Here is a 57,671-nt window from a genome sequence, read left to right as displayed (position 1 = left end):
AACTTTCCACTCTTGGGTGTATTTGTCCAAGACGATGAAATTGCTGGATTCAGCAATCGCTTTGGTGTACTCAAGCATTTTGTTCTTCCTGTTGCCAAAAGGCATGGCTGTTCTTCAGGTGGTCCAGCAACAGTTTGACTGTGGCGCGCTCTTGCGGCGTGGGCTCCGCAACTGCTTCATTGGACAGCGTACTGTGGCTAGTAAAATTGATAATTCGGCTGTAGTAAAGCTGCTTGTCATCCGGCAAGAGCTCGGACCACTTGGGGTAGCCCAAGAAGCTGGCCGTCTTTTCATAGAGATTGCGCAGCAGGGTGAAATGAAACCGCTCTACCTTACTGTCGGCAATCGCCTGCTCGATGGTCTGCAGCAAGTGCAGGTGATACGAAAATCTCTTGTTAGAATCACCATGTTTTTCAGTGAGTGCGAAGCTGCCGTCTTCGAAACGCTCCAGCATGTAGCAGGTCTTGTTATTGAACTCATTGAACAGCACGTTATAAAACAGCGGGCTGTGCGTGGTGATGATGAACTTCAGGTTGGATTGGCTGGACTTGATGAGTCCCGCCAAATTGACCGCCACCTCAATAAGGTGGTTGTCGTCCAGCGAACTTACTGGATCATCGATAAATACATATTCTAGGTCATCGAACTGCCGGACTTCACGGCCCTCAGTCTCGTCCACATTGAGGATTGAAATTACTTGATCCAGTAGCGCATAAAAAACGCTCCAGATGAAATTGCTTTCCTCGCCCTTGGAAATCTTTATGCTCCCGGATTGCTCATTGTCGCCGCGTTCTAGTGAAAAGCTGACCTCCGCAAAATCCTCGCTGAAATGGGGTGTCAGTTTATCGCTGGTGTAGCGCTGAAAATAACTTACGATGTTCCCATCTTGCCCCAAATCTTTCAGCAGAGTGAGTAACCAATCCGTGTAAGTGTTCGGCTGAATTTTCAGTTTGTGATCAGAATAACCCGCCAAATGGCTATCCCAATAGAACAAGTCCTCAGTAAAAGCGTTGTAATAAAGAATCTTGTTGCGCGGCAGCTCGGCTTGATCAGCCTCTCCCTCGTTCTCTTCTTTAGGTGCGATGAGCTGTTTGAAGTCTAGCGATAGGCGAGTTTTACCCGTGCCGTTGAAAGCATAGATCAGCTGCACCTTTGGAACAGGTATAGTCTCGTCTATAACTTTCGTTTTTTCGGAAACGGTTTTCTGAACCGTTTTAGGTGTACTGAGCTGTTGGGCAACTTCGATTAGTGTCTTTCCCATTTTATGCCTCTACCTCCTCAGGCTTGGGGAAGCTGAACAGCAAATCGCGGTAATAGGCATATTGCTTCTGGCGCAGCTCGATTTCACGGGGCAAGCCTTCGGTGTTTGAGTTGGTAAGTGCTTCGAAGTTGTCGAGGATTTCAACGATGCGAGCCTGTTCATTAATTGATGGAACTGGGACTAATCTCTTTTCAATGGAGCCCTTTCCAATGTGCATCATTGTAGATCCAGTCCCATGTTCGGACTTCACGGAATCCATATCCCATGCCAGAACATGGAAAAGATAATTTTTTAGAACCAGGCTGACGTCAGGAATAACCTTCCATATGTGATAATGGTAAATAACTTTCTTGCCGTCCCAAATCTTCGGACCAAAGGAGGCTGACCATGCATAGAGAAGATCACCATTGTCACAGTATTTATTTTCGTCAAGCTCGAGATCTGAGTAGTACCAATTTCCGTTTGTAAAAAAGTTGCCAACCCTGAGTACTGGGTACTTTCCGTTTTCCAGTAGTTCTGGCTGTTTGTATGCTCTGCCATTTATGAGGCGACAAACTTCCCCTAATGGCTTCCACTCAACCTTCCCCTTTTCAAAACTCAACAACTGGTCGCGATAGTAGTTGTATTGTTTTTTACGGACGCTCAGCTCGGTGGTCAGCTCGCTGGTCAGCTCGGTGAACGCATCCAGGATGCGGACGATTTCGGCTTGAATTTCAAGCGATTTTTTTGAGTTTTCCGGGCAAGGGACGGGAATTTTAAAATCCTTTACCTTTGCATCGGAGATGGCGGGATATGCTGATCCACTTTGATTTTTTTCAACATATTCTTTGAAATCAGCAGAAGCGATCCAATACAAGATCCACTTAGGCAATACTTCTGCTCTATTAGCGCGCAGAATGCAGTATCCGGTGCTGGCGACCTCGCTATCGTACGCATCATCAATTAGGCAATAACGCTGCTGGGCTGGGCGAGTGGTTGCAAAAATAACATCACCATTTTTAACAAGTTTTTGTGCCCTGCTCGGCGCATTGCTGCTCGTGATTTCGGAGGTTTCGATTATTGCTTTCGCTTCAATACTTACAGAAGTGAGATCAATATATTGATAAGAGCGGTTCGCCTCGCGCCACTTGATATTTGTCGTGGGTTGAGTCACGTCACCCAGCGTTTTCCATTCGACCGTCACTCCGTCAAGCAGCCTTTCGAAAAAGTTCACGTTGCTCATGCCTCCAGCTCCTCGCCCTCAATCTCGGCGACGATGGCATCAATATCCCTCCGAAGCTGGTCAATTCTGGCGACAGTGGATTTCAGCTCGGCGTTGAGCTTAGCGATGTCCACCACTTCGCGGTTGCCTTTGGCTTCGATATAGGTGCTAACCGATAGGTTGTATTCCTTGGCAACCACTTCCTCGAACGGCACCGACTTGACAAAGTGCTTGACGTTTTCCTTGCTGTCGAACACGGCCATGATTTGCTCGATATGAGAATCCAGCAGCACGTTGTTATTTGTTTCTTTCTTGAATAGCTCGCTAGCATCGATGAACTGGGTATTGGTGTCTTTCTTGTTCTTCCCCAGCACCAGAATATTCACCGCAATCGTAGTACCAAAGAACAGGTTAGGTGCGAGCGAAATGACGGTCTCGACATAGTTGTTATCAACAAGATACTGACGAATTTTCTGCTCTGCTCCTCCTCGGTAAAAAATACCAGGGAAGCAGACAATGGCTGCTCTACCTTTACTAGAAAGATAGCTGAGTGCATGCAGCACAAAGGCGAAGTCTGCCTTGGACTTTGGAGCCAATACGCCTGCGGGCGCAAAGCGGTCATCATTGATTAAGGTAGGGTCGTCCGAACCAATCCACTTCACGGAATAAGGTGGGTTAGAAACGATGGCATCGAACGGTTTGTCATCTCCAAAATGCGGATCTCGCAGTGTGTCCCCCAATTGGATGTTGAACTTGTCATAGTTGATGTTGTGCAAGAACATGTTCATCCGAGCCAAGTTATACGTGGTGTGGTTGAGTTCCTGCCCAAAAAATCCATCTTCGATGATGTGAGCGTCAAAGTGTTTTTTGGCTTGAAGCAGCAGTGAACCTGAGCCACAGGCTGGGTCGTAAATCTTGTTGACACTGGTCTGCTTGTGCATAGCAAGCTGGGCGATCAACTTAGAGACATTCTGCGGCGTGAAGAACTCGCCGCCTGACTTACCCGCGTTGGCAGCATAATTGGAGATCAAAAATTCGTAAGCATCCCCAAACAGATCAATGTGACTGTCGTCGAAAACGCCCAAATCGAGTTCGGCTACGCCTTTGAGCACAGCAGCAAGACGTGTATTCTTATCTTTGACTGTATTGCCCAGACGGTTACTTGTGGTGTCAAAGTCAGCAAATAGACCCTTGATATCTGGCTCTGAAGGATATCCGCTAGCAGACGCTTCAATGGCGGCAAAAATGGCGGCTAAGTCAGTATTCAAACGTTCGTTAGCATTGGCATTTGCTACAACAGTAACGAAAAGCTGGCTGGGGTAGATAAAATAGCCCTTAGTCTTGACAGCATCATCTTTAATTTCGTGCGAGATAACCCCATCGTCAAGCTGAGCGTAGTTGATCTCGGAATCGCCGCCCTCGATGTAGCTGGCAAAGTTTTCGCTGATAAAGCGATAGAATAAGGTCCCCAATACATATTGCTTAAAATCCCAACCGTCCACCGCGCCACGCACATCGTTGGCAATCTGCCAAATTTGACGCTGCAAGGCATCACGCTGCTGAATACTTACCATTTTAACAACCCAATCTCTGTTATTTGTCTGCGGGCATACTTTATACATCTGAACTACTTTTGAACAGTCAAATGCGGAACTCGAGACGAAGCTCGTGCTCTACTTGGTACGCGCAAGAACTAGGGCAAGCGGCGCTTTCCTCTAGCACTTGCTAGGAGTTTATGCTTACGAACTTATGATAGTCGCAAGAACGTTGTTCGGACTACCGCTTGAGCAGCACCCGATGGTTTCTGGTTCGCCTCTCGATTTCGAGCGAAAAATTCTGCCACACTAAGACACCGGAGACACACCGGAGACGCTCGAACTGAAAGTTGTGATCGAGAGGCTGTTCGAACCTCCCCCCCTCCACTCAAGGGACGGTTTTCTACGGCGCGATACATGTTTGCCATGTGGTCCATGTCCTTGAGCGCCATACCTGCCTCTTCCAGATGTTGCTTTGCCAGCCCCTCAAGATGGTCAAGAAAAGCGACAGTAATGCCTTGCCTATATCCTGTTTTACCCATCGCAACAGTAAATCGCTGATCAAACAACTCTGGGATGGCTTTGTCCAGGAGTCCGGTCAGAACGTAATTCAGCATGGGCTGGTCCTGACCTATGAAATGAGCCATGCGCCGGGCCACGATGGCAAAGGTGATCAGGTTGATGTCGACATCCAGATTCCCCTTGGCATAGGCGTCCTCGACGTAGTTGATCGTTTTAGAGTCCTTCCAGTACTGCGGCGGCTCAGTTGTGCCAAACACTTGCACGATCAAATAAACGCAGCGCAGGTTGAACGGCCCCAAGGAATTTCTGGACAGCCAAGTCCGGATCATAGGTCAGCGTCACACTCCAGACATCTTCCATTGATCTATACAGTGCATCCCATAGCGGTGCAAATTTAATCATATCATCCCGATACCGCAACTGCGCCGGAATCAAGCAGCTGTTTCCGGTCAGCGCCTTGGCCGCTTCCAGCACGGCGCGCTGCTGCATGGTGGCAATCGGCACTTCCCGGTATTTGCCGCCCTTGGTCCAGCTATCCTGCAGCCGCAGGATGTTCCCGCCATCGACGCACCCCGGCTTGATCTTGATGCTTTCCTCGCGCCGAAATCCAAACGCCGCCCGCAACTGCAAGGACGGGCGCGTATGACCATTGAGCACGAAGTGCGAATAAGCAGGTGTGAAGTTAGCTAACCGAAGGTTAGCTAACTTCACCTATCCTGCCCCGCTTCGCGCAGCGACTAAACCACAAAAATCGACGGACACAACTTCGACCAAACCATTTTTTTACAGGTACGAAAGCAAATTTAGCAGGAATGTATGCCGAAACTAGCACGGTAGTTCCGCCCTGTGCAGCGACTGAAACCCTTTAATCACCGGGTAATACCTCGGTCGAACCATTTTTTTGCAGGTACGAGAGCAGATTTAGCAGGAATGTATGCCGAAAGTAGCACGGTTGATCAGCGGCAATAGGCAGCGTCCAAGTGGGAACATTTGACATGCATCTGGGCCGACCTTGATCAATGTCAGCAACAAATTTCCATAGTCTGCTTTACGAGTTCTACACGGCAATAGCGCGCTTCTCCTCCGATGGCTGCGCCTTTCCGCGTGGACAGAAAGTGCTCCCCCTGGAGGCGGTCAAAACGATTGCTGACAGGTATTGATGGCGTGCGATGCCAGCAGTCGCATGCACATGTGGCGGCGATACAGCAACAGGACCAATAAAATCGGGGCCGCGCCAATGCATCTATCGCATGATGAATGCGCTGTCGATTGGCCAATTTTTAGCTGCTAAAGCTTCCACGAAGCCGCTCCTGTGTCCAGCCTTGATCTCACACAAAGTGCGCGGCAGGCTTGATCCAAGTGGCATGGCAGGCCGATTCTTGTTGCACCAGCGATTACGGCATTCGATACTGGACCCATGTTTTCGGAATAATGATTGCGAGCGCGTTTCCACGAAGGGCGAAGCGGTGGTAGGGCAAGGCCTGCTGCATATGCCATTCGCCCCGGTGTTGCCGCTGGCATTTTTGGTTCACGAAGGGGGACGCCATGAAACCAGCGATAGCCGAATGCCTGAAAGAGCGCCGTGTTGAACCTCGCATGGGCGAAGAGCGCTTCATCCGCCTGGGCGAAGTGCTGGCAACCTGCGGCAAGTCGCGCAGCAGCGTTTATGCAGGCATCAAGGAAGGCACCTTCCCTGCCCCCGTCAAGCTGCAGGGACGCTCCTCTGCATGGCTCAGGAGCGAGGTGCTACGCTGGATGCAAGCGTGTATCAAGGCCAGCAGACCTGCAGACACGGTATGCTCAATAATCGACACCTCATCAAGCACCAGGCCAATCAGTAACAAAGGAGCCTGAGCCAAATGAAGCTGGAGATACCGGCGGCATAGATACGCTCACCTCCGCCGCTGCGCCACCCTGGCATCCCTCATGGCCTCGATCAAATCATATTCATCCATGCCCAATTCCAGGCAGCCGAAGATGATATCGGCGCAGTAGTCATACAGCACGTCAATCACCTCGGCGGCGCGCTCTTGCTGGATTTTCTCCAGTAAGGCCAGCATGTCGCTTCGCACTCTTTCATCGGTGGAGATGCGAATCAGTGCCGGGAAGGCCAGCAGCCGCATCCGTTCCACCGCCTGCATGCCGACATGGCTTGCGCAACGCTCCACTTTTCCTGCCTTGATGGCAGGCGGGAGCGGACGGCTTCGCCGGAGCCGCTTTGGCGGGCGCATGTGGGCTGCATTGAATTCCGTGCGCGGGTCTTGGCCCTCGTCAAGCATCTGACGAGCAACTGAGCGACGGCTCCGCGCAAGGTCCAGTGATACCTCCGGGTAGTGGCCGAACGTCAACGTATCTTCCTTTTTATTTAGCTGACGAAATTTCATGCGCCACACCTTGGTTCCGGTCGGCATGACGTTGAGATAAAGCCCTAAGCCATCGAACAACTTGCGCGGCTTGCTTCGAGGTTCCGCCTGGGCCACTTGTTGTTCGGTAAGGGGAGCAATAAGTTTTGCCATAGCAGCCTCCATTAACGATGCGGCACTGGCCACGCCAGTTCAAGCGACCCATGATGGCCTGGCTGCGGCGTATCGCCGCGTTCCACGGCCTCCAGGTAATCAGCCCACTCCTGCATCATCTTGCGGCGCTCCGCCAGGAACTGGGCGCGGTCGTAGGCGCTGGCCACCTTGTCCTTGGGCGCGTGCGCCAGCTGGCGGTCCACCACTTCATGGCGGTAGCCCAGGCGCTCCTTGATGGTGCTCATGGCCAGCGCCCGGAAGCCGTGGCCCGTCATGCGGCCCTTGTAGCCCATGCGGTCCAGCGCCACCAGCAGCGTGTTGTTGCTCAGCGGCTTGTCGTGGTCGCGCTGGTTTGGAAACAGGTACGTGCCGCGGCCCGTGATGGTGTGCAGCTGGCGCAGCAAGGCCAGCGCCTGGCGCGAAAGGCAGACGTGGTGATTGGTCGTGTCGGGGTTGACGGTCAGCTTGCCGCGCTTCATGCGCTGCCAGGGAATGATCCACTCGCCCTTCTCCAGATCGACTTCGTTCCATGGCGTCTCTATCAGTTCGCTGGTGCGCACGAAGACCAGCAGCATCAGGCGCAGCGCGATGCGCGTCGGCTCGAACATGCGCGCCTCGTTGCGCGCCAGCGCGTCCAGGAAGGCGGGTAATTCATCGGCGTCGATGGCGGCGTAGTGCGAGGCGCGCTTGGTCTTCAGGACGTCCTTCATGTCCACCACCAAGTTGCGGTCGGCCAGGCCGCACTGGATGGCGTAGCTGAATATCTGCGAGCAGACGGCTTTCAGGCGATGCGCAATCTCGGTCGCGCCGCGCGCCTCGATCTTGCGCAGCGTGGCAATCAGTTCGCGGTGCCGGATTTCCGTGATCGGCCGGTCGCCGATGCTTGGGAAAATATCGGCTTCCAAGCGCTGCAGCATGTTCTTGGCAGTACGCTCGCTCCATGTCGGCACCTTGTTCGCGTACCACTCGCGGGCGATTTTCTCGAAGGTATTGGATGCTTTTTCGGCGGCGAGCCGCCTGGCGTCGTCGCGATGCTTGCCAGGGTCGATTCCCTGCAGCTGCAAGCGGCGCGCCTCCGTGCGCTTTTCACGCGCCACCATGATCGAAATTTCCGGATAAGGTCCGAAGGTCAGCGTATTTTCCTTGCCGTTCGATTGACGGAATTTCATCCGCCAGATCCGCGAACCGCTGGGCATCACTTCAACGTACAGGCCACCACCATCGAACAGCTTGTATGACTTTTGCCTGGGCTTGGCATTCTTGACCTGGAGTTCGGTCAGGGGAGGGATAATCTTTGCCATGGCTGGTCTCCTCAGCATATGCGTCAGAAATCACTTTAGACCGGCGAATCAGGGCTTGGTTCGAGACATAGGGTAAGCTCATCTGTAATCCAGCCCCGATTTTTACTGGCTGCAGCTGGACAGTACTGGACGCCAGAATACAAAAAAACCGCTTTAGCACGGGCTAAAACGGTTTTTTGTGGACGTTCTTGGACTTCCTTGAACTGGCCAATTTGTATCCTTGGCGGAGAGAGGGGGATACGTACCACCCTCATCCTAAGCTCTTGATTACAAATACTATTTTTCTTGTCAGCGTTAAAGTGTCCCAGAAATTCCGGTACCCCTTGTTGTGACCCCTGCATCGTGCCCAAGAGAGCACTCCGTGTCAACCGATTTGAGTCCGACTTTGGGATTCAAATTGCGGATGTGGCTTAGGCTGTCTTCTTTAATTTCCCGGAGGACACAGACGAGCTGGTCCATTTTTGCCTGCGGCACCTTCAATTTAGGATGCTTTCTTTTTATGCCTGCTTTATTTTCGTAGAAAATGAAGTAGGAGCTCCCAGCCGGGCCCAGGGGTTTACGGTTTTAACGCGAGGCAGTACGTCAAGAAATTAATACTTAAAAATTTCAAGATGAAAATTTTAATGATAGTGAAGCGAGAAATATGATAAAAATAAGTGAAGCTATGTCAATTGTATGGGTTTGATTTTAAGCCCCCGCTAGGACCTCCGGTAGGACCGCACTTCTGACCGAAGGGAAGAAGTATAGTCGGTCACTAAACAAAAGAAATACTATTGATATTTCATTTTTATTTAGTAAGATAAAGGCATAACAACAAGAATAATTATGCCATATCAATTTATACATTATGAAGGTTACGGGCGGGAAGGCTCAACCCAAACAAAAACAGTTACCAAGAAAAATGGCGACAAAATAACTACTACAAAAACAGTTAGAAGCCTCCTTGAAATTCTTGAAGAACAAGAGCGACTTGAAGAAGCTTGCCCACATGTAAAAGAGCCAAGAAAACCCGGAATATTATATGGTGTCTCTCCGCTTGAAGTTTTAACACTTGCCGAAAAATGGGCAGAAACTGCTACGGATGCCAGGGGGCATAAGTTAAGAAAAGACGGTAATGTTTGTTTGGTAGGTGTTATTTCTTTACCCAGAGATATGGAAGATGACTTTCCAAAATTTGCCGAAGATAGTCTTATTTGGTTAAAAGAAAAATTTGGAGATAGATTAAAAAGTGTAATAGTTCACGATGATGAGGCTCATCCTCATCTACATTTTTCTGTCGTGCCTCGGGTTGGAGAAAGATTTGATGACATACACGAAGGGATAAAAGCTAAAAATAATGCAAAAAAAGATGGACAGAAAGCAGGTTCTCAAAATCTTGCTTACATAGGTGCAATGAGAGAAATGCAGGACGATTTTTCCAAACAAGTAGCAATGAAAAACGGCTTGACTAGATTGGGGCCTGCTCGTCGTCGTTTGAGTCGTGGACAATGGCAAGCAGAACAGGCTCAGGCTCGTTTTTTTGCCGATGCCAAGGCGCAGCACAAGGCAGCCAGAAAAAATGGCTATAAAGTGGGTTTAAAGCAGGCAGAAGAGGAAAGCAAGGAACTGGGTGCTAAGGTTGGGAATTGGTTAGCTGGTGCCTTGGGTGGTTTTCATAAGCCAACTACCCAAGCAATGGAACAGATGGAAAAAACCAAACAGGAAGCAGAGAAGAAAAAGAAAAAAGCTGATGCCTATGCGAAGCAAGCAAAAGAGTGGGCAGATAAAAGAGTTTCCATCGTTGGCAATCAAATTACTGTAGAAAAGTCAAAAACTTTGGAATTGGAAAAAGATTTAGATAAAGTTGAAGAAAAAAATAAAGATATGTTTAAAGTAATTAATTGGTATGAGAAAAATTTTGGCAAAGCTCCTGACAATTTACCAAAAATAAAATAATTTTCGCCGTTTCCTTTTTTATTTACTATCGTAAATCTCTTACCAGTTATTCTTTGCTTGTGTACTATTAATATACTTTCTCATGTACTATTAATATATATTCTGTACAGTACAATAAATACCAGTCTTTTCCCTTCTTATGTGCTCCTTCGCTTTGCTCAGTCACTACTAAGAAGGGAAAAGACTCCCTTACCAAAAAATTAAAAATTTTTAAGCGGGTATCATTTCCCTTAATGTTTCACTACATATCGGGACAGAAGATTGTTAATAACTTCTGTTTAGTCCATTCACCATAATAACACGGCTTAAACTTGGTTGGACCTTTAGACTCTCAATGTGGCTTTGTTTAAATCTCATTCTAGCCTACTTCACTATATTAATAGTGTCGCTACCTGTTTGGGGGGATTTACAGTTATCAGATATTATCTGAATATTTTTAACCTGCCTTCATACAAACCATTCACATTAGCAATGTTTCGAATCGAGGGAATTAACCGACGCATAAAAAAATTGCCTTATTTACCAAACAAGACAATGAATATATTTTTTCGATTATTGACAATTTACATTTAATAAATTATTATATTTCTGTTGTTTGGTGGTATACATATATTTCAATTTTTTTAATTGTCAATAGGCGTACGGTTAGAAACCAGGTGGTGCTGAATCTAACAGAATAAAAAGGCTAGTCGATGACTAGCCTTTTTTATAGTATAGAAATTTTACTGATATTTTTCCATCTTTCTTTTTTTATACTCTTTCATGTGACGAGTCGTTAAGCTTACTCGAACATAACGGCTTGAAGAACCGTCCAATACCGCAGAAAAATAACCAGCAGATGAGATGATTTCACTTATACCTTTACTGCTTTGCGGAATTCTTAAACAAGTATTATTGCACCTAATAGAAGTAGCTTGAAGCTCGTCCAAAAACTCTTTCTTACTAACAAAATTATGTTCACCACTATCGGTCAAACTTCTTAATTTCATCGCATAATTTTTATCAAAGAAATTTTTTTGAGATTCTAAAATTGCATCCGTATCAATATTCGGAAAGGAGAACCAGAATCTGTCTAACTGTATAATATTACCCAATTCATCTAACTGTATAGAAGTTAAAATTTTCCCCTCGGCGGGATATTCCCAAACGGTATATACTTTGGCTCCAGTATCAGAATCAATTTTATTGTATTTTAGTCCTTGTGGCCCACTTTCTTTTAGATTTATTCCAAAAATAATACCATCGTTCTCTTGTTGGTAATTATCAAATTTATCGCCAGCCATTTTTTCAATTGTTTTTTCTGAGTGCTGATATTTTGGAGCAGCACAGCCACCCAAAACAAACAAAACAAAAACTAAAATTATTTTCATCTGCAATTTTCCGTTTAATATTATCGGTTCATTTGGAGCGGAGTTGCTGTTTAAATCCTCTATTGCCGCGTGAGATTTCCTGCCCTTTTCTATCAGTAGTTACGATTGATGCATTGACTATATTTTTATAATTATTTTCCACTTTATACTCAAAAGAAACTATATCATTCTTATATATCCACTGTTGAGAACCCAATGCGAGAAAACTATATTCTTCTCCATCTACTTCTATAACATGCGAATGTAATGCATTTGTATTTCCTCCTCGACTAGGAGGGCGGTAATTTTCTTTCAAAAACATTTTGTAGCTAGATATTTTTTTTCTTTCAACGAAAAATTTCTCCATAAATCCCTCCGTTTGGCTGCAATTAATAATTTTTTTATTTGCCACATTCAGCTTATCGATTTTATTAAGTTTTACTTGGCTTGCCGTTTAGCACGATTATCCCTTGCTTGTTTGTGAATAAACCGTTTAGCAGTGGCACTACATTCCTTCACTAGAATTTTATCAAAAAAACCGGCAATGTATTTTAACCGTGAGAAGTCAATATATGGATAATCCAACTTATTGGCAACATTCTCTAAGAGGAATGGAAGCTTGTGAGGTTCTGAGTAAGTTGCCGAATTAATCGTGTCATGCTCGTGACCGATAAACTGGCAACGATTTTCTTCTGGTACACCATTATGCTTCAATCTATTGTTTGATGTGCTACGAAATGAGTGAAAAGTTTTTTGTGGATCTTTAATACCTAAAGTATCCAGATAGGAACCCCATCGTTCGCTTGTTCTTCCACCATAAGAGCCGAATTTGTCGGGTGCTAAATATGGAAATAGTTTTTTACCGTGTTGGCTTGCATCATTGACATATTCTAAAAATCCACAATCAATGAGTGTAGGGTGAAGAGGAATAAGGCGAGTAGATGCCATCGTTTTAACTGACTTGTCACCTTCATTATTAATTGAAAGAGCCCACACTTCACCGTGTTTCTGTATATCAGTAATATCAATTTGAGATAGTTCGGAAACCCGACCACCAGTAAAAAGCCCCAGCATTGGGAGCCAAAAATCGGCTGGCTGTTTTGCTTTGATGAGCAAATCAGTTTGAAAAATTGACTTTAATTCTACATCTGTAAATGGTTTGTAGCTACTGGTAGAAGCTGATTTTTTAGCATCTTGCTTAGTAAATACCTTGTGACCACGGCTAACTAATATCTGTCCTTCTGGCAAAACACCAATGGACTGGGCAAGCTCAAAAAGCCCACTGATGGCAGCCAAATACTTTTGTGTTACGGTCTTAGGTGCAATACCTGATGCTAACAAATCATCAATGAAATCCGCGAGGTCCGCACGAGTAATACTATGAACAGGAATATGTTTTTTCTTTTTCCTAAGCTCAAGCCATTCTACAAACTTGCGATGATAGTTGCCATATTCATAGAGAGTTTTTTCACTAAGCTTGGCTTTTTTTCGTGTGGCAAATCTAGGTACCATTTCTTGAATGGTGGTTCCTCCGTCCTCATTGGAACTCGGTTGCTGCGCTGCTACGACTGGAACGGTTTGGGGTACTGGGCTTGCTATCAGTTGAGCCAAAGCCTCTGGCGACAGGTTCAGTGCCTTGAGGATATGAATAGCACGGCTTGCATCATCATCGTTATTAATATTACGAAGACTAATACCACCGACATCAATATCAAGGTTGCGGGTGTCAGGTGATGGCATTGTGAAAAATGCCTCAATTTCTTGCTGTGGCAATCCAGATAGTTCTGCCAACTGCTCACGATTGACACGGTGCAGCAGGTTCAACAAAAAATCACTGTCAAGACCTTGAGCAATACTTGTAGCTGTGTTGAGGTAGTTGGTCGCCATTGCCTGCTCTTTCTTGTGAGTCTGAGCAGCCATTATCCCAGATAGGCACATAGCTTTGAAGCGAGCTTCTTGGGAATTCTTCGTACGGAGTGAGATCCGTTTTTCCTTGGTGGCGGCGCCGACTCTGAAAGTCAGGCGGAAGTAGAAGACCCCATGACGGGATTTTGCGAGGTGTGAAGGCAGTTTCAAGATAGATTTCCCAGAGTTATGGGACACCGTCTTGGGACACCTTTGTCGTTGCACAAGTAAAAAAGCCCTTGAATAATCAAGGGCTTAGTAGTTCTTGGCGGAGAGAGGGGGATTCGAACCCCCGATAGGCTATGAACCTATACACGCTTTCCAGGCGTGCGACTTCAACCACTCATCCACCTCTCCTGCAGGCAATGCGTCGACTTGCTCGCACTGCGTACTATTTCTCGCTTGTCGCGAAGCCGCAGATTATAGCAAAGATTCTACGGACTGCCAAAGTTATTTACCGTGGGGTAAAACCATTGACTGACCAGAATTGGTTTCAGATGTTCTCAAGTCCCCAGTAAAGGCTGGGGTCAGACCCGGCGGGTCTGACCCCGGATGTTGCTTGGGGATATTACGACGCTTCCTTCAACTGCTCCAGAATCGCCGGGTTTTCCAGCGTCGACACGTCTTGCGTGATCGTCTCGCCCTTGGCCAGTACGCGCAGCAGGCGGCGCATGATTTTGCCGGAGCGGGTTTTCGGCAGGTTGTCGCCGAAACGGATTTCCTTCGGTTTCGCGATCGGGCCGATTTCCTTGCCGACCCAGTTGCGCAGCTCCAGGGCCAGCTTCTTGGCTTCCTCGCCGGTCGGACGCGCCTGCTTGAGCACCACGAAGGCGCAGATCGATTCGCCTGTCGTGTCGTCCGGACGGCCGACTACCGCCGCTTCGGCCACCAGCGGGTTGGCCACCAGCGCCGATTCGATTTCCATCGTGCCCATGCGGTGGCCCGACACGTTCAGCACGTCATCGATGCGGCCCGTGATGGTGAAGTAGCCCGTGTCCTTGTTGCGGATGGCGCCGTCGCCTGCCAGGTACATCTTGCCGCCCAGCTCTTCCGGGAAGTAGCTGGACTTGAAGCGCTCGGGGTTGTTCCAGATCGTGCGGATCATCGATGGCCATGGACGTTTTACTACCAGAATACCGCCCTGGCCGTTCGGCACGTCCTGGCCCGCTTCGTCGACGATGGCGGCCATGATGCCCGGCAATGGCAGGGTGCAGGAACCGGGGACCATCGGCGTGGCGCCCGGCAATGGCGTGATCATGTGGCCGCCCGTTTCCGTTTGCCAGAAGGTATCGACAATCGGGCATTTCTCGGCGCCGATATGCTTGTAGTACCACATCCACGCTTCCGGATTGATCGGCTCGCCAACCGTGCCCAGCAGGCGCAAGCTCGTCAAGTCGTAGTTGCTTGGATGCACTTTCGGGTCCACGTCGGCCGCCTTGATCAGCGAACGGATGGCCGTGGGCGCCGTGTAGAAGATGCTGACGTTGTGTTTCTTGATGGTTTCCCAGAAACGGCCCGCGTTCGGGTAGGTCGGGATGCCTTCGAACACCACTTGCGTGGCGCCCACGGCCATCGGGCCGTAGGCGATATAGCTGTGGCCCGTCACCCAGCCGATGTCGGCCGTGCACCAGAAGACGTCGTCCGGCTTGATGTCGAAACTCCACTTCATCGTCAGCGCGGCCCACAGCAGGTAGCCGCCGCTCGAATGCTGCACGCCCTTCGGCGTGCCCGTCGAACCAGATGTGTACAGGATGAACAGTGGATGTTCGGCATCGACCCATTCCGGCTCGCATTGCGCGCTCTGGCCTTCGACCAGGTCGTGCAGCCAGATGTCGCGGCCGGCCACCATCGGCAGGTCGCTGCCGGTGCGTTTGTACACGATGACGTTTTTCACGGAATCGCAGCCGCCCAGCGCCAGCGCTTCGTCGACGATGGATTTCAATGGCAGCTTCTTGCCGCCGCGCAATTGCTCGTCGCCCGTGATGACGGCGACGGCGCCCGCGTCGATGATGCGTTCCTGCAGGGATTTCGCCGAGAAGCCGCCGAACACGACGGAATGGGTGGCGCCGATGCGCGCGCAGGCTTGCATGGCGGCAACGCCTTCGACGGACATCGACATATAGATGATGACGCGGTCGCCCTTGGCGATACCCTTGGATTTCAGGCCGTTGGCGAACTTGCAGACTTTTTCGTGCAGCTCTTTATAGGTTGCCTTGGTGACGGTGCCGTCGTCCGCTTCGAAGATGATGGCCGTCTTGTCGCCCAGGCCATTTTCGATGTTGCGGTCCAGGCAGTTATACGACACGTTCAGCTGGCCGTCTTCGAACCATTTGTAGAATGGCGCGTTGTCTTCGTTCAGGGTGCGGGTGAACGGCTTTTTCCAGCTCAGGTTCTCGCGCGCCAGCCTGGCCCAGAAGCCTTCGTAGTCGGTTTCCGCCTCTTTCACCATGGCGTGATACGCCGCCATGCCGGAAATGGTGGCTTGGGCGGCAAATGCCGCCGACGGCTCGAATACGCGCGACTCTTCCGGTCCCTGCTGCTGCGTGCCCTGCCCTTGGTTGTCTGTAGCGGTCATGCTAGTCTCCAGTGTAGTAATTGTTTGCTAACACGATAGGCCCTGTGTCTTACGGACGCCTTACATGTCGCGTTTATGCAGCGTTTACCCTTATCCATGCTAACCATAATCGCCTTCGGCGATGGGCGTCAAGGGCGTACTGTGCAGTATTTTCAATGGGGAAATGCCCGGTACGCCGAAGGTTCAATACCACTTTGTGTTTCATCAAACCCAATATTCCAGAACCAGGCCATGCGCAGTGATCAGTAGCAAGTGTAAAATGTCGGGCATGCCAGAAATTGGTATTTACTCCCCCAGGAACCCCCACATGATCGACCACCAATCACCGTCTGCCAAACATACCAGGCTGCACCCGCTGTCCGCCTTCATCTTCATGTCGCGCTGGCTGCAGTTGCCACTGTACCTGGGCCTGATCCTCGCACAATGCGTCTACGTATTTCATTTCTGGGTGGAATTATCCGACCTGATCGGCGCCGTGTTCGGCAATGACGCAGCCCTGCAGCACGTCCTGACGGCCGTGGCCGTACCGGGCGGCGCCCTGCCGACCAAGCTGAACGAAGCGACCATCATGCTGGTGGTATTAGGCCTGATTGACGTGGTCATGATCTCGAACCTCTTGATCATGGTCATTATCGGCGGCTATGAAACCTTCGTGTCGCGCATGCACCTCGATGACCACCCAGACCAGCCGGAATGGCTGTCGCATGTGAATGCGTCCGTGCTGAAGACGAAACTGGCGATGGCCATCATCGGCATTTCGTCCATCCACCTGCTGAAGACCTTCATCAACGCGAACTCGTACAAGATCGAAGTGATCATCGCGCAAACGGTGATACACATGGTCTTCATCCTGTCGGCGATGGCGATTGCCTACACGGACCGCATCATGACCGTGACGCAGAACCAGGCAAGAGCACCCCATTAACAAGAAGCCCATGGCTGCCAGCGGCGGCCATGGGCTTTTGTCATTCCAATGCAGTAACTAGTATTAGTAAAGAGTCTTACCCTTCTTATCTACCGCGAGAACACCATGACTGTCATAAAGCAAGAAGACCTGATCGAATCCGTCGCCGCAGCGTTGCAGTACATTAGCTACTACCACCCTGCTGATTACATCGAGCACCTGGCGCGCGCCTACGAGTCCGAGCAAAGCCCGGCGGCAAAGGATGCGATTGCGCAAATCCTGACCAACTCGCGCATGTGCGCGGAAGGCAAGCGTCCGATCTGCCAGGACACGGGCATCGTCAACGTCTTCCTGAAAATCGGCATGGGCGTGCGCTTCGAAGGCTTCAGCGGCACCGTCACCGACGCCGTCAACGAAGGCGTGCGCCGCGCGTACAACTTCGACGACAACAAGCTGCGCGCCTCCATTGTGGCCGACCCGCATTTCGACCGCAAGAACACCAAGGACAACACGCCAGCCGTCGTGCACATGGAACTGGTCGAAGGCAATACCGTCGACGTGAAAGTCGCTGCCAAGGGCGGCGGTTCGGAAAACAAATCCAAGATGATCATGATGAACCCGTCCGATTCGCTGGTGGACTGGGTCATGAAAACCGTGCCGACCATGGGCGCCGGCTGGTGCCCGCCTGGCATGCTGGGCATCGGCATCGGCGGCACGGCCGAAAAAGCCATGCTGATGGCAAAAGAAGTGTTGATGGAAGACATCGACATGTTTGAGCTGAAACAACGCGGCCCGCAGAATAAACTGGAAGAATTGCGTATCGAGCTGTGCGACAAGATCAACTCGCTGGGCATCGGCGCGCAAGGCCTGGGCGGCCTGACGACCGTGCTCGACGTGAAGATCATGATGCACCCGACGCACGCCGCGTCGAAGCCGGTCGCCATGATCCCGAACTGCGCCGCCACGCGCCACGGCCACTTCGTACTGGACGGCTCCGGCCCTGCCTACATGACGCCGCCGTCGCTGTCGTCGTGGCCGGAAGTGCACTGGACGCCGGACACGGAAAAATCCAAGCGCGTCGACCTGAACACCCTGACGAAAGAAGAAGTCGCTTCGTGGACGCCGGGCCAGACCTTGCTGTTGAACGGCAAGATGCTGACGGGCCGCGACGCCGCGCATAAACGCATCCAGGACATGCTGGCCAAGGGCGAAGAGTTGCCGGTCGATTTCAAGAACCGCGTGATCTACTACGTCGGCCCCGTCGACCCGGTGCGCGACGAAGCCGTCGGCCCGGCCGGTCCGACGACCGCCACGCGCATGGACAAGTTCACCGACATGATGCTGGAAAAGACGGGCCTGATCGCCATGATCGGCAAGGCCGAACGCGGCCCTGTCGCCATCGAATCGATCCAGAAGCACCAGTCGGCTTACCTGATGGCCGTGGGCGGCGCCGCCTACCTGGTGTCGAAAGCCATCAAGCACGCCAAGGTGCTGGGCTTTGCCGACATGGGCATGGAAGCGATCTACGAATTCGACGTGGTCGACATGCCGGTAACGGTGGCCGTCGATGCGAAGGGCACGTCGGTGCACAACACGGGCCCGAAAGAGTGGCAGGCGAAGATCGAGCAACTCAATAGCGTCAGCAAGATTCCCGTGACGGTTGCTTAAACAAGCTCTACCATAGACGCCGCGCGGCAATACCAGCGCGGCGTTTTTTTATCTTCAACGGTTCCCTATGACTTTTACTGCAAGCACTGCCCGCCCAGACGCGCCCATCGGCATTTTTGACTCCGGAGTGGGCGGCCTGTCGGTGTTGCGCCATATCCGCGCGCAGCTGCCGCAGGAAGATTTGATTTACTTTGCCGATTCCGCCTACGCCCCGTATGGCGACAAGACGGAAGAACAAGTCATCACCCGTTCGCTGGCGATCACCGCCTTTCTATTGCAGCAAGGCGCGAAGGCACTGGTGGTGGCATGCAACACGGCCACCATCGCCGCCATCAAGGCGCTGCGCGCGCGCTACCCCGACCTGCCCATCGTCGGCGTCGAACCGGGCCTGAAACCGGCAGCCGCCATCAGCCGCAACGGCAAGATCGCCGTGCTGGCCACGGAACGCGCCTTGCGCGGCGACAAACTGCTGGCGCTGCGCGAACAGGTGAGCGCCGCCACGGGCGCCACCTTCATCCTGCAGCCCTGCATCGGCCTGGCCGACCGCATCGAGCAATGCGAGCTGGGCAACGACCCGCTGGACGCCACCAGCGCCATGCTCGAGCGCTACATCGCCCCCATGCTGGCGCAAGGCGTCGACACCCTCGTGCTCGGATGCACCCACTACCCGTTCGTGCAGGACGCCATCGAGCGCACGGTGCGCGCGCATACGCAGGAAACGATCACCCTGGTCGATACGGGCGACGCCGTGGCGCGCCAGCTGGCCCGCCTGCTCGACGCGGCAAGCTTGCGCCGCATCAACAACGACGACGCGCCGCGGCTGCAGGGCTACACGACGGCCAAGGTCGAGTCCCTTACGCAAGCCTTCGCCGGTTTGCTCGACTTGCATCCACCCGTCGCGCACCTGTCCGTGTGAGGAAAAACGGGGGTTTTCAGGCAATCTTTCGATTATTTGAAAAAGACTGCATTTAGATTTGCCACTTTGCCGAGTTCTTTGTATAATTCGGCACCTGTTCAGCAAAACAGCTAAACAGGCAAGTAAGACAGTGGTGGCTGTAGCTCAGTTGGTAGAGTCCAGGATTGTGATTCCTGTTGTCGTGGGTTCGAGCCCCATCAGCCACCCCAAAGAACACCGAAAATGCGCGCAAGGTCTTGATTTCCTTAGGAATCAAGACCTTTTTCGTTTAGGGCTAAACATCGGTTGCAACACAGTCTGTCACCCAACCTAAGGAACAGACCATGAAAGCAATCTCTGAAAATCTCTATCGATGCGGTAAGAGTGGAACACTCTATGTGCGCCGCCGTATCCCTGCCAGCCTCCGTGCTGCCTACCCAGCTCATCAAGAGCACATCGCGCGCAGTCTTCACACATCAGACGTACGCAATGTAAAAGAGCGGGCGAGGGCCGAACTTACCCGTATAGACATCGAGTTTCACCAAAAGCGTCAAGAACTCGACCTAAGTCGCGCGTCACTGAACCCAAAGCAAGTCTCCAAGCTAGAAGACGAGCAACTTCAAAGCGTCGTCTTTCTACGTTCGGTCATCGAGACGCTGGACCATCAACTTGCACGCCAACGCGGCGAGCTCGTCGACACAGGCAAGGTCGCCCCTGCGACCACTCACCCGTTGCACCTCATTGCACCCGAGCGCACCCCAGAAAATTCACAGGCGCCAACGTGGGAAAAGGTCTTTGTGACTTGGCGCGACTATGTTCAGGACCGTCCTATGCCGACCACCATCGCGTCCCAAACGCCGTGGCGCGCCCTCGAATGTTTCGAAAAAGGCAACAATGTACACACACCCGGCGAGGTCACACCTGAGCTGATGACGGCGTTCGCGCATTCCATGCTTGACCGGGGATTGCAGGTTGTGACCATCAACGAGCGCATTTCAAAGGTTCGCGCAATTTATCGAATTGCCGTCGGTAAACACGTTCTCAAGATGAATCCCGCTGGCAATACGCTCGGCTTCAAGGAAAGCGGCGTGAAGAAACGCAAGAAACGCCGTTTGCCTTTCGATACCGCGGACCTCACGACCTTGTTCTCCTCGGAGGTCTTCACTCAGCATAAGCGGTCAAGGGGGCAAGCCGGCGATGAGCCGTATAGGCACAGCGGATTTATGCCCGCCAAATTTGGCATTCCTGACCACTGTGCACCGGCCACTGAATTGGTTAAACTGTAACTTTTCGTTTGAACGCGCCCGGCCAGGCACGCACTCAACACTAGGACGTTGACATGAAATTTGAGCAGTATGATGTGGTCAGGCTGAAGGGGTTGCATATGCAGGTGCGTGACCATGCTGACGAATTTAATCTCCGGCTGCCCGTAGCCGGTGATGTCGCAACCATCGTTGAGGTTTATTCAAAGCCGCCCGGCTACGTACTGGAGTGCAGTGACAGGACCGGAATTACGCAGTGGTTGATTGCGTTTGGGCCTGATGATGTCGAGCTAGAATTAGTCGAGTAACCTAGTAGCCAAGAGCGGCCTCCCCTATATTGATAGGAGAATTTTGATTTCTAACCGTCGTTTGGTCAACGTTCCCCGAATTCGCCAAAGCGAACTCGCTGCTAAGTTTGCATGGCTATCCAGCGTTCATGAAAATGAGAAGCGCGAAGACGTTCAAATCCTTTCGGTCTCCGTATTTGACCACTGGCTTTCACGGGAGGACTCATGCAAGCTGCTCGAAAATGTTTCCGCCGAAGAGCAAGCTCGCCGGGACGGGCTTCTTCGAGGTTTTTGTCAAAAGATTATAAGCAATACCGAAGTCTTGTCCTTCGCTATGCGCGGTCGCCTTAAGAACAGGCCGGTCTTCCGAACGTTCAAATCAAAATCGCTGCTAGAAAATTACTGTATGCCAAAAGGCGGAAAATCGTTAAGGCACCGTCACTTCCATGTCGTTCTGCCAGAATTGGGATGCGCGTTCTACGAAAGCTGGGATGACACTTACCATTTCTTCTTTGCTTCGCCAGGAATAGAGAATGCAGCCCGCGACTGGGCGATGCAAAGCGGCGTGTATCTCTTGGATTAGGCCGTGAAAGCGGCAAAAACATCTCAATGGATGAAAAAATAATGCCTGCAAATCTACATGTCGAGGTTGAAAAAGTGCGGGCGTGGCTCACCACGAACCGCTGGGTTGACCAGTATGACGGTTGGTGGAGTGATGGCGGCGTTGTTAGCGCCCTCCAACATTTCTTGGCAAGTGTTCAGCCGCAAGACTGGTCTGCTGACGACGTTACAGATTTGCTCTACCTTTTGGAACAATCCAGCACCGACTACATCGCCGAACTGGTCACCAAGAACGAGCCGATGACGTTAGCGATAGCCAGGCACTCTCTCGCGAGAGGTTGCGTTGCGGGCGACGACCTCGCCGAACAACTAGGATATTGCATCCAGCATCGCGATGAGGCTGAAGCCTTGCTAATCGAATTCATGCGAGACGGGCACGAGCGCACGCGGCGGCTCGCTTTGCTTTCACTGGCAGAGCTGCAATCGACTGCAGTTCCAACGCTTGCTGTGGCCGCTTGGGATTCCGGCGATGAGTACCCGAGAATGGGTGCGCTGTCCGCACTCAAGTCTATCGGCTCGGAACTATTCCCTGTATACCTTTCGCGAGCGCTAGAGGACGGACGAGAAAACTTACTATCGCTAGCACGCAAGTACGCTGATGAGTTGGCGAAGGAAAATCGACTGCCATGAGTTCGCCCGTCGCCCCCTACGCCTTGAATCTAGCGCTCTACTTCCTATGAATCTAATCCTTGAAAAGTCCGAACAAGTTCGCTACTTCACAAACATGAGGGATATATTTGCGGCGGCGGGAATCGTACCTCAGAGTTACGACTGGTACGTCAGCGATATCGAGACAAATTTCACTCCCGACGGATTCTCTTCAGCAGACCAATGGATGCGAGGGGAAGAACTGGCATCATTGGTCCAAGAGCATGAAATTCAGTTTATCTGGGCGGTCTTCAGCGCGGTACCGATTGGATTTCGTTCGACAGTATCGGCCGTTCCCTATGTCGAAGGGAATCCTGATTACTGGAATGGAAAGGACGCAACGCCTCAGCTGGACGGCGCCCTTTTTGAAATTGCTTGCTGGGACAGCAGTGCAACGATTCTGATAAATCTCCCAGCTGAGGCCCAGCGTCGGTTCATTGCCGCCTATTCGGATACACGGCCATTGAGTAAAGCAAGAAGGTAATAGTAGGGCAATTCGAACTTGCATTTTCGGCAACAATGGCTTGCAGATTCGTGCAACTTGTAACACAATGCGCCACACAGAACTGTGTTTCAACAGCCTTACCGCCTTGAGGGCATTGGGGTTCTTGAGTGGCCAGTGGTCCCCCATCAGCCACCCCACAGAATTAGCGGTAAATAAAAGGGTTACATGCTTCGGCTTGTAACCCTTTTTTCATTTCCGCGCACAAGCATGAGGCAGCTGCAGCCCTCGCCTGCGCAGCATGCCAGGCAAATGCATCAGCTAACAAAGCCAGCCTGCGCGCGGCAGTCAAACTTGATGTATACGCTTGATTCTCCGTATCCCAAAGAATGCACTGGTATATGTGAAAAGCATCCATACCACCGCCACGTTCGATGACTGGTTCAGCAAGCTGAAGGATCGGAAAGCTTTTTCCGCATTCAGGCTCGTATCGATCGTGCCGAAGATGGCAACTTCGGCGATTGCAAGCCTGTCGATGGCGGTGTTTCGGAAATGCGAATTGATTGTGGTCCCGGTTACCGTGTTTATTTCATCCAGCGTCGCATGGAAATAATCATCCTTCTCGCTGGCGGCGACAAATCAACGCAAGCGAAAGATATCAAAACGGCGCAGCAGCTCGCGCAAACACTCCAGGAGGTCTGATGGCACAAAAGCTCAACAAGTGGGATAGCGCACAGCACCTCAAAACCGAAGAGGATATCGTCGCCTACTTTGAAGCTTGCCTGGAAGAAGCTGGCGACGACGCATCCTTCATCGCCAAAGCGCTTGGCAATATTGCCAAGGCGCGTGGCATGACGCAACTTGCCAAAGACACGGGATTGGGACGGGAAAGTTTGTACAAGGCGCTGTCCGGCGAAGGCAATCCGAGCTTCGACACCATTTTAAAGGTGACGCATGCACTCGGTTTGCAATTCCGCGCCGCAGCGCTGGACACTTGACCACTCATCCACCAGGGCAAGGGAAAACCTATCCCGCCAGCACCGACTGCACCGTCGTCGCCAGGTCTTCCATGCGCACGGGCTTGACGAGGAAGTGGCGGAAGCCGACGGCCAGCGCGTCGTCCATGTACATGGGCAGGCTGTGGCCGGTGACGGCGATCAGCACGGCATTGGCCGTGTCGGGATTGTTGTGCAGGCGGCGGCCGATTTCGATGCCGCTGATGCCGGGCATTTCAATGTCGAGATAGACGGCGTCGGGCACGCACAGCTTGACTTGCTCGACGGCCATCTGCCAGTTGCGCACCACCACGGCGTGGTGGCCCAGCGCTTCGAGCAGCATGGCCAGCGATTCGCCCACTTCCTGGTTGTCGTCGACCACCAGCAGATTGAGTTTGCGCGCGGCTGTTGCCGGCATGTCGCCCTGGCGGCGCTCCGTGGAGGAACTGCCTGGCGTCGTTTCAGTTGTCTGGCTCATTGTACGTTCACGTCCGAGGGCTGCAAAAACGGCAGTATACAAGAAGCACGCGCAATGCCGCCGCACCCCTGCAATGGCGCCAAGCAACCATGCGGACGCCGGCTGTACCGCGCCAGCAACACTTCCCTGCGCTATCGGCCATGCGCCCGCCACTACGCGGTATGCGCAATTGACGAATAAAATGAGAATCATTATCATTCTTATCCCCTTGCGCCGGATGCCTACGCCACGACGTTGTCGCGCCGCCTGAGCGAACGCGCAAACCTTGTCATTACGGAGATCCATGCATGGCCGCCACCTTTCCCCCACTGCCGTTTTCCCTGCGCCCATGCGCGCTGGCCATCGCCGTCGCCTGCCTGGCCGCTGCCTTCGCCGCGCAGGCGCAGGAAGCCAATAGCGCCGATAACGCCGGCCCCATCCTGGAATCGATACAGGTCAGCAGCAATCTGCTGGGCACGAGCATGGCGGCCAGCACGAAGAATTTCGCCGGCGCCCGCACGGTGGTGCAGAAGGACGACATCGAGAACTCGGGCGCATCCAGCGTCAGCGACGTGATGCGCCGCATTCCCGGCGTGCAGATCAGCGACAACTCGGGCAGCGCCGGCAGCGCCGTGTCGCTCAACATCGGCGTGCGGGGCCTGGCCGGGCGCTATTCGCCGCGCAGCACGGTCTTGCTCGATGGTATCCCGATGTCCGTGGCGCCGTATGGCCAGCCGCAACTGTCGTTCGCGCCCGTCAGCCTGGCCAATGTCGAGACGGTCGACGTGGTGCGCGGCGGCGGCGCCGTACGCTTCGGCCCGCAAAACGTGGGCGGCATCATCAACTTCAAGACGCGCCGCGTGCCCACCACGCCAGGCGTCACGGGCGACGCCACCGTGCGCTATAACTCTTACAGCGAAGTGGGCCACAACACCCAGGCCAGCGTGTTTGCCGGCACCCAGCTAGACAGCGGCCTGGGCCTGGCGGTGCTGTATTCCGGCATCCGCGGCAGCGACTGGCGCGTGGGCAGCGACGAGAAGGTCAACGACTTCGCCCTGAAGTTCCGCTACGACCTGAGCCCGACCGCCGAGGTATACGGCAAGCTGTCCTACTACGACGTGACATCGCGCACGCCGGGCGGCCTGACTGCGGCGCAATACAAGCAGGACCCGTTCCAGAACACGCGCCCCACCGACTTCTGGAGCGGCGAGCGCAAGGCCTTCGACATCGGCTACCTGAACGCCATTTCCGGCACGCAGGAATTCGAGGTGCGCGCCTATTACAACAAGAGCTCGCGCGAAAGCACCCTGATCAGCGGAAAAAACCTGGGCCACCAGCCGCGCAACTATGAAACGACGGCCATCGAGCCGCGCTACACGCAGCGCTTTATTACCGGCAAGGTCACGCAGGACGTCACCGTCGGCTACCGCTACCTGGCCGAGCGGGCCGACGAGGCCATCTACAACGTGGTCATCGCCAGCGGCGTGCGGCAGGCGCCGACGCGCTTTGCCGACAACGCCACCGATGCCCAGGCCGTGTATATCGACGACAAGATCGCCATCGACGCCTGGCGCATCACGCCGGGCGTGCGCTACGAGCACATCAAGACGGAACGCTTCAACCACTTGCCGGTCGACCAGAAGATCGAGTTGCTCAACAACAAGGCCCTGCCCTCGCTGAACGTGGCGTATCTGCTCAACAGCAACACGACCTTGTTCGCCAACTACAACAGCTCGTTTGGCGCCGTGCAAAATACGCAGCTCAATGCGCAGTCGAGCAAGAACCCGCTGCAACCGGAACTGGCGAAAACAGCCGAGCTGGGCGCGCGCTGGAAGAGCGGCCAGCTGTCAGCCGAAGCGACCTTGTTCAATATCAAGTTCGACAACCAGATCCAGTCCGTCGGCAGCGGCGAGAACGTCGTCTTCTACAACGTGGGCGCCACGCACCACCGGGGCCTGGAAACGGCCATCGACTACCGCTTCGACAAGTCGGGCCCGCTGGCCGGCTTGAACGCCTACGCCACCTACACCTACACCAAGGCGACCTTGCAGGATGGCGCGAACGCGGGCAACGACGTGCCCTTTTATTCGCGCACCACGGATACCGTCGGCGCCCACTATCAGCTGGGCGCCTGGGGTGTTGATTTGTCGAGCAGCCACCAGAGCCGCCAGTTCGCCGACGAAGCCAATACCGTGGCGGAAAACCCGGCCGGCAACCTGGGCGTGATTCCCGGCTTCCGCACGTGGAACGCGCAAGTGAAATGGAAGGTGCCGGGCCAGAAGGGCCTGGAACTGGTCGCCGGCGTCAACAACCTGGCCGACAAGCGCTATTTCACGCGCACCAACGACGGCAACCTGGGCAAGATGGTGGGCGCGCCGCGCATGGTGTACGTGCAAGGCCGCCTGGTGTTCTGATCCACGCGCAGTGCCTATCGAATCGATATGCCGCCGCGCACGGCAGCGGCTGGCAAAAACCTGCATCGTTGTTGCAATGATGCAGGTTTTTTTTCATCCCGATGTCACAAAAATACTCTGATGCAAGCGCGCTACAGGCGCGGCCCGCTCTGGGGTGGGCTTGCAATTAGTTCACCATGAAAATTAATTGCATTTTTTGCATATTTAATTTCACAATTACATCTTTTTTTTAGCGAGCGCTTGTTCTTTTCGTGAGTTTTGGTGATATTCTATAAATGTCTTTTAGGAAATCAAATTAACTTTTAACCAATAAAATGGATCGTACATGAAAATGCCTGCCACTCTCTTCAAGATCGCCGCTCTGGCCGCCCTGGTCACTGCTGGCACCGCCAACGCCGCGACCGAGCTGGTGGTCAATGGCAGTTTTGAAAACAACGTCATCGCCTCCGCCTGGGCGCCCGCCAGCAGCGTGACGGGCTGGACCTCGTCGGCCAGCGGCAGCTCCGCCTTTGAAATCCAGAAAGGCGCCACGCAAGGCGGCCTGGGCGGATTCAACCCCGTCGCCGCCAATGGCGTGCAATACCTGGAACTCAATACGGACCGCCCGACATCCATCTCGCAGTCGATCGCCACCACGGCCGGCGGCACCTATGCGCTGTCGTTCGCCTACTCGGGCCGTCCCGACACGCCGGGCGGCGCGAACAGCCTGATGAATGTCTACTGGGGTTCCACCCTGCTCACGCCAACGGCGCTGTCGGGCAACACGGGCGGCACCTGGCAAAGCTTCAGCCAGAACGTGACGGCGCTGGGCGCGTCGACGCTGCTGCGCTTCGAATCGGTGGGTCCCGTTTCCGCCCCCACGTACGGTTCCTACCTGGACAATGTCTCGGTGACGGCTGCCGTACCGGAACCGCAAACCTACGCCATGATGCTGCTGGGCCTGGGCTTGCTCGGCTTCGTGGCACGCCGCAAGGCCGCCGCCAAGGCTTGATCAGGCACCGCGCCCCAGCCGTCCCGCCGCAAGGCCGGACGGCTTTTTTCATGACGCCGCGCCAGCAGAAAGTTTTACGGAGTGTTGCCCAAAAGAATTAAATTGGGACTACAATAGCGTTTCTTATATCAAGCAATGCCCAGCATCGCTCCGCCAAGGCCTCTACCCCGCCTTGATCATCAGCACGCATTTATTGAACAGGAAGGCTGGCGCAGCCGGGCCCGTTTCCGCGCCTGACAGCACCAGCGAACACGCACCATGTCCGAAGAAAAAACCATCACTGAAACGAGTTCCTACGGCAAGGAAACGCCCGTGGGACGCCCCGATATCGATGGCCGCGCCGGCATTTTCGTGCCCACGGCCGAATTTGACATCGATAACACGACGACCATCCGCAAGGGCGCCGGCATCGTCGGCTTCGGCAACCTCGATGGCACCCTGACCGTGTATTTCGAGTCGAACCGCTTCGACGAGAGCAATCTGCACAAGTGGGAACACAAGGCGCGCAAGGCCTACGACCGCATGGTCATGGGGGCGCCCACGGTGTCGAAGGCGAAGATCGATGCGCGCATGCTGGAACAGGTAGGCATCATCGATGGCATGGGCATCAATCTCAAGCATCCGGAACGCCTGACGCATTGGCTGGCCATCTCGAACGTGCCCGACACGGCACCGGAAGAGCCGGTGGTGCGCTGGAAAAACCGCTGACCGGCGGGAACACGGACCCAGCCTTGTGACGAGGTGTTGTCCTACAAGGTGGCGGACAGTCATCCGATGCCCCTGAGCATCAACGCATCCTATGATGCAAACATACCCAGCGCATCCACACGCCGCCCACCACTCAGGAGTACGACATGTCCCGCCTCATCCCGATCAGCTTTGGTGCCTTGCAAATAGGTCTGGCCGCGGCGGCGATGTATCTCCTGTGCTCGGCGGACGTGCTGCACCAGGCATCCGTATATTTCCACTAGAAAAAAGCCGGGCAAGCAGCGCTTGTCCGGCTTAGTCTTGCCACCAGGACAACAGCTTAGCGGCGGCCGTAGTAACGGCCATGTCCGCCCCAGCCGCCGCGGTGCCCACCGTAGCGCCCGAAGCCAAACACGAAGTCCAGCCCGATCGAGACGGGCGGGTTGTAATAATATGGCTGCGGCGCGTACACGGGCGCCGGCACATACACGGGCTGCTGCACGTAGACGGGCTGTTGCTGTACATACACGGGCTCATTCGTGTATTCCACGCGCGGCTCGCTCATCACGCGGCCCGACTGTACCGGTTCGGACGACACCGTGTGCCAGTCATACGGATTATAGGCCGCCTGTGGCGCGCGCGAGCCGTAATACGCGGGGCCGGGTGGCGCCACGACGCAGCCACCCAGGGCTGCCAGTGAAATTACTGCCAACACGGTTTTCATCGCAATTCTCCTCTTGTACCCATTTTCTGCACTTCTCTCGCACTGCTTCTAATTAAGTACTATAAGAAATTACGCCGTGCTTTGCTGCCCTTTTACCGATTGTTACACCCCGACGCACGCCGCAACATGGAATGTGGCAAAGCCGCCACAAGCGGCCCATGCAGCATGTTTCCTCAGATAAATGGAATGTCGCAGCTGTCGATCGCCTTGCCGGTCGCGTCGTAGCGCTGCACGCACACCTGGTAGCGCACGCCATAATCGAGGTCCACCTGTTCGACCTTGCCATACTTCAATTTCCAGCTGGGCTGCACCAGCTGCTTGCCGGCCAGGGCCGCCACATCCTGCGGTATCGCCATGGCCGTTTGCGTCTCGCCCTGACGCGCATCCTGGCGCCGCGCCACGTCGATCGCAACGTTCACGGCCAGGTCGACGCCGCCGTCCGCATAGGCCAGCTTCGGCGCACTGCGCTGCGCCCGCATCACGCCCCAGGTGCAAGCCTTGCCGCCGGCCTCGCATTGCTTCAATTGCGCCAGCGGAAAGTATTCAGGGGCAATCTTGCCATCCTTGATGGGCCAGCTCGTGCGCACGCCATCGCGCTTGCCCGTCAGGGGATTGTCCCAGCTCAGGCTATTGACGACGGCGACGGTCTGCCCCGCCTGCAAGCCCACAGGCGTGCCCAGTGTAGCGCAGGCGGAAAGCAGCAAGCCGGTGGCCGCCAGGGAAGAAAGTGTCAGGATGCGCAGCATGATAAGCCTCTTGTGATGAGAGATCCCGAAGGTATGTTTCGAGGGTAACAGAATCGGGGGCGCCAGCGCCGTTGGCTGGCGCACATAACAATACGGGCGGCGCCCTCGCAAGCGCCGCCCGTGGCGGAGAACGCAAGCCGGAAGTTATCTCCCGGCAATACGTGGATCAGTCCAGCTTCCAGGCGTAATCGACCTTGGTCCAGGTTTGCGCTGCGGCGCCATCCTTGGTGCCCGGCTTGAACTTGCACGCCGACAGGGCCTTGATGGCGGCCTTGTCCAGGTTCTTGAAGCCGCTGCTCTTGTCGACTTTGGAATCGGCAACGCTACCATCGGCATTCACCAGGAAGGACATCGACACCGTGCCCTGCTCTTCGTTCATCAGCGAAGCTTTCGGATAGTCGGCCTTGCAGTTCTTGGCATCGAACGACGCCGGCACTTCGGCGGCGAATGCCGCGGAAGAGACGGAAACCAGCAAGGCTGCTGCAACACTCATAAAACGCTTATTCTCAAACATGTGCTTCCCCATGATTATCAGATACGGTCATTACAATTTCTGTCTACTTTGCCGGACGCTGCCGTCGAGGCGACAATCCCCGATTCCCCCTGGACAGGCAGCGGCCCTCCTCACGCTGGCTGGCGCTTAAAACTCTTCCCACTCGTCATTGCTGGTGCTGCTGGCCGCTGCCGCCTTGCGCGGCGCCGGGGCGGCCACGGGTGCGGCCGCTTCCGGCTTGCGCGTCAGCGACTTGACCGGGCGCAATGCGGGCGCCGGCTTGCGCGCGGCGGCAGGCGCCGCGACGGCTGCGGCAGCCACGGGCGCCGGCACGTACGCTGCCGGTTTCTCTTCGCCTTCGACCAGCTTGAAGATGCTGACCACATGGGCCAGTTCGGCCGCCTGGTCCTGCAGGCTTTGCGCCGCGGCGGCCGCCTGTTCCACCAGGGCCGCATTCTGCTGCGTCATGCCATCCATCTCGATGATCGACAGGTTGACCTGTTCGATGCCGGCGCTTTGTTCCTGGCTGGCGCTGGCGATCTCGCTCATGATGTCGGTCACGCGGCGCACGCTGTCGACCACTTCGCCCATCGTCACGCCGGCCTGGCCCACCAGGCGCGTGCCGCGTTCCGTCTTCTCGGCAGAATCGTCGATGAGGATCTTGATTTCCTTCGCGGCGCCAGCGGAGCGCTGGGCCAGGTTGCGCACTTCGGACGCCACCACGGCAAAGCCGCGGCCTTGCTCGCCGGCACGTGCCGCTTCCACGGCCGCGTTCAATGCCAGAATATTCGTCTGGAAGGCGATGCCGTCGATCACGCCAATGATGTCGACGATTTTCTTCGCCGATTCATTGATCGAGCTCATGGTGTCAACCACTTGCGACACGACGGAGCCGCCTTTCAGGGCCACGTCCGACGCGGTGGCGGCCAGTTTATTGGCTTCGCGCGCATTGTCGGCATTCTGTTTCACGGTCGAGGTCAGCTCTTCCATGGCCGACGCCGTCTTTTCCAGCGCGCTGGCCTGCATTTCCGTGCGCGACGACAGGTCGATATTGCCGTCGGCAATCTCGCGCGAAGCCGTGCCGATGGTTTCCGTGCCGACGCGCACCTGGCCGACGATGCCCACCAGGCTGTTGCGCATTTCCTTCATTTCCGCCAGCAGGCTGGAATTGTCCGAAGGCTGGGTGTGGATGCCGATCGACAGGTCGCCATTGGCGATGCTGCCGGCGATCGACGCCGTGTAGTCCGGTTCGCCGCCCAGCTGCTTCAGCAGGCCGCGGGTAATCACCAGCGCCGCCGCCACGCCCATCGCCACGGCCAGCACGCCGAGGATGATCATGAACAGGCGCGCGCTGTCGAAGGCCTTGCGGGCATCCGATTGCATCTGTTCATTGAGCTTGTCTTCCAGCGTGGCCAGCTGCTCCAGCGCTTCCATCCATTTTTTCTGTACCGGGCGGATCTCCTTGATCATCACGCGCGTGGCGCCTTCCGCATCATTGGCCATCCACAGGGCCGACGCCTTGGCGATGGCCGGCATGGCGGCCGCTTCGTATTCCTTGATCGAAGCGAGCAGGGTCTTTTCTTCGGCAGTCGACTCGATGGCGAATTTTTCTTCGAGCTTCTTCTGCGTTTCCTGGTAGGTGCTGGTCTGCACCTTGATGCGCGCCATTTCCGGTTCCATATCGCTGGCGTCCGTCATCAGGGTGAGGATGCGCAGCGAGGTGATGCGGTCGCTGACGTTGCCACGCATATCGATCACCAGGCGGGTGACGACATTGTTGACATTGATCACGTGATCGAGACGTTCCTGGATTTGCGCCATGCGCGCGATGCCGAGAACGGTCACGGCCACCAGCAGAACCAGTACCAGGGCGAATCCCAGGCCCAGGCGAGTACCAACCTTCATTTTTGCTAAATTCATTTCGGCTCTTCGTAAATGAAACTATTGATAAGAATTTTGCCCGGCACGACAAGACGAAGGCTGCGCAACGCCGGTATCCGCCCTGCCCCATTGGTATGCTGGCGGTATCCGGCCGCACGCAGCCCGAGGTACTTCCTGGTCTTTCGCCAGCCCCGAAACACCCAGTGACTGCGAATGCAAACTTGTCTCACAGACTGAAGTTTTGACACTGATGATATGAGATCAACATCAAACATTCATATGAGAAATATTTGTCTATAATCAATTATAGGTGTAAATTTTGCCTCAAAGCAAGCAATAAGTACCTGAATAAATGCCTGATTAACTTTCTTCGGGGAAATGGCAACAACGCCGTTTCTTGCCTCTTAGAAATGCCCCATGGCAGTGCGGGCGTGCGCCGAAACAGCGCATTTACAACACATGGCGTAGCCATATTGCATCGTTTTGGAAGAGGTGCTCAGAGGAAGGGGGAGTACGGACAATACCAGTGCGCAGGGGCGGCGGTATAGACAAGTTGGATCAACTGTCCCAGCTGCAATGCATCACATAGGCGTGGCACTCGGTACCGAAGACAAACACGCTCCAGATAGCGCCCAATTGCCCGGCCAGGCCGCGCTCGCCGGACAATACCAGTTGATACCAGCGCGGTTCACCGCCCAGCAGTTCGGCCAGTTCGCGCTCGAAGCCGTCATATAAACGCGCATCGAGCGGCAGGCGGTCCGCCTCGCTCATGGGACGAAACCGTTCCAGCAGCCACTGGCGCGGCGTGCAGGCGATGCCGCTGCACACCACGCTTTCGACCGGCCGCAAGGACAAGCCCTCGGGCGCGATCCGCAGCGCGCGGCACAGGACCTCGAAAGAGGCCTGCGGCGCGACGGGTCCCAGGTACTCGCAAAGAAACAGGCTGCCGTCATCCTTCAGGGCGCTGACGGCCAGCAGGTAGCCATGCAACTGCTGTGCATGGGCGCGGCAGTCGCCGCTCATCAGGCAGGCAGCGACAGGCGCGCCGCCGCTTCCAGCAGCAAACGGGGGTCGCCCGAGGCCAGCTTCTTCGAGTCCGACAGGGTCTGGCGGAAGCCGCGCGCGCCGGGCAGGTTTTGCATCAGGCCCAGCATGTGGCGCGTGACGCTGTTCAGTTTCAATCGCCCCGCTTCCTTTTCCAACTGGGCGCTAATATACGGAATCATCGCCTCGAGCACCTGCTCGCGCGTCTTCACGGGCGCGTCGTCGCCGTAATAGCGCTGGTCGAACTGCGCCATCACGTAGGGGTTGTGGTAGGCCTCGCGGCCCAGCATGACGCCGTCGAGGTGCTGCAAATGCAGGTCGATCTCGTCCAGGGTCTTGATGCCGCCGTTGATAATGAACTCGAATTGCGGAAAATCACGCTTCAAACGGTAGGCATAGTCATACTTGAGGGGCGGCACTTCGCGGTTTTCCTTCGGACTCAAGCCCTTCAGGATGGCGTTACGCGCATGCACAATAAATGTCTTGCAGCCGGCATCGGCCACCGTGCCGACGAAATCGCGCACGAAGTCGTAGGACTCACTGTCGTCGATGCCGATGCGGTGTTTCACGGTGACGTCGATGTCGACCACGTCGCGCATGGCTTTCACGCAGTCGGCCACCAGTTGCGGCTCGGCCATCAGGCAGGCGCCAAACGCGCCCTTCTGCACGCGCTCGGACGGGCAGCCGCAATTGAGGTTGACTTCGTCATAGCCCCACTGCTGGCCCAGCCTGGCGCTGGTGGCCAGGTCTGTCGGATCGCTGCCGCCCAGCTGCAGCGCCACCGGATGCTCTTCCTCGTTGAAGCGCAAGTGGCGCTCCACGTCGCCGTAGACGAGCGCGCCCGTGGTGACCATTTCCGTGTAGAGCCAGGTATGGCGCGTGATTTCGCGGTGGAACTTGCGGCAATGGCGGTCGGTCCAGTCCATCATGGGGGCGACGGAGAGGCGGCGGGAAGGCAAAGAGGAGGAAGTCATGGTGTCTAAAAAATACAGGGACTGCAAATGACAAACCCGCTGCGCGCACCACCAGTAACGGTGACGCGGCGCAGCGGGCCGGGAGCGCATGGCCCGCAGGCCATGCTCTACAACAGATTACGAATCACGCGACGCTTTTTTACGCTCGTGCTCTTTCAGGAAGCGCTTGCGCAGACGGATCGATTTCGGCGTGATTTCCACCAGTTCGTCGTCCTCGATGAATTCGACGGCGTATTCCAGCGACATCTGAATTGGCGGTACCAGGCGCACTGCTTCGTCGGTACCCGACGAACGCACGTTGGTCAGCTGCTTGCCCTTGATCGGGTTGACGACCAGGTCGTTGTCGCGCGAGTGGATGCCGATGACCATGCCTTCGTACACTGGATCGTTGTGCGACACGAACATGCGGCCGCGGTCTTGCAGTTTCCAGATAGCGTAGGCAACAGCGGCGCCGTCATCTTGCGAGATCAGCACGCCGTTACGACGGCCAGCCATTTCACCGCGGGTGTTGTCGACTGGTGCGTATTCGTGGAATACGTGGCTCATCAGGCCGGTACCGCGGGTCAGGGTCATGAATTCGCCCTGGAAGCCGATCAGGCCACGCGCCGGGATCAGGTACTCGAGACGCACGCGGCCCTTGCCATCCGATTCCATGTTTTGCAGGTCGCCGCGACGACGGCCCAGTTCTTCCATGACGCCGCCCTGGTTGGCTTCTTCCACGTCGACCGACAGGTTTTCAAACGGCTCGTGGCGCACGCCATCGACCATCTTGAACACCACGCGTGGACGCGATACGGCCAGCTCGAAGCCTTCGCGGCGCATGTTTTCGATCAGGATCGTCAGGTGCAGCTCGCCGCGGCCCGAAACTTCAAAGATCGTGTCGTCGTCGGTCGGCGCTACGCGCAGAGCAACGTTGGCCTTCAATTCTTTTTCCAGACGGTCACGCAGTTGGCGCGAAGTCACGAACTTGCCTTCGCGGCCAGCCAGTGGCGAGTTGTTGACCATGAAGTTCATGGTCAGGGTCGGCTCGTCGACGGTCAGCATCGGCAGCGCTTCAGGCGTGTCCACGGCGCACAGGGTCGAACCGATGCCGATTTCGTCGATACCGTTGATCAGGCAGATGTCGCCGGCGACGGCTTCGTCCACCAGCACGCGCTCCAGGCCCTTGAAGTTCAGCACCTGGTTGATGCGGCCTTTGATTGGCGTCGCGCCTGGGCCATTGATGACCAGCACGTCTTGACCCACTTTCACGGTACCGCGGTTGACGCGGCCAATGCCGATCTTGCCGACGTACGAAGAGTAGTCCAGCGAGGTGATCTGCATTTGCAGCGGGCCTTCCGGATTGTCGTCACGCACTGGAACGTGTTCCAGGATGGCGTCAAACATCGGCTTCATGTCGCCGCCGCGCACGTCTTCGGTCAGGCCGGCATAGCCGTTCAGGCCCGAAGCGTAAACGATAGGGAAATCCAGTTGCTCATCGGTGGCGCCCAGCTTGTCGAACAGTTCGAACGTCTGGTTGATGGCCCAGTCCGGGCGTGCACCTGGACGGTCGATCTTGTTGACGATCACGATAGGCTTCAGACCCAGTGCCAGCGCCTTGCGCGTGACGAAACGGGTTTGCGGCATCGGGCCTTCCTGTGCATCGATCAGCAGCAGAACCGAGTCCACCATCGACAGAACACGTTCCACTTCGCCGCCGAAGTCGGCGTGGCCTGGGGTGTCGACGATGTTGATGTGGGTGCCTTCGTACTCAACGGCGCAGTTCTTCGACAGAATCGTAATGCCGCGCTCCTTTTCCAGGTCGTTCGAGTCCATGACTCGGGTGTCGACCGCTTGGTTTTCACGGAAGGTGCCGGACTGGCGCAGCAGCTGATCCACCAGCGTGGTTTTGCCGTGGTCAACGTGGGCGATAATGGCGATATTACGAATTGCGCGTTTTGTATTTGACATGGTCGTAGTAGTTACTGAAAAACTGCGGAGTGCGTACAAGATGTACGAGATACCCGAATGCTAATCTATTTCCGGAACCGCGTAGTATAGCATGTTGCGTTGCAACGCTATCTAAAAATGCTGGCGGCTCCCGCAGTCGGGGACGGATTGTTTAAAAAAGCGACACTGTTTAATGAGTGTCGCTGGGTAATATGACGTTGCTGTGACTTACTGATGCGCCGTGGCAATGAGCCGTTCGGGCGCGAGGATGCTGTATTCCTGCAACTGGCCCGTGCCCAGCAGCTTGCTGTCGTGATACACGCGCACCCTGCCCGGCTCGGCCGGTACGATGACGTCTTCCTTGCCCAGCGCGATGCGCTGGCCATGCAGGAAACGCTTGGCCAATTCTTCCGTCAGCTGGACGGCGGGGAAACTCGACAACAGTGCATCGACGGGCGCCAGCAGGCTCAGCGGTGCGGCATGCGCCGTCAGCTCGTCCAAGGTGACGACGCCGTCCAAGGTCAGGCTGCCCACCTGCGTGCGGCGCAAGGCGTTCAGATGAGCGCCGCAACCGAGGGCCTGGCCGATGTCTTCGCCCAGCACGCGGATATACGTGCCCTTGCTGCACATCACGGACAATTTCAGGAACGGCGCTTGGTAGCTTAAGAACTCCAGCTTGTGGATCGTCACCGGGCGCGCTTCGCGCTCCAGCGTGATGCCTGCCCTTGCATACTCATATAAGGGCTTGCCGTCCCTTTTCAAGGCCGAGTACATGGGCGGCGTCTGCAGGATCGGCCCGCGGAACTGCGCCAGCACGGCTTCGATCTGCTCCTGCGTCACATTCACGTCGCGCGTTTCCAGCACTTCGCCTTCCGTGTCGCCCGTATCCGTCGTCTGCCCCAGGTGCACCAGGGTTTCATAGGTCTTGTCCGCTTCCAGCAAGTCCTGCGAGAACTTCGTCGCCTCGCCAAAGCACAGCGGCAGCAAGCCCGTGGCGAACGGGTCCAGCGTGCCCGTATGGCCCGCTTTTTTCGCATTCAGCACGCGCTTGGCCTTGATCAGGGCGTCGTTGCTGGACCAGCCCACGGGCTTATCGAGCAGCAAGACGCCGTCGACCAGGTCGCGCACCCGCTTGATGCCGGGCGGTTTCTTCGGTCCGGCCACTGTTATTGCTCGTCCGCTTCTGGTTTGACATCCGGCTCGGCGTCGGCCGCGCGCGTGGCATTGGCCTTGTCGATCAGCAAGGACATTTCCATGCCGCGCGAGGTCGAGCTGTCATGCACGAAATGCAACATCGGCAGGGTGTGGATGTGCAGGCGCTTGCCCAGCAAGCCACGGATGAAGCCAGCCGCAGCCATCAGGCCTTCGGTGGTGTTCTTGATGGCTTCCTTGCTGTCTTTCAACATCGTGAAAAACACCTTGGCGTGCGCATAATCGGGGGTGATCTGTACTTCGGTGATGGTGATCATCGTGCCCACGCGCGGGTCTTTCAGTTCGTAGGCGATGATTTCGGCCAGATCGCGCTGGATCTGGTCAGCCACGCGCAAGCCGCGCGCCGGCATGGTTTTGCTATGTTTAGCCATGATTTTATGCTGTCCTAAGTGCCGCAGGGCGCATGGGTCAAACGGTTGCCCGTTGACCAATGCGCCCCACGTGTTTGCGCGGACATCACTATGTCCGCGCCATTACTTCTGTGATTACAGGGTACGAGCGATTTCCTGGACTTCGAACACTTCCAGGGTGTCGCCAACCTGAATGTCGTTGTAGTTCTTCAGCGACAGGCCGCACTCGAGACCGGCGCGAACTTCTTTCGCATCGTCCTTGAAGCGTTTCAGGGAGTCGATCTCGCCGCTCCACACCACGATGTTGTTGCGCAACAGGCGGACGGAAGAAGCACGCTTGACCACGCCATCGGTGACCAGGCAACCGGCAATCGCGCCGACCTTCGAGACCAGGATAACCTGGCGGATCTCGACCTGGCCGATGACGGTTTCGCGTTTCTCTGGTGCCAACATGCCCGACAACGCCGATTTGATCTCGTCGATCGCATCGTAAATGATGTTGTAGTAGCGAATGTCCACGCCATTCGACTCGGCCAACTTGCGTGCCTGGGCGTCGGCACGGGCGTTGAAGCCGATGATGACCGCTTTCGAGGCGACTGCCAGGTTGACGTCCGATTCCGTGATGCCGCCGACGGCTGCGTGAACCACTTGTACGCGCACTTCGGAGGTCGACAGTTTCTGCAGCGAACCGACCAGCGCTTCCTGCGAACCTTGCACGTCGGTTTTGATGATCAATGGCAAGTTTTTCACTTCGCCTTCGGCCATCTGGTCGAACATGTTTTCCAGTTTCGCAGCTTGCTGTTTCGCCAGTTTCACGTCGCGGAACTTGCCTTGACGGAACAGACCGATTTCACGCGCCTTGCGCTCGTCAGCCATGACGACGACTTCTTCACCGGCAACCGGCACTTCCGTCAGACCCTGGATTTCGACCGGAATCGAAGGACCCGCTTCAGCGATGGCTTTGCCGTTCTCGTCCAGCATGGCGCGCACGCGGCCATACGAAGAGCCAGCCAGAATCACGTCGCCGCGGCGCAAGGTACCGGACTGCACCAGGATCGTCGCGACAGGACCACGGCCCTTGTCCAGACGCGCCTCGACTACCAGGCCGCGCGCAGGCGCATCGACCGGTGCCGTCAGTTCCAGCACTTCGGCTTGCAGCAGCACTTGCTCCAGCAGGTCGTCGATGCCCTGGCCCGTTTTGGCCGACACCGGCACGAATGGCGATTCGCCACCGTATTCTTCCGGCACGACTTGCTCGGCGACCAGTTCCTGCGTCACGCGGTCGACGTTGCCGCCCGGTTTGTCGACCTTGTTGATCGCCACCACCAGCGGTACGCCGGCTGCTTTCGCATGGGCAATCGCTTCTTTCGTTTGCGGCATCACGCCATCGTCGGCGGCAACCACCAGAATGACGATGTCGGTTGCCTTGGCGCCACGGGCACGCATGGCGGTAAACGCTTCGTGGCCCGGGGTGTCGAGGAAGGTGATCATGCCGCGTGGCGTATCGACGTGGTAAGCGCCGATATGCTGCGTAATGCCGCCCGCTTCGCCGGAGGCAACCTTGGCGCGACGAATATAGTCCAGCAGCGAGGTCTTGCCGTGGTCGACGTGACCCATGACGGTGACCACCGGTGCGCGTGGCTTGGTTTCGAAGTGCGCGTGTTCGCCCACATCGGCCAGCAGCGCTTCCGGATCGTCCAGTTCGGCGGCGAACGCCTTGTGGCCCATTTCTTCCACCAGAATCATGGCGGTTTCCTGGTCCAGCACCTGGTTGATCGTGCACATCTGGCCCAATTTCATCAAATGCTTGATGACTTCGGATGCCTTGACGGACATTTTGTGCGCCAGTTCGGCCACGGTGATCGTTTCCGGTACGTGCACGTCCTTGACGACGGCTTCCGTCGGCGCCTGGAAGTTCGATTCACGGTCGTCATGGTGCGTCGGGCGACGGCCCTTCGCGCCACCGCGCCAGCTGTCACGGCCGCCTGGGCCGCTGTTGCCGCGTGGCTTAGGACCACCGGTGGTGCCGCGTTTTTTCGCGTCATCGGACCAGGTGGACGACACATTGGCCGACTTGATGGATTTCTTGTCTGCAACAGCAGGCTTCTTGTCGCCCGGCTTGTCGCCAGGTTTCTTGTCAGCAGGCTTGTGCAAAGTGCCTTCCGGCGCCTTCGGTTTCACTGGAACCGGTACGGGTTCCGGTGCCTTGATGGCGCGGCGTGGCGCGTTCATCATGGCCTTGATCTGGGCGACTTCATCGGCAACGGCCTTGCGTGCGCGCTCGGTGGCTTCCGCTTTGTCAGCGGCTTCCTTGGCGGCAACTGCAGCGGCAGCGGCTTTTTTCTTCGCTTCTTCAGCGGCGGCGGCTTTTTTCGCTTCGGCGGCGGCGTCGTCGACGACAGGCGCAGCGGCGCTGGCGACAGGCGCGGCAGCAGCCTTGGCGGCCGCTTTCTTCGCTTCCGCTTCAGCTTCTTTCTTCGCGGCAAGTTCAGCCTGTTGCGTGGCTTTCGCCTGGGCTTCTTTTTCCGCGTCGAGCTTGGCCAGACGTTCTTGCTTTTCGCGCAGATCGGCTTCCTGGCGGGCGATCAGTTCAGCCTGTTTACGGGCTTCTTCTTCACGGCGCGCCACGTCGGCGGGATCGATCACGGGCGCGGCAGGCGCGACCGGTTCAGCGGCGACCGGCGCAGCTTCGTCACGCTGGACGAAGGTGCGTTTCTTGCGCACTTCCACCTGGATGGTGCGCGACTTGCCGGTGGCGTCAGCTTGCTTGATTTCAGTCGTTTCCTTGCGGGTCACGGTGATTTTTTTCTTTTCTGTGTCAGCCGCTGCGCCGTGTGTGCGGCGCAGATGATCCAAAAGCTTGTCCTTATCATCTTTCGACAATGGATCTGACGTCGAACTTTTCTCGACGCCGGCAGAACGCAGCTGCGTCAGCAGCAAATCTGCAGGCATCTTCAGTTCGGTGGCAAATTGGGCTACGTTGTTACTCGCCATTCAGTCCTCTTTTCTATGTGTCGCGGAGATGATAAAGATACTCAAATTAAGCCTTTGCGGATTCGGCCAGACTCCATGCCTTGGCTTGCAACGCCTTGGCACGATCGTCGTACTTCGAGTCAACCAACTTCATCTCATCGTCGGTCACATCTTTAAATTCACTTGTAATCAGTTCACGCGCACGGTCCGCAGACAAGGCCAGGATTGCGCCAAATTCGTCATATGCCAGTGCTGCAAATGCTTCAACGGTCTTGATACCAGCCAGACCCAGCTTGCCGGCGGTGATGCGATCCATGCCTTCCAGATTCACCAACGCCTCGTCCATGCCTTCCAGACCCTCTTCCGAAGCAATCGCTTCGGTCACGAGCGCATCACGCGCACGGGTACGGAGTTCATTGACGGTATCTTCGTCAAACGATTCGATTTCCAGCATTTCGGAAATTGGCACGTAAGCGATTTCTTCCAGACTGGCGAAACCTTCTTCCACCAGAATATCGGCCACTTCCTGGTCGACATCGAGCTTTTCCATGAACAGGATGCGCACGGCAGCCGTTTCCTGGGCAGCTTTGTCGGCCGATTCTTCGGCCGTCATGATGTTGATCTTCCAGCCGGTCAGGTCCGACGCCAGGCGCACGTTCTGGCCGGAGCGGCCGATCGCGATTGCCAGGTTTTCTTCATCGACGACGACATCCATCGCATGCTTCTCTTCGTCAACCATGATCGACGACACGTTCGCCGGCGCCAGGGCGCCGATGACGAACTGAGCCGGATCTTCCGACCACAGCACGATGTCGACGCGCTCGCCGCCCAGCTCACCGGTCACGGCCTGCACGCGCGAACCGCGCATGCCGACACAGGTACCGATAGGGTCGATGCGCTTGTCGGCCGTGTAGACGGCGATCTTGGCGCGCACGCCGGCATCGCGGGCTGCGGATTTGATTTCCAGCATGCCTTGTTCAATTTCCGGCACTTCCAGCTCGAACAGCTTCATGATGAATTCTGGAGCGGTGCGCGACAGGATCACTTGCGGGCCGCGCATATTGCGGTCGATGCGCAAGATATAGGCACGCACACGGTCGCCGATACGCAGATTCTCTTTCGGGATCATCTGGTCGCGTGGCAAACGTGCTTCGATCTTGCCCGATTCGACGATGGCGTCGCCGCGTTCCATGCGCTTGATGGTGCCGGTGACGAGCGAATCGCCGCGTTCCAGGAAGTCGACCAGGATCTGTTCGCGCTCGGCGTCACGCACGCGCTGCAGGACGACCTGTTTGGTATCCTGGGCGAAGCGGCGGCCGAATTCGACGGATTCGATCGGTTCCTCGATGTGATCATCGACTTCGATATCGGGAATCTGTTCTTTTGCCTCGAAATGCAGGATCTCCTGATCCGGCAATTGCAGGCCCGCTTCATCGGGCACCACGTGCCAGCGGCGGAACGATTCGAATTCGCCCGTGTCGCGGTCGATCGAAACGCGGATGTCTACTTCACCCTCATACCGTTTCTTCGTGGCTTGCGCCAACGCGAATTCGAGGGCGCCGAAGACGACATCTTTATCGACGTTTTTTTCGCGCGCCAGCGCGTCAACCAATAATAAAACTTCGCGGCTCATGCTTTGCGTCCCTTAAAAACCACCTGCGGCACCAAGCGTGCCTTATCCACATCCGCGAGCGTAAACTCCAACATCGCCGGACCATCCTTACCTTCAAATTCCAACGACAAATTGTCGCCCACGGGTTCATGCAGAATCCCCTGGAACGACTTCCGGTTGTTCGTACCCGGCATCGCCACGCGCAGCTTGACGATGATTTCATGGCCTGCGAAACGGACAAAGTCTTCCAGCTTGCGCACCGGCCGGTCCAGGCCCGGGGAAGAAATCTCGAGACGCTCGTAAGGAACGTTCTCTACCGTCAACACATGCGATAACTGGTGACTGACCGTGGCACAGTCTTCGACCGTGATCGGACCTTTTTCAGCGGCATCGGCGGCGCTGAAATCAATAAAGACGCGCAGCAGCCCGCGCTCGGCACGTTCAACATCAACGAGCTCATAGCCCAGACCAGTGACTGTCTTTTCAATTAATCCCAACTGCTGCAAGAAATTCTCCAGAAAAAGGCCTGTTTTCCGCATCGCGGCACTGAAACAGGGCCGGCGGCATGCAAAAAAAACACGCACAAGTCATATATGGCGCCTTGTCGGCGCCATCACAAACGGTTCAACAAAAAAAAAATGGGCATCTGCCCATCTTCTTGTATTTCCCCAACCAGATGAAAGCACTCCCCACCAAACAACCCTGCGGAGAACTTTTATTAGGCTGCAGATTATAACCTCTTATTAACTTCGCCGCAATGCCGCACACAAGGAGCAGCCCGGCTTACAACAGTTACAAGAGCGCGCGCCCACGGCAGATTAGCGGGCGCGCGAGAAGAAATTCCCTGATTTAACCTTTGCTGCGGCGGCGCGGCATGCCATCCATGCCGCCACGGTCCATGCCGCCACGCGGCTGGCCGCCGGAACGCGCCTGGCCGCCGGCGCCGCCCGCATTGCGGCGCGGACCCGTGTTGGCGAAGCCAAATGCCGTTTGCAGCGGATCGGGCTGGCGCGGACCGCGTTGCGGCGCGCGGCCTTCACCACCGGGACGGCCCTGGCCTGCCGCACGCGGCGGACGACCCTGACCCTGGCCTTGCGCGCCCTCGAACGATGCCGACGAACGGGGCTGACCGCCCTGGAACGGACCTTGCGGCTGGCCACGGCCAGGACCACGCGCTTCGCCGGGGCGGCCGGCGCCGCCTGGACGGCCCTGACCTTGCGGACGCGCAAACTGGCCGGCAAGCTGGCCACGGCGCGGCGCGACCGGGAACGGATCGGCGTTGCGGTTGCTCACATCGATGCGGTTGCCATTCGGCTCGTCATCGCGGCTGGCCTTGCGTGCTTCGCGGCCCTTGGCGGCGCCGGCGGCACGCGGATCGCCCGAAGGCGGCATTTTCTTTTCGATGCCGTAGGCGGCGAGCAGGTCGCGCACGGTGTTTTCATCCATCTCTTCCCAGCGGCCGCGCTTCAGGCCGCTCGGCAGGGTCATGGCGCCGTAGCGGGTACGGATCAGGCGCGACACGGTCAGGCCGATGGCTTCGAACATGCGGCGCACTTCGCGGTTGCGGCCTTCGCCGATCACCACGCGGTACCACTTGTTGATGCCTTCGCCGCCGCCATCGGCGATCTTCGAGAACTGCGCCATGCCGTCCTCCAGCTCGACGCCGGCCAGCAGCTTCTGGCGCATGCCCTCTTCCAGCTCGCCCAGGGTACGCACGGCGTACTCGCGGTCGATGCCGTAGCGCGGGTGCATCAGGCGGTTGGCCAGGTCACCGGAGGTGGTAAACAGCAGCAGGCCTTCCGTGTTGAAGTCGAGGCGGCCGACGGCCAGCCACTTGCCGGCCTTCATGGTCGGCAGGCGGTCAAAGACGGAAGGACGGCCGTCCGGGTCGTTGTGGCTGACGATTTCGCCGGCCGGCTTGTGGTACACCAGCACGCGTGGCGGCTTCTTGCTCACGCGGCGCTGGATCAGCTTGCCGTTGATGCGCACATGGTCGGTCGGCAGGATGCGCTGGCCGATGTGGGCCGGCTCGCCGTTGACGGACACGCGGCCCGAGATGATCAGGTCTTCCATGTCGCGGCGCGAACCGAGACCGGCTTCGGCCAGCACCTTGTGCAGCTTCGGTGCATCGTCGTCGGACGTCAGGTCGCGGCGCACGGCCGCTTTCTGCACGCGGCCGGTGCCGCCATCTTCGCTGTCGAAAGCATCGGAAGTGACGAAGGAGAACACGGCGTCGGCGTCGCTGACCTTGCCTGGCGCAGCCTGGCGGCCCTTGCCCTTCTTGCGGCTCTTGCCCGCATTCTTGCCGGCGCCCGGCACGTCGTTGCGCGGACCACGCGGTGCGCGTGGCGCGGACACGAGGTTGCCTTCGGCATCGAATACGTCGGCGACCGGCGCGGCGGCTTGCTCGGCGGCCGGCGTTGCTGCAACGGCGTCGGCTGCCTGCGGCGCTTCGGCGCGCGGCGGCTGGCGCAAGGCACGTTCGGCCTGCACGCCGCGCATCTGGCGCGGACCGCGCGTCGGGCGCGCTTCGGCCGGCTTGTCGGCGACGGCTTCCGGCGCCGTTTCAGCGACGGCAGCGGCGGCCTTGGCCGCAGCGCGGGCGCGCGGCGGACGCGGCGCCGGGGCGGCAACGGCTTCGGCAGCGGCTTCCGCAGCATCGGCCACGGCCTTCAGGGCCGGCTTGGCACGGGATTTCTTGACGGCAGGCGCAGCGTCGGCGGCGACAGCTTCAGCGACGGGCGCATCGGCGGCCACGTCCGCTTTCGTGCGGCGCTTCGGCTTGGCGGCGGCGCTGTCGCCGGCAACTGCAGCAGCGGCTGCATCGGCTTCGATCTGGGCCTTGGTGCGGCGCTTGGGCTTGGCAACGATGGCTTCGTCGCTGGTGATAACTGTCTCGGGTGTGTTCGGATTATTCATTGTTCGTTTCTTGGCTGTGCTGACCTGGCGCAGCGTCAACCGTTAGTTCTGGCGCAGGGTCGTGAGTGTAGGCTTCATCCATGGGCGAAGCATCGGGGCCGGCATCAAGGCTTGCTGTCACATCTACATCTGTCACAGCCGTATTGCTACCTGCACCAAGCTGGGGGGCAAGCTCATTGCTTGCCTTGTCAAAATTTTCCTGCAGGGCCGCTTCCAGGGCTTCGAGCCCATTGCCCTGCATTTCGCTGATTTGCTGCAAAGGCGGCAGCTGGGACAGCGAATGCAAACCCAGGTCATCCAAAAACTGCTTGGTGGTGGCCAGCAAGGCCGGCCGGCCCACCACGTCGCGGTAACCGATGGCATCGATCCAGCCACGGTCTTCCAGCATCTTGATCGTCTGCGAATTGACGGCAACGCCGCGAATCTCCTCGATATCGCCGCGCGTCACCGGCTGGCGGTAGGCGATGATGGCCAGGGTTTCCAGGGTCGCCCGCGAATACTTGGGCGGCCGCTCGGGCGTCAGACGATCCAGATACATCTTCATTTCCGGGCGGCTTTGAAAGCGCCAGCCCGAGGCCAGGCTGACGATCTCGATGCCGCGCCCTTCCCACTCATCGCGCAACTCTTCCAGCAATTGCTTGATCGTGTCGGCGCCGACGCCGACGCCGCGCACGCGGCCGTTCTCGTCCGCATCGACGAACAGCTTTTTCAGGCTGTGGATCGTCAGCGACTCACGAGCGCACAGCAACGCGGTTTCGAGGACTTTTTTAGCCTCAATTGTATTCATAGCAATTCTGTGCGGATGTGTGTTGCAATTCGTATGCAGAGAAAGAAATCAAAACGTTCATTTCAACGTAACGGATGGCAGACATCGGTGACGACGCCATGCTGGTGTTACAAGTTGAGGCTGTTTTTCCGACGCCTTGGCCGATGCGCGCAAAGCGGGACTGATGCGGATGCAGTGAAAGTCCTGCGATCCATGGTGCTGGCCTTAAATAACCAGCAATGAAACGATATCCGGAGCAGCTGCTTCTCCCGTGGCGGCGGACCAGCCAGACGGGTGAGCGACAGTCGTCGTTTCATCCAACGATGCCAATTGTACCTGATAAAAAGCGGAAAAGCGCAAAACCGGGCAAAACACGCGTTTTACCCGGCCCTGGCGCGACACATCGCCCGCTGCCCGCATCACAGGGAGGCGAGTTTCTCCGAGAGAATGGCTGATGCACCCAGGAAAGCAGGATACTGGGCCGTAATCACGAAGGTCGGCACTTGCGACACGTAATTGGCAAAACGACCCTTGCGCTCGAAGCGGGCGCGGAAACCGGAACGGTCGAAGCGCGCACCCAGGCGCGGCACGATGCCGCCGCCGATATAGATACCGCCCAGGGCGCCCAGGGTGACGGCGACGTTGCCCGCCACCGTGCCCAGCATGCAGCAGAACGCTTCGATGACGTCGTCGCACAGCTGGGATTCGCCGGCCAGCGCGCGGCGCGTGATTTCCGCCGCCGGCAAGGCTTCCGCGGGCACGCCCGCGCGGTCGGCCAGGGCGCGGTAGATCAGCTCCAGGCCATCGCCGGAAATCAGGCGCTCGGCCGAGACATGTTCATATTCGCGCCAGGCAAATTGCAAAATGCTCACTTCCAGCTCATTGAACGGCGCAAAGCTGACGTGGCCGCCTTCGCTTTGCAGCGCGATCCAGCCGCCGTGCGAGGGAATCAGGCCCGACACGCCCAGGCCCGTGCCGGCGCCGATCAGGCCGATGGCCGTGTTCGGACGGGCCGAGCCCGCGCCCACCTGATGCTTCTGCTCGCTCGACAGCTGCGGCAAGGAGCGCGCCAGGGCCGTGAAATCGTTGACCACGTCCAGGGTCGTGAAGCCGCACTCTTCGCGCATGGCGCGGATCGAGAACGACCAGTGGTGGTTCGTCATGCTGAGGAAGTCGCCGTCGACGGGATTGGCGATGGCGATCACGGCATGGCGCACGGCTTGCCCGCCGGCGGCAGCCATGTGCGGCAGGGCCAGGTAGGCTTGCAGGGCGGCGGACAGGCTCGGGTAATCGGCACAGGGCAGCACTTCCACCAGGGTGATGTGGCCGGCGGCCACTTCCAGGGCGAAACGGGCATTGGTGCCGCCCACGTCGGCCAGCAGGCGCGGTCCATCGGCAAAGGCGGAAGTCGGCAGTACGGGTGAAGACGAAGCGCTCATGATTTTAAATGATGAAGTGGGACGCATGGGACGCCAAGCTTAAAGGATGAATGCGCCCGGAGGCAAGCAAAGTTTGTAGTTTAAGTACATCAAAACAAGCCTTTATTGGTAGTTCCACTCCAAATGCAACAGGCAGGGCCAAAGTTACTCAAAAACAATGATTCATAGTAAGTACTTGCACTCGTCGGGCGCGCGAAAAGCATGCTGCATAGCAGCAGGAATCACTTGGAAAGAAGAGTATGCCGCAGTTTGCGCAAAGCCGCTTTGTATGGGGCGGCACAGGCGTGGCGCTGGCGTCGCGGTGGCCCGGCGACGCTGTTTTCGTATTATTACTACCGGTTTTTACCGATCAGGAGGGCAAGCCTTCGCCCAGCAGGCTGGCGGGCGCCGGCTGGTCCGAGCGGTAGGCGGCGTTCCACGCATCGAGGCCGCCATGCAGGGGCTTGGCGCGGTGAAAGCCGTGCTGGTGCAGCAGCTTGGCCACTTGCGCGGCCGTCACGTCGTTGGGGCAGCTGCAATACACGATGATGTGGCGGTCCTTGTCCATGGCGATCATGGCGGGCACGGGTTCCTTGCCGTTGAAGAACAAGGCGCCCGGCACGGCCGGCTCCAGCGCCTGCGCCGTGGCGCTGCGCGCGTCGACCATCAGCGGCTCCTCGCCCTGCTCTATGAGTTCGAGCAATTCGTCGATGCCGATGCGCTCGATCTGCAAGGCCTGGCGGAAACGCCGGCGCTCCAGGTATTTATACAGCAGGAACAGGCCCAGCAAGGTGGCCAGCATCAGCAAGGCCGTGCTGCCCATGGTGCTGAGCAGGTCGAGCACCTGCTGCACGCTGGCGTGAAAGATCACGCCGACGACGATGCCCGTGCCGCTCCACAGCAAGGCGCCCAGGCCCGCATACAGGAAGAACAGGCGCGGCGGCGTGCCCAGCGCACCCGACATGGGCGCGGCCACGGTATTGAATCCCGGCACGAATTTGGAGACGATCAGGGCTTTCGGTCCCCAGCGCTTGAACTTGTCTTCCGTCTGGCTGACGCAGTAATCGGGCGACAGCGAGATGCGGCACAGCAGGCGCAGGATGCGCTTGCCGAAATGCCGGCCCGCGCGGAACCACGTGAAGTCGCTGATCAGGCAGGCGCCCAGCGCGGCGGCCAGCACCAGCCCCCCGTTCATGTCGCCATCGACGGCCAGCGCCCCCGCCACCACGAGGATGGGAAAGGCGGGAATCGGCAGGCCGAGCTGCTCCACCAGCACGATGCCAAAGACAATCAGGACACCGTAATGTTCGAGCAGGTAAATGAGGTTGGGCATGGGCGCTATCTTACCGTAAAAATGCCCCTACACCTGGACGCCCTTCGGTATGGCACTCAGCAGGGTGCGCGTGTAGGGATGCACGGGATTGCGGTACAGCTCGTCCGAATCGGCCAGCTCCACCACCTGTCCCTTGTGCATCACCATCACCTGGTCGGCGATGTATTTGACGACGGACAAATCGTGCGAGATGAAGATGTAGGACAATCCGAATTCATCCTGCAAGTCCTGCAGCAGGTTCAGTACCTGCGCCTGCACCGACACGTCCAGCGCCGACACGGATTCGTCGCACACCAGAATTTCCGGCTGCATGGTCAGGCAGCGGGCAATGGCGATGCGCTGGCGCTGGCCGCCCGAGAACTCGTGCGGATAGCGGTGGAAGGCCTGCTCGGGCAATCCCACCTTGTCGAGCAGCCAGTAGGCCTTGGCGATGCGTTCCTGGTCGCTCGCGCCGATCTTGTGGATGCGCATCGGTTCCAGCAGAATCTGCCCCACCGTAAAGCGGGGATTCAAGGAGGCATACGGATTCTGGAAGATGATCTGGATGCGGCGTTTATACGGCAGGTATTCCTTGTTCGGCATGGCAATCAGGTCCTTGCCGTGGAACATGGCCGTGCCGCTAGTTGCCTGGTGCAGGCGCAGCAAGGTCAGGCCCACCGTCGTCTTGCCGGAACCGGATTCGCCCACCACGCCCAGGGTTTTTCCGCGCGGCAAGGTAAATGACACATCCTTGACGGCCTGGAATTCGCGCTTGCCGAACAATCCTTCGCGCGTATAAAAGCTTTTACTCAAGTTATTCACCACCAGCACCGGCTCGTCGCCCGGCGTGTAGCCGCGCGTGCGCTGTTTCATTTCGATACCGGGACCGGCCTTGCCGTCCATGTAATCGGCGATCACGGGCAGGCGCCACGGGCGCTCGTCCAGCGACGGGCGGCAATGCAGCAGGGCTTTCGTGTAACTGTCTTGCGGCGCTTCGAATACCTGGCGCACCTCGCCCGTCTCGCGCACTTCGCCGTGGCGCATGACGATCACCTGGTCGGCGATCTCTCCCACCAGGCCCAGGTCGTGGGTAATGAAGAGCACGGACATCTGGTGTTTCTTTTGCAGTGCCGCGATCAGGTCCATGATCTGCTTCTGGATCGTCACGTCCAGCGCCGTCGTCGGCTCGTCCGCGATCAAGAGTTTCGGCTCGCAGGCGATCGCCATGGCGATCATCACGCGCTGCTGCTGGCCGCCCGACATCTGGCTCGGGTAGGCGTCGATCTTGGTGGCGGGGTCGGGTATGCCCACCTCTTCCAGCAGCGCCAAGGTGCGGGCACGCGCCTGCTTGCGGTTCATGCCCATGTGCTGGCGCAATACTTCGGCGATCTGGAAGCCCACCGTAAACACGGGGTTGAGCGACGACATCGGCTCCTGGAAGATCATCGAGATATCCTTGCCGCACATGGTGCGCCGCTCGGCGATCGACAATTGGAGCAGGTCGCGCCCGCCGAAGTGGATGCGCGATTGCTTGTCGATGATGGTGTTATCTGGCGGCAACAAGCCCATCACGGCCAGCGAGCTGACGGACTTGCCGCTGCCCGACTCGCCCACCAGGGCGACGGTGCTGTTGCGCGGCACGTTGAACGAAATGCCCTTGACGGCTTCGAACGTGGTCTTCTTGTCAAGGCGGAAGGTGACGCGCAGGTCGCGCACTTCCAACAGGTTATTCTGGTCCATGAGCAACTCCTATTTCACTTTGGGGTCGAGCGCATCGCGCAAGGCATCGGTAAACAGCGAGAACGCCGTCACCAGCACGGCCATCGCCGTGGCGGCGGCCGTCAGCTGCCACCATTTGCCCAGGATCAGTTCATTTTGTGCCTCGTTGAGCATGCTGCCCCACGAGACGGTGCCTACCGGCACGCCAAAGCCGAGGAAACTCAGGATCACTTCCGCCTTGATGAAGCCCACCACGAGAATCGACATTTGCACCAAGGCAACGTGGCTCACGTTCGGGAAGATGTGCGAGAACATCTTGCGCCAGTGCGAAGCGCCGATGGCGTCGGCTGCCATCACGTATTCGCGCGCCTTGTGCTTGATGTATTCGGCGCGGATCAGGCGGTACGGCCCCGTCCAGCCCGTCAAGCCGAGGATCAGCACGATGGTCAGCACGCCCTTCTGCTGCAGCACGGCCGCCACCGTCAAGATCATCAAAATCGATGGAATTGAGGTAAAAATGCTGTAGAACCAGTTAAAAAAGTCATCGACGATGCCGCCGAAGTAGCCGGACACGGCGCCGAACAAGGTGCCCAGCACGACGGCCAGCAAGGCGGCCACCAGGCCCACGACGATCGACGTCTCGCCGCCCTTGATGGTTTTCTGCACGATGTCGTGGCCCCATTTGTCGGCGCCGAACGGCAAGGTGGACGCCTTGTGCGCGATCAACTTCTTCGTCTTGCCCATGCCGGCGCGCAAGGCCGTCAAGTCGTCGGCCAGCGGGTCGGTGACGCCGTACATCTCGACGCCGGCCGATGGGTTGCTGCCCATCTGCGCGCGCAGTTCGGCGATGTCGTCGGCCAGCGGGTCGAGCACGTTGACGGGAGTGGGCGCGCTGCGCTCGTCGGACTGGGGAATGGCGCCGTCGCCGGCACCGGCCGCATCCTTGTCGGCACCGACAAAGGTGGGCGGCGCGTAGCTGACGGCCACTTCGTCTTCCCAGTTCGCCGCCACGAGGCCGCTGGCGGACGCCAGCACCAGCAGGAAAAAAGCGCCGACCACGGCCAGCGATACCATTGCAATCTTGTCGCCGCGCAAACGGCGCCACGCCAGGGCCCACAGGCCGGGCGATGTATGAGGTTTCGACATCGTCTCTTTCTACTTCAGTTGTACGCGAGGATCGACCGCCTGGTACAGCAGGTCGGTGAGCAGGTTGAAGAGCATGGTGGCGGCGGCGACATACACGGTGATCGCCTTGATCACCGGAAAATCGCTGCGCTCGACGGCCAGGATCACTTCACGCCCGATGCCGGGGATGCCGAAGAAGCGTTCCAGCAGGAAGGCGCCGATCAGCAGGGCCGGCAAGTTCGACATCACGTAGGTAATGATGGGAATGGCGGCGTTGCGCAGCACGTGGACCCACATGATGCGGCCTTCCTTCAAGCCCTTGGCGCGCGCCGTGCGCACGTAATCCTGGTTCGCCTCGTCCAGCACGAAGGTGCGGAACAGGCGCAGGGTGGGCGCAATCGACACGGCCAGACCGATGAGGATCGGCAAGGTGGAATAGCGCAAGAGGTTTTCCCAGAAGCTGTCGCCCCAGCCCTGCACGGGGAACAGGCCCAGCTTGTAGGCAAAGCCGTACTGGAAGACGATGATGTAGACGAGGATGGAAATCGACATGCCCACCGTGCAGGCGATCATCACCATGCGGTCCGTCAGCGAGCCGCGGACAAACGCGATGGCCAGCGCCAGCGCCACGCCGAAGAACGTTTCCAGCACGGTCAGCGGAATCAAGACCATCATGGACGGGCCCAGGCGCGAGGTGATGATGTGCGACACGGTTTCGCCCGTGGCCCAGCTTTGGCCGAAATCAAAGGTGACGATCTGCTTGATGAAGATCCACAGCTGCACGTAGTACGGCTGGTCGACGCCCAGCTGGCGGCGGATGTTGGCGATGCTTTCCGCACTAGACATCTTGCCGGCCAGGATGTAGGCGGGGTCGCCGCCCACCCAGTTAAACAATATAAACACCAGCAGGACGACGCCCAGCATGGTGGGCAGCATCTGCCACAAGCGGCGCAGGATATAAGCAAACATAATGATTCCTTGTCGTATATGGTGTTAAAAGCGGCGTCGCTTATTTATTCGCCGAAGCCGCAGGGGCTGGCGCCACCGGCGCCCCCGTGCTGTCGATATCCATATACGCCCACTCCTGGAACAGGATAGGGTGCTTCTTGTAGCCCAGCACCGACTTTTGCGCCAGCATGTTGCGGTAGCGCGCATAGCCGATCAGGGCGCCCGCATTGACTTCCAGGCGGCGCGCCATCTTGTGGAACAGCTCGTCGCGCTCGGGGCTGGCCGGCATGGCCTGGCTGGCCGCGTACCATTTGTCGTACTCGGGGTCCTGGTAGCAGCCGTTGTTGTTCTGGTGCGTGTTGGGGCCGTAGAACAGCTGCATGAAGTTGTCGCCGTCCGGATAGTCGGCCAGCCACGGCGCCGTGCGCGTCTGCATCTTGCACTGCTTTTCCGTCTTCAGAATGTCGGAAAAGATCATGCGGTCGTTTTCCATGCGGATGCCCAGCGAGTTATACGTCTTGCGCCACATTTCCGCCTGCAGCACGCCGTTCGCTTCGTTGCGCGAGGCGTAGCGGATCAGCAGTGGCTTGCCGTCCGGCAAGGTGCGCCAGCCGTCGGCGCCCTTCTTGTAGCCGAATTTATCGAGCAGTTTATTCGCCAGCACGGGATCGTATTGCAGCAGGGATTTGTAGTGCGGGTCGTAGCCGACGACGCCGGGCGGGATCGGATAGTCGAGGCGCTTGGCCTGGCCATTCCAGATGATGCGGATTTCTTCGTCGATATTGTGCGCCATGGCAATGGCGCGGCGCAGGGCGATCTTTTCCTTGCTGAAGCCGCCGAGGGTCGGGTCTTCCATATTCCAGTAGTAATAGCTGATTTCCGGGTCCAGCAGGCGCGACAGTTGCACGCCCTTCTCGGCCAGTTCGGGGCGCAGCTTGCCATTGAGCAATGCCTTCGGCGCCAGCGGGCCGTCGAGCCAGAACACGTCCGTGCCGCCGCTCTGGAACGACAGCCAGCGCGACTGGTCTTCGATCATCACGGAAATTTCAATGCGGTCGATGGCGGGAATGCGCTTGCCCTGCATCTGGCGCACGATGCGCTGGTCGTCCGGGTCGTCGCCGGCCATGAAATTCCACGTTTCCGGCAAGTGCTGCGGGTTGCGGTTCAGGACGATGCGGTTGCCGCGCGTCCATTCGCCCAAGGTGTAATAGCCGGTGCCAACGGGGTTGGAGCCCACTTCGCCCTTCACGTCGCCGTATTTCTCCACCACTTCGCGCGCCACGGCGGCCGTGGGCACATAGGCGAGGATCATGGGGAAATTGAAATCGGTCTTGGTCAGCGTGATGCGCAGGGTGTACGGGTCGAGGATTTCCAGCCCGGCCACTTTCTTGTTGTAGTCGAGCTTGTTCGACTTGGCCGCCTCCTTGGCCAGGTCGTCCAGGCCCACCACCTTGCCTTCGAACAGCCAGCTGTGCGGCGACGCCAGGCGCGGGTCGAACAAACGCTTCCACGAATACACATAGTCGGCCATCGTCAGTTCGCGGCGCTTGCCGCCGAACGCGGCGTCGGGCGTGTACAGGATGCCTTTTTTCAGGCGGATGGTATAGGTCTTGCCGTCGGCGGACACTTCCGGCATGGCGGCCGCCGCGCCGGGCACCACCTTGACGGGACGCGCCAGGTAGTCATACGTGTACAGGGTGTCGAAGACGGCCTGCGTGATGTGGTTCGAATACAGGTCGCGCGCGGTGGCCGGGTCAAAACCCGTCTCGGCGGCCGGCAGGATATAGCGCAAGGTTTTCACCGGCGCCGCCGCGGGGGCAGCGTCAACGGCAGTGGCGGCCAACGGCAGGGTGGCCAGGCAGGCGAGCAGCGCCACGCGCCGCATCCATGGTGACTTCATGTAATACCCTTCATCTCGATTATCCGTCGCACCGTATTGGTGCGCTTGTACTGGCTTCCCCCTGGGATACAGGATTCCACCGCCAAAACCAGTCCATCCTCGCAAGATCTATGCCTTGTTCGCAGCCAGCCGCGCCTATGCTTGGACACGCTGGAAAACGCGTAACGATAACGCATATTTGGCATGCCGGGCGAAAAGCCGCAGCACTTCTGGCGAGCACAGCAACAAGCACCCGCTCCACAAGGAAAATCTTCCGCGCTGCAACATAGGCCTGTCGAAACCACGGAAAAGCGCATTGGTAGAAACCCTTACGTCCGTGAATGGGCCCACTTTTTATTCGCAGGCGGAAAACGCATAGCGCAGCGCAACATCAAAATAATTATCAATACTGAAACATGCCAACATTATAAAAAACACTGTTGTTTCCATGATGAAAGGCTGGATATGCGCGTTGACAAGCTTTCTCGGCAAATGGTCTTATCGATTGCGGCCACACAAGTGCGCCGAAGCATCCACAGTGATTGCCGACGCAGCAATCTTTTTTAGACTAGCGACGCTGCGCCGTAAAACGGCCAGCCTGGCTTATTTCGGAGTTTCAAGAATGATGATGGAAACAGTGATGTCCCGCTCCGTACGCCTGATCTTTTCAGGTAGCGTAGCAGCAGTAAGCCTTGGCATGATGGCCGTGCCGGCAATGGCGCAAGACGCCAATGTGCAGCGGGTGGAAATTACAGGATCGAGCATCAAACGGGCCACGGCCGAGACTGCATCGCCTGTACAGGTCATCACCCGCGATGACTTGATGAAATCGGGCAAGGCCACCGTCGCCGAATACCTGCAAACGCTGACGGCCGATGGCGCCGGTTCCCTGCCGACAGGCTTCGGCAACGGCTTTGCCGCCGGTTCCACGGCGATCTCGCTGCGCGGCCTGGGCGCCACCTCGACCCTGGTGCTGCTCAATGGCCGGCGCATGGCGCCGTTCGCGCGCGCCGATGACGGCCAGAAGAGCTTTACCGACCTGTCCACCGTGCCGATGCAGATCGTCGAGCGCATCGAGATCCTCAAGGATGGCGCCTCGTCGACCTACGGCGCGGACGCCATCGCCGGCGTCGTCAACATCATCCTGCGCAAGGACTTCGAAGGCCTGACCCTGAAAGGCGACACGGGCATTTCCGGCGACAGCGACGCCCAGCAGCACCGCGCCTCGCTGACCTTCGGCAAGGGCAACCTGGACACGGACAAATACAACTTCGTCATCAACGCCGAATACACCAAATCGGACATGCTGATGAACAAGGACCGCGCCGACCGCAAATGGATAGGCCAGGCCGACCTGCGTCCGTATGGCTATGCGATCAACACCCAGTTCGCCGGCGGCTACATCAATGGCAACAACGATGCGAATGCCTCGCCGACAGGCCTGATCCGCGACCCCGTCACCAACAATTACGTGTCCCTGCCCGGCTGCTCCAGCTTGTCCGTTTCCTCGCCGCAAGATCCAAAGGGCGGCTGCCTGTGGCACCACGACCAGTTCCGCTCGATGCAGCCCAAGATCGAATCGATCAACCTGTACACGCGCGGCACCTGGCAAGTCAATGCCGATACCCAGGTGTATGCGGAAGCGGGCTACTCGAAGCGCGATACGGCCTTCACCCTGATACCGCCATCGATCACGCCCACCGTTGCCTTCCCGCCCAACGCGGGCAACAAGGCGGGCGTCATCAACTACGGTACCGGCAGCGGCACCAGCATCTTGCTGGCCGCCAACCACCCGCAAAATCCGTATGGCGTGCCGGTGCGGGTGCGCTACCAGGCTTTCGACGTGGGCGCCAGCACGCGCCAGGCCAATAACGAGTTCAACCGCATCGTGCTCGGCGTCAAGGGCAACGCCATGGGCTGGGACTACGATGCCGGCTACACGCATTCGGAATCGAAACTGCACCTCGATTACAGCAACATGCTGAACATGGCCGTCGTCAAGGCGGCCTTGGGCGATTCCAGTCCGAGCAGCAAGTATTTCCCTTACTACATCGGTGCGCAGGCGAACAAGAATCCCGCCTCGCTGTACGCGGCGATGGTGACGAACGCCACCTCCGATTCCACAACCAAGCTCGACATCATCGACTTCAAGGCATCGCGCGAGCTGATGCAGTTGCCGGGCGGCGCAATGGGCCTGGCCGTGGGCGCGGAACACCGCCGCGACAAGCTCGACAATCCTTCCCTGACAGGCACGCAAGACGGCTCCATCAACGCAAGTTACGTGGCCGCCAAGGGCGACAGCAAGGTCTCGGCCGTGTTCTTCGAAGTGCTGGCGCCCGTGATCAAGACGGTGGAACTGTCGGGCGCCCTGCGTTACGACAAATATGACCGTTTCTCGTCGACCACGCCGAAACTGGGCGCCAAGTGGACGCCGCTGAAAACCTTCGCCGTGCGCGGCACGTATTCGGAAGGCTTCCGCGCGCCTGGCCCGGCGGAAAGCAATGCCGATTCGCAATCGACGGGTACCTCGACCGTGACAGATCCCGTGCGCTGCCCGGGCGGGAACCGCTTGCCGGGCGCCAATGCCAGCGATTGCGAACTGCAAGTGGCGGCCGTCAAGGTCGGCGACCCCACCCTCAAGCCGGAAAAATCCAAGGGCTATACCCTGGGCCTCGTATGGGATCCTTTCAACGATACCAGCCTGTCGCTCGACGCCTGGAAGATCAAGCGTGAAAACGAGATCAATCCGCTGCCGTACAACGAAGCGGCCGCCCTGCCGACGGCCATCCGTTCCGACAACAACCTGACCATCAATGGCGTCGTAGTGCCGAACACGGGCACCTTGCTGATTACCAAGGCGCCGTACCGCAACTCCAGCTACACGGAGATCAAGGGTATCGACCTGGACGTCAAGCAGCGCGTGCGCCTGGGTGACTACGGCCGCGCCACGTTCGGCCTGACCTGGACCCACATCGCCTCGTGGGTGCGGGCCGAGTCGGCCGCCGTGCGCTACCAGTTCGCTGGCACGCATGGCAATTGTGATACATCAAACTGCGCCGGCACGCCGAAGGACAAGATCAACTTGACCGGCTCGTGGGACTTGGGCAACTGGAACGTCAGCGGCGTGCTGAACTACCGTTCGGATATGAAAAATATCAAGTTTGAAGGCGACCCATGCGCGTCCAAGCTGGCCAACGGCACGCCGGCGCCAAACGGCTGCAAGCTGGCCTCGTTCACCACGCTCGACCTGTCAACCCGCTGGAACGTCAACAAACA

At 57.2% G+C, this 57,671-nt stretch carries 49 protein-coding genes, 2 tRNA genes and 1 pseudogene (2 of these 52 running past the window's edge); 18 read left to right on the top strand and 34 right to left on the bottom strand.

The window, feature by feature from the left end; all coding sequences use genetic code 11:
* From BXA07_RS17095 to BXA07_RS30255, 6 genes are all read right to left on the bottom strand, one after another.
* Window positions 1-78 carry the start of a type I restriction endonuclease subunit R gene (locus BXA07_RS17095; RefSeq protein ID WP_076569197.1) on the bottom strand. The gene continues 3,024 nt to the left of window position 1, outside the view, so 78 of the gene's 3,102 nt are visible here — the first part of the coding sequence; the start codon lies at window positions 76-78; its stop codon lies off the left edge, out of view.
* A complete protein-coding gene (locus tag BXA07_RS17090) occupies window positions 71-1,261 on the bottom strand; it encodes an AAA family ATPase (RefSeq protein ID WP_076569195.1) in 1,191 nt (396 codons plus the stop codon). The genes BXA07_RS17095 and BXA07_RS17090 overlap by 8 nt, the downstream gene beginning before the upstream one ends.
* 1 nt (window position 1,262) lies before the next feature.
* Window positions 1,263-2,483: a restriction endonuclease subunit S gene (locus BXA07_RS17085; RefSeq protein WP_076569193.1), complete on the bottom strand. Its 1,221-nt coding sequence runs from the start codon at window positions 2,481-2,483 to the stop codon at window positions 1,263-1,265.
* Window positions 2,480-4,036 (bottom strand): type I restriction-modification system subunit M, encoded by a 1,557-nt coding sequence (locus BXA07_RS17080; protein WP_076569191.1) that lies wholly within the window; start codon window positions 4,034-4,036, stop codon window positions 2,480-2,482. The genes BXA07_RS17085 and BXA07_RS17080 overlap by 4 nt, the downstream gene beginning before the upstream one ends.
* Window positions 4,037-4,209: 173 nt before the next feature.
* Window positions 4,210-4,818 (bottom strand): hypothetical protein, encoded by a 609-nt coding sequence (locus BXA07_RS17075; protein ID WP_139335628.1) that lies wholly within the window; start codon window positions 4,816-4,818, stop codon window positions 4,210-4,212.
* On the bottom strand, window positions 4,760-5,230 hold the full coding sequence (locus BXA07_RS30255) for a site-specific integrase (RefSeq protein ID WP_244556314.1): 471 nt from the start codon (window positions 5,228-5,230) through the stop codon (window positions 4,760-4,762). Before BXA07_RS30255 ends, BXA07_RS17075 begins: the two co-directional genes overlap by 59 nt.
* Window positions 5,231-6,064: 834 nt before the next feature.
* On the opposite strand from BXA07_RS30255, the gene BXA07_RS17065 reads away from it, so the two are divergent.
* On the top strand, window positions 6,065-6,373 hold the full coding sequence (locus BXA07_RS17065; RefSeq protein ID WP_083708359.1) for a helix-turn-helix transcriptional regulator: 309 nt from the start codon (window positions 6,065-6,067) through the stop codon (window positions 6,371-6,373).
* 38 nt (window positions 6,374-6,411) lie between these two features.
* Here BXA07_RS17065 and BXA07_RS17060 read toward each other — a convergent pair whose 3' ends face one another.
* A complete protein-coding gene (locus BXA07_RS17060) occupies window positions 6,412-7,035 on the bottom strand; it encodes an Arm DNA-binding domain-containing protein (RefSeq protein ID WP_170909680.1) in 624 nt (207 codons plus the stop codon).
* 11 nt (window positions 7,036-7,046) lie between these two features.
* A complete protein-coding gene (locus BXA07_RS17055; RefSeq protein ID WP_076569183.1) occupies window positions 7,047-8,336 on the bottom strand; it encodes a tyrosine-type recombinase/integrase in 1,290 nt (429 codons plus the stop codon).
* An 825-nt stretch (window positions 8,337-9,161) separates the two neighbouring features.
* Here BXA07_RS17055 and BXA07_RS17050 point away from each other — a divergent pair.
* Window positions 9,162-10,271 (top strand): plasmid recombination protein, encoded by a 1,110-nt coding sequence (locus BXA07_RS17050; protein WP_083708358.1) that lies wholly within the window; start codon window positions 9,162-9,164, stop codon window positions 10,269-10,271.
* A gap of 722 nt (window positions 10,272-10,993) precedes the next feature.
* Here BXA07_RS17050 and BXA07_RS30245 read toward each other — a convergent pair.
* The 5 genes from BXA07_RS30245 to acs all read right to left on the bottom strand — a co-directional run bounded on the left by BXA07_RS30245 (window position 10,994) and on the right by acs (window position 16,100).
* Entirely contained in the window at window positions 10,994-11,641 is a 648-nt protein-coding gene (locus BXA07_RS30245; protein ID WP_139335626.1) for a hypothetical protein, read from the bottom strand.
* A 28-nt stretch (window positions 11,642-11,669) separates the two neighbouring features.
* On the bottom strand, window positions 11,670-11,987 hold the full coding sequence (locus BXA07_RS17045; protein WP_076569179.1) for a hypothetical protein: 318 nt from the start codon (window positions 11,985-11,987) through the stop codon (window positions 11,670-11,672).
* Between the two features lie 71 nt (window positions 11,988-12,058).
* Window positions 12,059-13,696 carry a site-specific integrase gene (locus BXA07_RS30240; RefSeq protein WP_139335625.1) on the bottom strand — a complete coding sequence of 546 codons (1,638 nt, stop codon included), beginning with the start codon at window positions 13,694-13,696 and terminating at the stop codon, window positions 12,059-12,061.
* Between the two features lie 95 nt (window positions 13,697-13,791).
* Window positions 13,792-13,882 (bottom strand) — tRNA-Ser (locus tag BXA07_RS17030).
* Window positions 13,883-14,093: 211 nt separating this feature from the next.
* Window positions 14,094-16,100, bottom strand: coding sequence for an acetate--CoA ligase (gene acs / locus BXA07_RS17025; RefSeq protein ID WP_076569174.1), 2,007 nt, complete (start codon window positions 16,098-16,100; stop codon window positions 14,094-14,096).
* 307 nt (window positions 16,101-16,407) lie between these two features.
* Here acs and BXA07_RS17020 point away from each other — a divergent pair, with 307 nt between their 5' ends.
* From BXA07_RS17020 to BXA07_RS16975, 11 genes and pseudogenes are all read left to right on the top strand, one after another.
* Window positions 16,408-17,025: a YqhA family protein gene (locus BXA07_RS17020; protein ID WP_076569172.1), complete on the top strand. Its 618-nt coding sequence runs from the start codon at window positions 16,408-16,410 to the stop codon at window positions 17,023-17,025.
* A 105-nt stretch (window positions 17,026-17,130) separates the two neighbouring features.
* Entirely contained in the window at window positions 17,131-18,672 is a 1,542-nt protein-coding gene (locus BXA07_RS17015) for a fumarate hydratase (RefSeq protein ID WP_076569170.1), read from the top strand.
* Between the two features lie 67 nt (window positions 18,673-18,739).
* Window positions 18,740-19,588 carry a glutamate racemase gene (gene murI, locus BXA07_RS17010; RefSeq protein WP_076569168.1) on the top strand — a complete coding sequence of 283 codons (849 nt, stop codon included), beginning with the start codon at window positions 18,740-18,742 and terminating at the stop codon, window positions 19,586-19,588.
* A 133-nt stretch (window positions 19,589-19,721) separates the two neighbouring features.
* Window positions 19,722-19,797, top strand: a tRNA-His gene (locus tag BXA07_RS17005).
* Window positions 19,798-19,911: 114 nt separating this feature from the next.
* Window positions 19,912-20,853 (top strand): DUF6538 domain-containing protein, encoded by a 942-nt coding sequence (locus tag BXA07_RS17000; RefSeq protein ID WP_076569166.1) that lies wholly within the window; start codon window positions 19,912-19,914, stop codon window positions 20,851-20,853.
* A 53-nt stretch (window positions 20,854-20,906) separates the two neighbouring features.
* Window positions 20,907-21,137, top strand: a complete 231-nt coding sequence (locus BXA07_RS16995; protein ID WP_076569165.1) for a DUF4926 domain-containing protein — start codon at window positions 20,907-20,909, stop codon at window positions 21,135-21,137.
* A 43-nt stretch (window positions 21,138-21,180) separates the two neighbouring features.
* Complete coding sequence (locus BXA07_RS30235) at window positions 21,181-21,699, top strand: hypothetical protein (protein ID WP_139335624.1); 519 nt, start codon at window positions 21,181-21,183, stop codon at window positions 21,697-21,699.
* Between the two features lie 26 nt (window positions 21,700-21,725).
* Window positions 21,726-22,367: a HEAT repeat domain-containing protein gene (locus tag BXA07_RS16990; protein ID WP_139335623.1), complete on the top strand. Its 642-nt coding sequence runs from the start codon at window positions 21,726-21,728 to the stop codon at window positions 22,365-22,367.
* A 46-nt stretch (window positions 22,368-22,413) separates the two neighbouring features.
* Window positions 22,414-22,869 (top strand): hypothetical protein, encoded by a 456-nt coding sequence (locus BXA07_RS16985; RefSeq protein ID WP_076569161.1) that lies wholly within the window; start codon window positions 22,414-22,416, stop codon window positions 22,867-22,869.
* 361 nt (window positions 22,870-23,230) lie between these two features.
* Window positions 23,231-23,529: pseudogene (locus BXA07_RS16980) on the top strand (type II toxin-antitoxin system RelE/ParE family toxin).
* Window positions 23,529-23,825, top strand: coding sequence for an addiction module antidote protein (locus tag BXA07_RS16975; protein ID WP_076569159.1), 297 nt, complete (start codon window positions 23,529-23,531; stop codon window positions 23,823-23,825). The pseudogene BXA07_RS16980 and the gene BXA07_RS16975 overlap by 1 nt, the downstream one beginning before the upstream one ends.
* Before the next feature lie 28 nt (window positions 23,826-23,853).
* Here the strand turns inward: BXA07_RS16975 and BXA07_RS30825 are convergent, their stop codons facing one another.
* Window positions 23,854-24,300, bottom strand: a complete 447-nt coding sequence (locus tag BXA07_RS30825) for a response regulator (protein ID WP_076569157.1) — start codon at window positions 24,298-24,300, stop codon at window positions 23,854-23,856.
* Between the two features lie 287 nt (window positions 24,301-24,587).
* Here BXA07_RS30825 and BXA07_RS16965 point away from each other — a divergent pair, with 287 nt between their 5' ends.
* The 3 genes from BXA07_RS16965 (at window position 24,588) to BXA07_RS16955 (ending at window position 28,392) form a co-directional block, all read left to right on the top strand.
* Window positions 24,588-26,693, top strand: a complete 2,106-nt coding sequence (locus tag BXA07_RS16965) for a TonB-dependent receptor family protein (RefSeq protein ID WP_076569155.1) — start codon at window positions 24,588-24,590, stop codon at window positions 26,691-26,693.
* A gap of 325 nt (window positions 26,694-27,018) precedes the next feature.
* A complete protein-coding gene (locus BXA07_RS16960) occupies window positions 27,019-27,684 on the top strand; it encodes an FxDxF family PEP-CTERM protein (RefSeq protein WP_083708364.1) in 666 nt (221 codons plus the stop codon).
* Between the two features lie 258 nt (window positions 27,685-27,942).
* Window positions 27,943-28,392, top strand: coding sequence for a hypothetical protein (locus BXA07_RS16955; RefSeq protein WP_076569153.1), 450 nt, complete (start codon window positions 27,943-27,945; stop codon window positions 28,390-28,392).
* 319 nt (window positions 28,393-28,711) lie between these two features.
* Here BXA07_RS16955 and BXA07_RS16950 read toward each other — a convergent pair whose 3' ends face one another.
* The 20 genes from BXA07_RS16950 to BXA07_RS16855 all read right to left on the bottom strand — a co-directional run bounded on the left by BXA07_RS16950 (window position 28,712) and on the right by BXA07_RS16855 (window position 54,416).
* Complete coding sequence (locus BXA07_RS16950) at window positions 28,712-29,095, bottom strand: hypothetical protein (protein ID WP_076569151.1); 384 nt, start codon at window positions 29,093-29,095, stop codon at window positions 28,712-28,714.
* A gap of 173 nt (window positions 29,096-29,268) precedes the next feature.
* Window positions 29,269-29,841, bottom strand: coding sequence for a hypothetical protein (locus BXA07_RS16945; protein WP_076569149.1), 573 nt, complete (start codon window positions 29,839-29,841; stop codon window positions 29,269-29,271).
* A gap of 166 nt (window positions 29,842-30,007) precedes the next feature.
* On the bottom strand, window positions 30,008-30,334 hold the full coding sequence (locus BXA07_RS16940) for an energy transducer TonB (RefSeq protein ID WP_099379424.1): 327 nt from the start codon (window positions 30,332-30,334) through the stop codon (window positions 30,008-30,010).
* Between the two features lie 147 nt (window positions 30,335-30,481).
* On the bottom strand, window positions 30,482-32,254 hold the full coding sequence (locus BXA07_RS16935) for a methyl-accepting chemotaxis protein (RefSeq protein WP_244556313.1): 1,773 nt from the start codon (window positions 32,252-32,254) through the stop codon (window positions 30,482-30,484).
* Between the two features lie 519 nt (window positions 32,255-32,773).
* Complete coding sequence (locus BXA07_RS16930; RefSeq protein ID WP_076569143.1) at window positions 32,774-33,238, bottom strand: hypothetical protein; 465 nt, start codon at window positions 33,236-33,238, stop codon at window positions 32,774-32,776.
* Window positions 33,238-34,233, bottom strand: coding sequence for a tRNA dihydrouridine(20/20a) synthase DusA (gene dusA, locus BXA07_RS16925; protein ID WP_076569141.1), 996 nt, complete (start codon window positions 34,231-34,233; stop codon window positions 33,238-33,240). Before dusA ends, BXA07_RS16930 begins: the two co-directional genes overlap by 1 nt.
* 117 nt (window positions 34,234-34,350) lie before the next feature.
* Window positions 34,351-36,183 carry a translational GTPase TypA gene (typA, locus tag BXA07_RS16920; protein WP_076569139.1) on the bottom strand — a complete coding sequence of 611 codons (1,833 nt, stop codon included), beginning with the start codon at window positions 36,181-36,183 and terminating at the stop codon, window positions 34,351-34,353.
* Window positions 36,184-36,390: 207 nt separating this feature from the next.
* On the bottom strand, window positions 36,391-37,326 hold the full coding sequence (gene truB, locus BXA07_RS16915) for a tRNA pseudouridine(55) synthase TruB (RefSeq protein WP_076569137.1): 936 nt from the start codon (window positions 37,324-37,326) through the stop codon (window positions 36,391-36,393).
* A gap of 2 nt (window positions 37,327-37,328) precedes the next feature.
* Window positions 37,329-37,745 carry a 30S ribosome-binding factor RbfA gene (gene rbfA, locus BXA07_RS16910; RefSeq protein ID WP_076569135.1) on the bottom strand — a complete coding sequence of 139 codons (417 nt, stop codon included), beginning with the start codon at window positions 37,743-37,745 and terminating at the stop codon, window positions 37,329-37,331.
* Window positions 37,746-37,859: 114 nt separating this feature from the next.
* Window positions 37,860-40,718 (bottom strand): translation initiation factor IF-2, encoded by a 2,859-nt coding sequence (infB, locus tag BXA07_RS16905; protein ID WP_076569133.1) that lies wholly within the window; start codon window positions 40,716-40,718, stop codon window positions 37,860-37,862.
* Between the two features lie 46 nt (window positions 40,719-40,764).
* Complete coding sequence (gene nusA / locus BXA07_RS16900) at window positions 40,765-42,330, bottom strand: transcription termination factor NusA (RefSeq protein ID WP_076569131.1); 1,566 nt, start codon at window positions 42,328-42,330, stop codon at window positions 40,765-40,767.
* Window positions 42,327-42,815, bottom strand: coding sequence for a ribosome maturation factor RimP (gene rimP / locus BXA07_RS16895; protein WP_076569239.1), 489 nt, complete (start codon window positions 42,813-42,815; stop codon window positions 42,327-42,329). Before rimP ends, nusA begins: the two co-directional genes overlap by 4 nt.
* 343 nt (window positions 42,816-43,158) lie before the next feature.
* A complete protein-coding gene (gene rluB / locus BXA07_RS16890; protein WP_076569129.1) occupies window positions 43,159-45,228 on the bottom strand; it encodes a 23S rRNA pseudouridine(2605) synthase RluB in 2,070 nt (689 codons plus the stop codon).
* Complete coding sequence (gene scpB / locus BXA07_RS16885) at window positions 45,221-46,015, bottom strand: SMC-Scp complex subunit ScpB (protein WP_076569127.1); 795 nt, start codon at window positions 46,013-46,015, stop codon at window positions 45,221-45,223. The genes rluB and scpB overlap by 8 nt, the downstream gene beginning before the upstream one ends.
* A 398-nt stretch (window positions 46,016-46,413) precedes the next feature.
* Window positions 46,414-47,433: a glucokinase gene (locus BXA07_RS16880; RefSeq protein ID WP_076569125.1), complete on the bottom strand. Its 1,020-nt coding sequence runs from the start codon at window positions 47,431-47,433 to the stop codon at window positions 46,414-46,416.
* Between the two features lie 349 nt (window positions 47,434-47,782).
* Window positions 47,783-48,745 carry a VTT domain-containing protein gene (locus BXA07_RS16875; protein ID WP_076569123.1) on the bottom strand — a complete coding sequence of 321 codons (963 nt, stop codon included), beginning with the start codon at window positions 48,743-48,745 and terminating at the stop codon, window positions 47,783-47,785.
* A 27-nt stretch (window positions 48,746-48,772) separates the two neighbouring features.
* Complete coding sequence (locus tag BXA07_RS16870) at window positions 48,773-50,464, bottom strand: ABC transporter ATP-binding protein (RefSeq protein WP_076569121.1); 1,692 nt, start codon at window positions 50,462-50,464, stop codon at window positions 48,773-48,775.
* Between the two features lie 9 nt (window positions 50,465-50,473).
* Complete coding sequence (locus BXA07_RS16865; RefSeq protein WP_076569119.1) at window positions 50,474-51,589, bottom strand: ABC transporter permease; 1,116 nt, start codon at window positions 51,587-51,589, stop codon at window positions 50,474-50,476.
* A 9-nt stretch (window positions 51,590-51,598) separates the two neighbouring features.
* Entirely contained in the window at window positions 51,599-52,537 is a 939-nt protein-coding gene (locus BXA07_RS16860) for an ABC transporter permease (RefSeq protein ID WP_076569117.1), read from the bottom strand.
* 40 nt (window positions 52,538-52,577) lie between these two features.
* Window positions 52,578-54,416 (bottom strand): ABC transporter substrate-binding protein, encoded by a 1,839-nt coding sequence (locus BXA07_RS16855; protein WP_083708352.1) that lies wholly within the window; start codon window positions 54,414-54,416, stop codon window positions 52,578-52,580.
* A gap of 183 nt (window positions 54,417-54,599) precedes the next feature.
* On the opposite strand from BXA07_RS16855, the gene BXA07_RS30230 reads away from it, so the two are divergent.
* Both BXA07_RS30230 and BXA07_RS16850 read left to right on the top strand, forming a co-directional pair.
* Complete coding sequence (locus BXA07_RS30230) at window positions 54,600-54,962, top strand: hypothetical protein (protein ID WP_139335622.1); 363 nt, start codon at window positions 54,600-54,602, stop codon at window positions 54,960-54,962.
* Window positions 54,963-55,035: 73 nt separating this feature from the next.
* A protein-coding gene (locus BXA07_RS16850; protein WP_083708350.1) for a TonB-dependent receptor crosses the window boundary here: on the top strand, window positions 55,036-57,671 show its 5' portion. 151 nt of this gene lie beyond the right edge of the window; the window shows 2,636 of its 2,787 coding nt (coding positions 1-2,636); its start codon is at window positions 55,036-55,038; its stop codon lies off the right edge, out of view.

It is taken from the genome of Janthinobacterium sp. TND4EL3 (assembly GCF_900156175.1).
GTDB lineage: Bacteria > Pseudomonadota > Gammaproteobacteria > Burkholderiales > Burkholderiaceae_D > Janthinobacterium.
Note: the sequence above shows the minus strand (reverse complement) of the source record. Positions and strands in the feature narration are given on the sequence as shown.

Bases quoted from the DNA above. Each gene is read 5' to 3' on its own strand.
- BXA07_RS17020 (WP_076569172.1), top strand. From the start codon at position 16,408: ATGATCGACCACCAATCACCGTCTGCCAAACATACCAGGCTGCACCCG.
- dusA (WP_076569141.1), bottom strand. From the start codon at position 34,233: ATGACTTCCTCCTCTTTGCCTTCCCGCCGCCTCTCCGTCGCCCCCATG.
- BXA07_RS17050 (WP_083708358.1), top strand. From the start codon at position 9,162: ATGCCATATCAATTTATACATTATGAAGGTTACGGGCGGGAAGGCTCA.
- BXA07_RS17085 (WP_076569193.1), bottom strand. From the start codon at position 2,483: ATGAGCAACGTGAACTTTTTCGAAAGGCTGCTTGACGGAGTGACGGTC.
- BXA07_RS16960 (WP_083708364.1), top strand. From the start codon at position 27,019: ATGAAAATGCCTGCCACTCTCTTCAAGATCGCCGCTCTGGCCGCCCTG.
- BXA07_RS16855 (WP_083708352.1), bottom strand. From the start codon at position 54,416: ATGAAGTCACCATGGATGCGGCGCGTGGCGCTGCTCGCCTGCCTGGCC.
- BXA07_RS16875 (WP_076569123.1), bottom strand. From the start codon at position 48,745: ATGCCCAACCTCATTTACCTGCTCGAACATTACGGTGTCCTGATTGTC.
- BXA07_RS17080 (WP_076569191.1), bottom strand. From the start codon at position 4,036: ATGGTAAGTATTCAGCAGCGTGATGCCTTGCAGCGTCAAATTTGGCAG.
- BXA07_RS16995 (WP_076569165.1), top strand. From the start codon at position 20,907: ATGAAATTTGAGCAGTATGATGTGGTCAGGCTGAAGGGGTTGCATATG.
- BXA07_RS16865 (WP_076569119.1), bottom strand. From the start codon at position 51,589: ATGTCGAAACCTCATACATCGCCCGGCCTGTGGGCCCTGGCGTGGCGC.
- BXA07_RS16990 (WP_139335623.1), top strand. From the start codon at position 21,726: ATGGATGAAAAAATAATGCCTGCAAATCTACATGTCGAGGTTGAAAAA.
- BXA07_RS16880 (WP_076569125.1), bottom strand. From the start codon at position 47,433: ATGAGCGCTTCGTCTTCACCCGTACTGCCGACTTCCGCCTTTGCCGAT.
- BXA07_RS16870 (WP_076569121.1), bottom strand. From the start codon at position 50,464: ATGGACCAGAATAACCTGTTGGAAGTGCGCGACCTGCGCGTCACCTTC.
- nusA (WP_076569131.1), bottom strand. From the start codon at position 42,330: ATGAGCCGCGAAGTTTTATTATTGGTTGACGCGCTGGCGCGCGAAAAA.
- BXA07_RS16950 (WP_076569151.1), bottom strand. From the start codon at position 29,095: ATGAAAACCGTGTTGGCAGTAATTTCACTGGCAGCCCTGGGTGGCTGC.
- BXA07_RS17090 (WP_076569195.1), bottom strand. From the start codon at position 1,261: ATGGGAAAGACACTAATCGAAGTTGCCCAACAGCTCAGTACACCTAAA.
- BXA07_RS17055 (WP_076569183.1), bottom strand. From the start codon at position 8,336: ATGGCAAAGATTATCCCTCCCCTGACCGAACTCCAGGTCAAGAATGCC.
- BXA07_RS30245 (WP_139335626.1), bottom strand. From the start codon at position 11,641: ATGAAAATAATTTTAGTTTTTGTTTTGTTTGTTTTGGGTGGCTGTGCT.
- BXA07_RS17060 (WP_170909680.1), bottom strand. From the start codon at position 7,035: ATGGCAAAACTTATTGCTCCCCTTACCGAACAACAAGTGGCCCAGGCG.
- rluB (WP_076569129.1), bottom strand. From the start codon at position 45,228: ATGAATAATCCGAACACACCCGAGACAGTTATCACCAGCGACGAAGCC.
- BXA07_RS30230 (WP_139335622.1), top strand. From the start codon at position 54,600: ATGCCGGGCGAAAAGCCGCAGCACTTCTGGCGAGCACAGCAACAAGCA.
- BXA07_RS16975 (WP_076569159.1), top strand. From the start codon at position 23,529: ATGGCACAAAAGCTCAACAAGTGGGATAGCGCACAGCACCTCAAAACC.
- BXA07_RS16930 (WP_076569143.1), bottom strand. From the start codon at position 33,238: ATGAGCGGCGACTGCCGCGCCCATGCACAGCAGTTGCATGGCTACCTG.
- BXA07_RS16860 (WP_076569117.1), bottom strand. From the start codon at position 52,537: ATGTTTGCTTATATCCTGCGCCGCTTGTGGCAGATGCTGCCCACCATG.
- BXA07_RS16965 (WP_076569155.1), top strand. From the start codon at position 24,588: ATGGCCGCCACCTTTCCCCCACTGCCGTTTTCCCTGCGCCCATGCGCG.
- BXA07_RS16945 (WP_076569149.1), bottom strand. From the start codon at position 29,841: ATGCTGCGCATCCTGACACTTTCTTCCCTGGCGGCCACCGGCTTGCTG.
- scpB (WP_076569127.1), bottom strand. From the start codon at position 46,015: ATGAATACAATTGAGGCTAAAAAAGTCCTCGAAACCGCGTTGCTGTGC.
- BXA07_RS17065 (WP_083708359.1), top strand. From the start codon at position 6,065: ATGAAACCAGCGATAGCCGAATGCCTGAAAGAGCGCCGTGTTGAACCT.
- BXA07_RS17045 (WP_076569179.1), bottom strand. From the start codon at position 11,987: ATGGAGAAATTTTTCGTTGAAAGAAAAAAAATATCTAGCTACAAAATG.
- BXA07_RS16940 (WP_099379424.1), bottom strand. From the start codon at position 30,334: ATGAGTGTTGCAGCAGCCTTGCTGGTTTCCGTCTCTTCCGCGGCATTC.
- BXA07_RS16985 (WP_076569161.1), top strand. From the start codon at position 22,414: ATGAATCTAATCCTTGAAAAGTCCGAACAAGTTCGCTACTTCACAAAC.
- BXA07_RS30825 (WP_076569157.1), bottom strand. From the start codon at position 24,300: ATGAGCCAGACAACTGAAACGACGCCAGGCAGTTCCTCCACGGAGCGC.
- BXA07_RS16955 (WP_076569153.1), top strand. From the start codon at position 27,943: ATGTCCGAAGAAAAAACCATCACTGAAACGAGTTCCTACGGCAAGGAA.
- typA (WP_076569139.1), bottom strand. From the start codon at position 36,183: ATGTCAAATACAAAACGCGCAATTCGTAATATCGCCATTATCGCCCAC.
- rbfA (WP_076569135.1), bottom strand. From the start codon at position 37,745: ATGGCTAAACATAGCAAAACCATGCCGGCGCGCGGCTTGCGCGTGGCT.
- BXA07_RS16935 (WP_244556313.1), bottom strand. From the start codon at position 32,254: ATGAATTTAGCAAAAATGAAGGTTGGTACTCGCCTGGGCCTGGGATTC.
- acs (WP_076569174.1), bottom strand. From the start codon at position 16,100: ATGACCGCTACAGACAACCAAGGGCAGGGCACGCAGCAGCAGGGACCG.
- infB (WP_076569133.1), bottom strand. From the start codon at position 40,718: ATGGCGAGTAACAACGTAGCCCAATTTGCCACCGAACTGAAGATGCCT.
- BXA07_RS17015 (WP_076569170.1), top strand. From the start codon at position 17,131: ATGACTGTCATAAAGCAAGAAGACCTGATCGAATCCGTCGCCGCAGCG.
- murI (WP_076569168.1), top strand. From the start codon at position 18,740: ATGACTTTTACTGCAAGCACTGCCCGCCCAGACGCGCCCATCGGCATT.
- BXA07_RS17000 (WP_076569166.1), top strand. From the start codon at position 19,912: ATGAAAGCAATCTCTGAAAATCTCTATCGATGCGGTAAGAGTGGAACA.